Source organism: Blastococcus sp. TF02A-26 (genome assembly GCF_003319125.1).
Classification (GTDB): Bacteria; Actinomycetota; Actinomycetes; order Mycobacteriales; family Geodermatophilaceae; genus Trujillonella.
Genome location: NZ_QOHG01000005.1, coordinates 225959 through 279372 on the forward strand (window position 1 = coordinate 225959; position 53414 = coordinate 279372).

A 53414-nucleotide genomic window follows, 5' to 3' on the forward strand; every position below is an offset into this window, starting at 1 on the left:
CCGCAGCCGGCCGACGTCCCGCTGGCCGGGCCTGCGCCGCTCCCGCCGACGCCGGTCCGCACCCGCGCCCCCGAGCCCGAGGTCGTCTGGGCCACCGGACGCAGCACCGAGCAGGTGCTCGCCCTCGTCCGCGAGGCACGCGCCGCCCACCCGGACCGGCCCGCCGTCGTGGTGCGGGCGACCGCCGAGACCCTCCTGGCCCTGACCGGGGAGCACGAGCAGACCACCGTCGACGCCGCGGCCATGTCCGCCGCCGTCGGTCCGCTGCCGGAGCCGGCCGGCCGGGTCGTCGTCCTCTCCGCCGGGGGCGGGGACGCCGGGATCGCCGCCGAGGCCGCGTTCGCCGCGCGGGTGACCGGCACCGACGTCGTCCGGGTCGCCGATCTCGGCGGCAGCCGGATGCACAGCGGCCTGCCCGACCCGTCGGTGCTGGCCGACGCCGACTGCCTCGTCGTCGTCGCCGGCCTGGACGCCTCGCTGGCGGGTCTGGTCGCCGCCACCACCGACGTGCCGGTCGTGGCGGTGCCGACGTCGACGGGTCAGCCGGGGTCCTTCGGCGGGTTCGGCGCGCTGCTCACGATGCTCAACTCCTCCACGCCCGGCGTGGTGGTGAGCAACATCGACAACGGCCACGCGGCCGGGGTCTTCGCCGCACGGATCGCGCGCCGCACCGCGCGATAGCGGTGTCGTGACCGGTGGCGGGCCGGGAGGGTCCCCGCCGGGCGCGACGTCAGCGGCTCAACGCGGATCGGGGACGGCACCTGGCCGCGGTGCGGTCCGTGAGGACCGCGATGCCATCGCCACCAGGGGGACGGCGGCCAGGAACAGGACGGCCACGACCGGTGGGCCACCCACCGCCCACGCCGCGAACACCAGCAGCGACGCGAGCTCGATGCCCACCCCGGCCACCGAGGTGAGGGTCGCCCGGTACGGACCCGTGATGCGCTCCTGGAGTCGCGCCTCGGCCACCACGAGCACCGCGAGGTACAGGCCGTAGGCGACCGCGAGGACAGCCACCGCGGCGGGCCGGGCCCACCCCGCGGCGGCGGCCAGCAGCACCCCGCTCCCGGCCAGCATCCCCAGCAGCACCGACGTCGGCAGCCGGGCGGCCCGGCCACCGAGGGCCGCACCCAGCGCTCCGGCCAGCGCCACCGCCAGCACGGTCCCCGGTACCGCGGCCTGGGGCACGCCCCAGTCCCGCGCCATGACCGGCAGGTACTCCTCGATCGCGTCGAGGCCACCCAGGAGCGCCACGGCGAGCACCACCAGGCGCAGGGCCGGCCGGCGCAGCGCCACCGCCACCGCCACCGACCAGCGCAGGGGCTGCCCGTCCTCCCCGCCGTCCTCCCCGCCGGGCTCCGGCGCGGGCGGCGGGGACGGGAAGCGCAGCGCCAGCGCGGCCGTGGCGAGGCACAGCGCCACGCTGACCCAGCCGACCAGCTCGTACCCGCCGGCCACGACCAGGACGGTCGCCAGCCCGGCGGTGGGCACCTGGACCAGCAGCTCGGCCGCCGTCGTCCAGCCGTGCACGCGCGGGAAGGCATCGGCCGCGCCGTGGGACGCCAGGCCGTCGTAGAGCACCGCCTCCACCGTGCCGGAGGCCAGCGCACCGCCGACACCCCAGACGACGAAGCCGGCCGCGAACGAGGCAGCCCCCGGCGCCGACGTCCAGAGTCCGAACGCCACGGCCTCCAGCACGCCGGAGAGGACGAGGGCGCCGCGCCGGGACCACCGGTCGGCGAGCACGCCGGCAGGCACCTCGGCGAGGAACGCCGTGACCGACCAGAGCGCGAACAACCCGGAGACCTCTGCCTGCGACAGGCCGGCGTCCAGGAACAGCAGGGCGTACAGCGGGTACACCGGCGCCAGGCCGGAGAGGGCGGTCCAGCCCACGGCGAGGCGGGCCAGCGGCCGTGCGGCGGCGGGCAGCGGGTCGGGCCGGGAGCGGGACGGGCGTCAACGGAACGGCATGCAGCGACGCTAGCGCGGTCCTGTGACCCGCCGCACGCGATTTCCCGGTCCGCCGTCGGCTAGGCTGCAGGACGAGAAGGGGAGTAGCCCCCCGACCGCTGGTCGACATGCTGGCGCCGCCGCGAGGCGGTTCCCGGTCAGCGGGCCCACGTTCGCGTGGGTGGGCGAGACCTTCGACTGAGCAGTGGATGCGCGCTGCCGGTCGGAGGCTGCCCGCACCCGCCCGGCTGTGCCGAGCGGAAGAGAGAACCCGTGCTGGTGCTGTCGGTGGTGGCGACCGCGTTCGTCCTCGTCCTGCCCGTGGAACTGCCGGACAAGACGCTCTTCGCCAGCCTCGTGCTGGCCACCCGCTTCGCGCCGCTGCCCGTCTTCGTCGGGGTGGGTACCGCGTTCGGCCTGCAGGTGGCCATCGCCGTCACGGCCGGCTCCCTGCTCACTCTGCTGCCCGAGGCCCTGGTCAGCGGTGTCGTCGCCGTGTTGTTCGTCGCCGGGGCGTTCATCCTGTGGCGCAGCGCCTCGAGCGGACCGGAGGACGACGCGGACGGCGCCGACTCCCGCGAGGGCACCTCGTTCCTGCGGGCGGCGGCGATCTCCTTCGGCGTGCTGTTCGCCGCCGAGTGGGGCGACCTCTCGCAGTTGGCGACCGCCGGCCTGGCCGCTCGCTACGAGGAGCCGCTGTCGGTGTTCCTCGGCGCCTGGGCAGCGCTGCTCGTGGTCTCCGGCCTGGCGGTGTTCCTGGGCAAGAAGCTCGCGGACCGCCTCCCGGTGGCCCTCATCCGCCGGATCGCCGCCGGCCTCTTCCTCGTGTTCGCCGTCTTCGCGGTCGCCGAGACCGTCCGCACGCTGGTCGGCTGAGACCCACCCCGTCGGGGGGAGGTCCCGCCCGGGCCCTCAAGACCACCCGCCGGGCCGCCGTTGCCCCCTCTCCAGGCCGGACACGGGAGGAGAGCGGCCATGGCCACGCGAGCGCGACCGTCGACCGCCGTCCTGGACGCGGCCGGCGACTCCGACCTCGACGGCGTCGTGCGCGTCGCCGCGGCCGTGACCGGGCTGGCCTGCGCCACCGTCAACCTGTTCGACGGGGAGCTCCAGCGCCAGCTCGCCGCGCACGGGTTCACCGGGGGCGCCAGTCCCCTGGACGGCTCGCTCTGCGCGACCCTGCTCCGGGACGGTGCCGAGGTCGTCGCGGTCGACGACCTCTCCGCGCTCCCCGGGTTCGCCGGCAACCCCTGGGTCGACGGTCGGCTGGCCCGCATCCGCGCCTACGCCGGCGCCGCCCTGGTCCTGGACGGGCAACTGGTCGGCAGCCTCTGCGTGTTCGACGACCGGGCGGCCGCGTTCACCCCGGAGCAGGCGGCCCGGCTCACCGACCTGGCCGCCGTCCTGGTGGCCCTGCTGCAGCGCCGCCGGCAGACCGACGAGCTGGCCGAGCTGGCCGCCGCGAGCGAGCTGGCCAGGCACCAGGCCGAGGCGGCGAACGCCGAGCTGGCCGACTCCAACGCCTTCACCACCGCCCTGCTCGAGGCGCTGCCGCTCGGGATCGTGGCCGCGGACGCCCAGGGCCGGGTCCACCTGTTCAACCGGGTGAGCCGCGCCTGGCACGGTCTCGACGCCGATCCGGACGTCCCCATGGGCGAGGTCGCGCGGGCGTTCCAGCTGACGACCCCCTCGGGCCGACCCCTGGACGCCGCCGAGGTGCCGCTGTTCCGCGTGCTGGACCAGGGCCGCATCACCGACGTGCCCATCGCCATCGCCGACCCGACCGGCCGGCTCCGTCTGGTCGAGTGCTCCGGCGAACCGGTCCACTCCGCCGACGGCACGCTGCTCGGCGCCGTCGTCGCCATGGCCGACGTCACCGAGCGACGGGCGCTGGAGGAGGAGCTCCGGACGGCGGCCCTGCACGACCCGCTGACCGGGCTGCCCAACCGGACCCTGCTCGTCGACCGGCTGTCGGCGCTGCTCATCGGGTCCGGGCGGGGCGCCGAGCCGTTCGCCGTCCTCTACTGCGACCTGGACGGCTTCAAACCGGTGAACGACCTGGCCGGACACGCCGCCGGCGACATCTGCCTGCGCAAGGCGGCCCGACGGCTCCGCAGCGCCGTCCGCCCCGGCGACACCGTGGCGCGGATCGGCGGCGACGAGTTCGTCCTGCTGTGCCCCGGCCTGCACGACGAGGACGCCGCCCAGGTCGTCGCCGACCGGGTGACCACCTCCTTCGACGAGCCGCTCGTGCTCGTCGACGGGGCCCGCTTCCACGTCGGCATCAGCGTCGGCGTCGCGCTCGGCACCGCCTCGGACACCCCGCAGTCCGCGCTGGCCCGCGCCGACGCCGCCATGTACCGCGTCAAGACCGCCCGCCGGTCACCCTCGGGCGTCCGCTGAGCCGGTCACCCGTGTGGGTGACCGGCCGTTCCAGCTCCGCCGCCGTCCTGCCGTTGCGGGAGGGACCCCCACCGCCGCCCGAGACGAGGACGACGTGACCGCCACGGTGCCCCACCGCACGCCCCGGTCCGAGGAGCAGCGCGCCGCGCTGCGCGACCTCGGCACCGGCGCGCCACCGGAGCAGGCGGAGCTGCGTGCGGTGCTGCGACTCGCCACCGCGGTGACCGGGGCGTCCCGCGCCGGTCTGAACCTCCTCGACGAGGAACAGCAGGTCACGCTGCTCGCCCACCGGGGGGAGCCCCGCCGCGTGCCGCGGGTCGAGTCGCTGTGCGCCCGCACCTCCCTGCGGCCCGGCGTCTTCTGGAGCCGGGACCTGCGCGCGGACGCCGACTACGCCGGCAACCCGTTCGTCGACGGGCGGATCGCCCGGCTGCGCTTCTACGCCAGCGCCCCGATGCGGACCGCCGACGGCGACGTCATCGGCACGGTCTGCACCTGGGACGACGACGTCCTGGAGCTGACGCCCGAGCAGGTGGACCAGCTGGCCGACCTCGCCCAGGTGGCCCTCGCGCTGGTGGACCGCTACCGGGCCGCGGAGGCCGCCACCGCAGACCTCGCCGCGGCTCGCGCGTTCGACCGGGCCCTGTTCGACGCCCTGTCGGTGGGGGTGGTCGCCTCGGACGCGCAGGGGCAGCCCACCCGGGTCAATCGGGTGGTGGCCGACTGGGCCAGCGACCGCTGGGACGGCGATCGGCTCGTCGACGCCCCCCTGCTGGAGGAGCTCTACCTCGCCGACGGCGTCACCCCGCTGGACCCCGGCTACGCGCCGCTGGTGCGGGCCGTCCGCGGCGAGCAGGTGCGCGACGTCGAACTGGTGGCCGGGCCGCCCGGTGGCCCGCGCCGGGTCACCCTGGCCACCGCCGAGCCCATCCACGAGACCGACGGCACGGTGCTCGGCGCGGTCGTCACGATCAAGGACATCACCGAGCAGCGGGCGCTGGAGGCCCGGCTGCGCGAGGCCGCCCTGCACGACCCGCTGACCGGGCTGCCCAACCGCGCCCTGGTGCTCGACCGGCTGGGGCAGGTGCTGCGCACCCAGCGGCGCGAGCACGGCCCGGCCGCGGTCGTCTACTGCGACCTGGACGGCTTCAAGGAGATCAACGACACCGCCGGCCACGCCGCCGGGGACGCCGCCCTGTGCCGCGCCGCGGAGGCGCTGCAGTCGGCGGTCCGGCCCGGTGACACCGTCGGCCGGATGGGCGGCGACGAGTTCGTGGTCGTGTGCGCCGGGATCGGCACGGCTCAGGACGCCGCGGACCTGGTCGCCCGGATCGAGACGGCGCTCGGCGACCTGCGGGTCAGCTGCGGCACGGCGCTCTCCCGCCCCCGGGACACGCCCGACTCGCTGCTGCGCCGTGCCGACGAGGCGATGTACGCCGTCAAGCGCAGTCGTCGGGCCCACTGACCCGGCTCGGCGTCAGGCCGCCGGCCGCAGGACCGGCCGGACCTCGGCGAGGAACGCCTCCAGCGGCCGGGCCGGCCTGCCGGTCACCTGCTCGACCACGCCGGTCACCGGCGCGAAGCTGCCGGCCCGCACGCGCTCGAAGGTCAGCACGGTGAGCTCCCGCCCGAACCCCGACAGTCCGTCCACGACCTCGTCGATCGTGGACTCCCGGTGGACCACGGGCCGCCCGGCAGCGGCGGAGAGCAGCTCCGCGGTCCGCGGCAGCGTCAGGGCCTGCGGGCCGGTCAGCTCGTACACCCGGCCGGCGTGGCCCTCCTCCAGCAGCGCCCGCTCGGCCACGGCCGCGATGTCGCCCGCATCGATCCAGGCGATCCGCGCACCGCCACTGGGGAACGGGAGGTCGCCGCCGCCGGCCACCTGGTCCAGGTGGAAGCGCGGGTCGGTGAAGACCTGCATGAACCAGCTCGGCCGCAGGACCGTCCACGGCCGGCCGCTGTCGCGCACGACCCGCTCGGCGCGCGGCGCCCACCCATCGGGGCCCGTCACGTCGGCGTCCTGCTCGGACAGCAGGACGACGCGGGCGGCCGGTGGCACCTCCTGGAGGAGGGCACCGATCAGCTCCGGCGCGTCCGCACGGTCGGGGCGGACGACGTACACCGCGTCGATCCCGGCCGTGGCCGCCGCCCAGTCGCCGGGGCGGTCCCAGGAGACGCCGGTCGGCCGCACGCCGTCGAGCGTGACGGTGGCCGGATCGCTGCTCCCACCGAGGACCTCGACGCCTCCGCGGGCGACCAGCGACCGGGCCAGCGGAGCACCGGTCTTGCCGCGCACCCCCGTGATCAGCACCCGTGCCATGACTCCTCCTCGGGATACTTGAGTGACTTAAGTTCCTGGGAGGACAGCCAAGCACAGGTGCTTGAGTGCATCAAGTAGTCTTTCGTCGTGACCGAGGCAGCGGAGTCGCTGGACCAGCAGCTGTGGGACTTCGTCTACGCCTACGACGCGGCCTACGACGCGGCGGCGCGCGCGGTCGGGCTGAGCGCGGCCCAGGCCTGCCTGCTCGACGCCCTCACCGGCGGCAGTCGCGCGATGGGCGAGCTCGCCACCGAGCTCCTGTGCGACGCGTCCAACGTCACCCAGCTCGCCGCCCGACTGGAGGCGCGGGGGCTCGTGGCGCGCGACCCCGATCCGGTGGACCGGCGGGTGAAGCGGCTGTCCATCACGCCCGCGGGCCGGCAGGTGCACCAGACGGTTCGGGCGGGCTTCGACTTCCCCGCCGACCGCCTCGGACGCCTGTCCGATCCGGAGCGGCGCCAGCTCTCCCAGTTGATGTCGAAGCTGCTCGCTTGACCCTGACGCGGCGTCAGGCTGTGCACTCGTCGCCGTCAGGGAGGAGGGGCCCGTGAACGTGGGCGAGGTGGCCGCACTGGCCGGGGTCACGGTGCGCACGCTGCACCACTACGACCGCATCGGACTGCTGTCGCCGTCCGGGCGGAGCACGTCGGGCTACCGGCAGTACTCGCCGGCGGACCTGGACCGGCTGCACCAGGTGCTGGTCTACCGCGAGCTCGGGTTCCCCCTCGAGGAGGTCGCGACGCTGATCGAGGCGTCCGACCCGGCCGAGCACCTGCGCCGGCAGCACCGGCTGCTGCGGGACCGGCTGGAGCGGACGCGGGCGATGGTCGCGGCCGTCGAGAAGGAGATGGAGGCGCGAGCGATGGGGATCAGCCTGAGCCCGGAGGAGCGGTTCGAGATCTTCGGCGAGCACGACCCGGAGCGGTACGAGGCCGAGGTCGAGGAGCGCTGGGGCGACACCGAGGCCTACGCCCAGTCCCGGCGCCGGACCGCGGCCTACACCAAGGAGGACTGGGTCCGGATCACGGCCGAGGGCGAGGACCTGATGCAGCGGATGGCGACGGCGCTGCGGGCCGGTGTCGCGCCGGACACCGCTCCGGCGATGGACCTCGCGGAGGAGCACCGGCAGCAGATCGGCCGGGACTTCTACGACTGCCCGCCGGAGCTGCACGCGGCGCTGGGCCGGATGTACGTCGAGGACGAGCGGTTCACCGCGACCTACGAGGCGGTCGCGCCGGGCCTCGCGCAGTGGGTGAGCACCGCCGTCCAGGCCAACGCCGCCCGCCAGGAGGCGTAGCCCTCGACGGAGGCATGGGATCCGATCCCCCCGCAGACGGGGGTACGCACAGCGGGATCGGATCCCATGCCGCGGCCTCAGACGCGGATGAGCAGCTCGCCGTGGGTCATCGACAGCCAGCCGTCGTCGGCCGCGCCCCACCGCCGCCACGCGGCGGCGATCTGCTCGAGGTCGTCCGGCGTCGCCAGCCCGTAGGCGGTCGCCTGCTCGGCGAAGGACGACGCCGTCGCCCGCCCGGCCCACGAGGCGCCCCACCACTCCCGCTCCCCGGGCGTGGCGTAGCACCAGGACGACGTGCTGGCGACGACGTCCCGCAGCCCCGCCGCGTGCGCCCACGACAGCAGCCGGCGACCGGCGTCGGGCTCGGCGTCGTTGGCGCGGGCCACCCCGTAGTAGACCTCCAGCCAGCGGTCCAGGCCGCGGTCGCGCGGGAACCAGGTGAACGTCGCGTAGTCCACGTCGCGGACCGCGACCACCCCGCCGGGCCGGCAGACCCGTGCCATCTCGCGCAGCGCGGCGACCGGGTCGGTGAGGTGCTGCAGCACCTGGTGGGCGTGGACGACGTCGAAGGAGTCGTCGGCGGCCTCGAGCGCGTAGACGTCGCCGACCACGAACTCGACGGCGACCCCGGCACGCTCGGCCACGGCACGCGCCTCGTCCAGCGGAGCGGCGACGTCGAGACCGACCACCCGCCCCGGCGCGACCCGGCGGGCGAGGTCCGCGGTGATCGTGCCGGGACCGCACCCCACGTCGAGCAGGTCGACACCCGGGCGCAGGTGCGGGAGGAGGTAGCCGGCGGAGTTCTCCGCGGTCCGCCAGCGGTGCGACTGCAGGACCGGCTCGGCGTGTCCGTGGGTGTACGTGTCCATGCCGGGATCATGGACCCGCCGTCCCACTCAGCGAAACACCGTTCCCATATGTTGAGACAGCACCGCGCATGGGGCCTTTCGCGCGCGAAGTGCTGTCGGGGACTCTCGCGCGCGAAAGGCTGGGGGTGCGCGCTACTCGGCGAGGACGGCCTCGGCGACCGCCACCGCCCGGGCGCGGTCGGCGGGCACCAGTCCGATGCGGGTGCGCCGGTCGAGCAGGTCGGCGACCGTCCGCGCGCCCTCCGCGCGGACGGCGAAGCGCAGCTCCCCCACGGTCTCCGGCCGCCCCTCGACCACCGTCTCCGTGCCGAGCGCGGCGACGACCGGCGCCTCGGTGCCGTACCGGGCGACCAGCCGCTCCGGTGCCGCCACCCGCGCCAGCGCCGGCCGGGGTGCCGCGCCGACCAGCGGCAGCCGGGCCGTGACCGACCGCGGGGCACCCCGGCCGAGGCGGGCCACCACGGCGTCCACCGTCTCCTCGGCCATGGCCCGGTAGGTGGTCAGCTTCCCGCCGACGACGGTCAGCACGTCGCCGTCCCAGGAGAGCAGGTGCTTGCGGGAGAGGTCGGCGGTGGCGTCCCCGGGCCCGGCACCGGCGGAGGCCGGGAGCACCAGCGGCCGCAGCCCCGCGTAGGAGCCGACGACGTCCTCCCGCGTCAGCGGCCGGTCGAGCACCGCGTTCACCGTCTCCAGCAGCTGGGCCACCTCGGCGTCCGAGGGCAGCGGGTCCTCGTCGGGCACCGGCCCGGCCACCGGCTCGTCGGTCAGCCCCAGGTAGACGAGCCCGCCCGGCTGGGGCAGCGCGAACACGTAGCGCGAGCGCGAGCCGGGCAGCGGCACGGTCAGCGCCGCGGTGGGGTGCCCGAGGCGGACGGCCGGCACCACCAGGTGCGACCCGCGGGAGGGGACCAGCCGCACGTCCGGCGCCAGCCGCTGCGCCCACACCCCCGCGGCGTTGACCACCACCCCGGCGCGGACGGCGAAGGAGGCGCCGTCGTCGGGCGCGACCGTCGCGGTCCGGCCGTCCACCGAGGTCACCGTCGCGCCGGGGACGACCCGCGCTCCGCAGGCCACCGCGGTTCGCGCGAGGGAGACGACGAGCCGCGCGTCGTCGGCCAGCTGCCCGTCCCAGAAGACGACGCCACCCCGCCCCGCCCGCACGGCCGGGGTCGCCCGCGCGACCTCGGCCGCCGACACCCGCGCCGTCGAGGGCAGCGACCGCCGGCCGCCGGGCACCGAGAGGCGCACGGCGTCCCCGAGCCGGCCGCCGACCTCGGCCAGCGCCGTCACGTCCCGCCCGGCGACGTCGGGCACGAGGAAGGGCAGCGGCCGGACCAGGTGCGGCGCGGTGGAGCCCATGAGCACCGCGCGCTCGCGGGCCGACTCCCGGGCCAGGCCGATCTCGCCGTGCGCGAGGTAGCGCAGGCCGCCGTGCACCAGCTTCGACGACCAGCGGCTGGTGCCCGCGGCGAGGTCGGTCCGCTCCATCAACGCCACGGTCAGTCCGCGCGCGGCGGCGTCGAGCGCGACCCCGACCCCGGTCACGCCTCCGCCGACGACCAGCACGTCCACCGCACCGCCGTCGAGGACCTGCAGGTCAGCGGCGCGTCGGGCCGCAGTGAGCGCGCCGGGGACGGCGACGTCGTCGGGCACCGGCAGACTGTAGCCGTGCCCGAGCAGCCGGAACTGACGATCCAGGGATGGGGGCCCGGCGCCTCCCGCGTGGCGAGGGTCCGCGACGGATCCGGTGAGGGGGAGGCCGAGGGGCTCGAGCTCGACCGCGATCCCGACCTGACCAGCGCGCTGCCGCGTGCGGCGCGCAAGCACCTCTCCCGGGAGCTCGGCTGGACGCCGCGGTCGACCCCGCCGGTCCGCGTGTCGGAGATCCGGGTGGCGCCGAGCCGGCTGCCCGAGGAGGTCCTGACGGCGATGGTCGCGCTGCTCGGCGAGGACAACGTGACCACCGACCGCGAGGCGCGGCTGAAGCGCACCGGCGGCAAGAGCTACCTGGACCTGCTGCGCCGTCGGGAGGGTGACGGCTCCGACGCCCCGGACGCCGTCGTCTCCCCCGGCGACACCGGTGAGACCGCCGCCCTGCTGGCGCTGTGCGCCGAGCGCGGCGTGGTGGTCGTGCCCTTCGGCGGCGGCACCAGCGTGGTCGGCGGCCTCTCCGGCATCGACCCCGACGACCGGCCGGCGGTGGCGCTGGACCTGCGGCGGATGGCGTCGGTCCGCGAGCTGGACGTGCCGTCGTCGCTGGTCACGGTCGGCCCCGGCATGCGGGGCCCGGCGCTGGAGGAGGCGCTGGGCGCCGAGGGGCTGACGCTGGGCCACCTGCCGCAGAGCTGGGAGTTCGCCACGCTCGGCGGGTACGCGGCGACCCGGTCCGCCGGGCAGGCGTCGACCGGCGTCGGCCGGTTCGACGACCTCGTGGCGGGCCTGACGCTGGCCACGCCGACCGGTGTCCTCGACCTGGGCTCCCCGCCCGCCTCCGCCGCCGGCCCGGACCTGCTCGGGCTGGCGCTCGGCTCGGAGGGCGCGCTCGGTGTCATCACCGAGCTGCGGCTGCGGGTCCGCCCGAAGCCGCGGACCACCTCCTACGAGGGCTGGTCGTTCCGCAGCTGGGCCGCGGGTCTCGCCGGGCTGCAGCGCCTGGCCCGGCACGACCTGCTGCCCGACGTCGTCCGGCTGTCCGACCCCGACGAGACCCGCGCCAACCTGCTCATGGCCGGAGGCACCGGCGCGCGGCTGCTGCGCGGCTCGCTGCGGACCCGCGGCCACGGCGAGGGCTGCCTGCTGGTCGTCGGCTGGGAGGGGCTGCCGACCCTGGTCCGCGCCCGGCGGCGGGCCGCGGCGTCGGCGCTGCGCGAGGGCGGCGCGGTGCGGGTGGGCCGGCAGGTCGGGGAGTCCTGGCGCAGGCACCGGTTCGAGGGGCCCTACCTGCGCGACCGCCTGATGGACGCCGGCCTGCTCGTCGAGACCCTCGAGACGGCCGCGACCTGGACGGCGCTGCCGGTGGTCTACGACGCCGTCCGCCGGGCGCTGCAGCGGTCACTCGGCCGGGACGGCCGCCGGCCCCTGGTCATGAGCCACGTCTCGCACGGGTACGCGACCGGCGCCTCCCTCTACCTCACCGTGCTCGCCGACCGGGACGACGACCTGCCCATCCAGCAGTGGCTGGCCGCCAAGCGGGAGGCCACCGACGCCCTGCTGGCCGCCGGCGGGACGCTCACCCACCACCACGCCGTCGGCGCCGACCACCGGCCGTGGCTGGAGCGGGAGATCGGACCGCTGGGCGTCGAGGTGCTGCGCGCGGTCAAGGAACGACTCGACCCGACCGGCATCTGCAACCCGGGGGTGCTCCTCCCGGACTAGCGCGACCTCCTCCCGGACCAGGGCGACGCGGCGGCGCAGGGACCGGGGCAGCCGGGAGGGGACGGTCATCGGGACTCCAGGCGGCGCGCAGGGGCGGGCGGACGGCGCCGAGGGTGGCGCGGGCACCTTGATCGCCACTTGCGGCGGGCTTGGGGAAGCACGAGCGCTCTGGGAGACTCCCGCCCCGTGCTGTACCGCGTCCTCGGCCCGCTCGAGGTCACGGACGACGCCGGCCGCCCGCTGGACCTCGGCGGCGCCAAGCCCCGCACGCTGCTGACCCTGCTGCTGTCCGAGCCGGGGCGCGCCGTCGGCCTCGACCGCATCGTCACGACGCTGTGGGGGGACGAGCCGCCGCCGACCGTCACCGGGACGCTGCAGGCCTACGTCTCGCACCTGCGCCGGGTGCTCGAACCGGAGCGCGGGCCGCGGGAGGCGCCCCGGGTGCTGCTCACCCGGCCTCCCGGCTACGCGATCGCCGTCCCCGACGACGCCCTGGACAGCCTCCGCTTCGCCCGGTTCCTGGAGGACGGCGACGCCGCCGTGACCGCGGGCGACCCCGCGCGCGGTGGAGCGCTGCTGGACCAGGCCCTCGAGCTCTGGCGGGGTGAGCCGCTCCCCGAGCTCGGCGACGCTCCCGAGGCGGCCGCCGAGCGGCTGCGGCTCACCGAGCTGCACGTGCGGGCCCGGGAGCGGCGCTGCGAGGCCCTCCTGGACGCGGGACGCCCCGAGGCCGCCGTCCCCGACCTGCAGCGCCTGGTCGCGGAGCACCCGCTGCGCGAGCGGCTGTGGGCCCGGCTGGTCACCGCGCTCTACGCCGCCGACCGGCAGGCCGACGCCCTCGACGCGCTCCGCCGGTGCGCGACCCTGCTGCGCGACGAGCTCGGCATCGACCCGGGACCGGAGCTACGCGAGCTGGAACGGGCCGTGCTGCGCCAGGACCCGGCGCTGCGGAGGGAGCCCGCCGTCTCCCGGCCGCGGCCTCCGGCGCCGCCCGCACCGCCGGTCCCGGCGGCTCCGGCGGCTCCGGCGGAGACCCTCGTCGGGCGGGAGATCGAGCTCGCCCAGCTGCGGGTGTCGCTCGACCTCGCCGCGGGAGGCCGGCCCGGCGTGGTCGTCGTCGGCGGGGAGGCCGGGATCGGCAAGACCCGGCTGGCCGAGGCCGCCGCGGACGTGGCCCGGGCAGCGGGCTGGGCGGTGGCCTGGAGCCGGTGCGCCGACGACGCCGGGGCGCCGGCCCTGTGGCCGTGGACCCAGGTCCTGTCCGCGCTCGGCCAGGAGCGGCTCCCCCCGCCTCCGGCCGACGACGACGCCGACGACGCCCGGTTCCGGCTGTTCGAGGAGCTGTGCAGCCGGCTCACCGCCGCCGCGGGCCGGCAGCCGCTGCTCGTCGTCCTCGACGACCTGCAGGGCGCCGACACCGCCTCGGTGCAGCTGCTCTCGCTCCTCACCCGGCACCTGCCCCGGCTGCCGCTGCTCCTGCTGGTCACGGTCCGCGACGTCGGGGAGGAGCTGCCTCCCGCGGTGGCCGACTGCCTGGCCCGGCTCGGCCGCGAGCCGTCCGCCAGCCGGTTGCGCCTGGACGGCCTGGAAGCGGCCGAGGTCGCCGAGCTGCTCGCCGCGCGTCTCGGTCCGGATCCGGACCCGGCGCTGGCCAGCACGGTGCACGACCGCACCGCGGGCAACCCGTTCTTCGTCGTCGAGCTGACCCGCTGGATGGCCGGCGCCGCCGATCCCGCGCGGATGGCCGTGCCGCCGTCGGTGGGCGCGGTGCTGCACACCCGGCTGGACCGGCTGCCGGCCGCCACCCGGGCGGTGCTGGAGCTGGCCGCCCTCGCCGGCCGGGAGATCTCCCTCGGCCTGCTGGAGGCCGCCGGCGCCCCCGCGGAGGAGGCCCTGCCGGCGCTGGAGTCGGCCATGGCGCTCGGCCTGGTGGTGCCCGGCAGCACGCCGTGGAGCTGGCGGTTCACCCACGCGCTCGTGCAGGAGGTGCTCGCGGCCGAGCTCGGCGTGCTGGACCGGGCACGACTCCACGCCCGGCTCGGGACGGCGCTCGAGCAGGGCGGCACCGGGGACGACACCGTCCTGGAGCGGCTGGCCCACCACTTCGTCGAGGCGGTGCCGGTGACCGGGACCGGCCCGGCCCGCCGCTGGTCGGTCGCCGCCGCGGAGGCCGCCCGCGCCCGGTTGGCGCACGGCGAGGCGGCCGCGCACACCCGTCGCGCGCTGCGGCTGGTGGACCCGGCCGAGCCCGACGCCGCCCGCACCCGCCACGACCTCCTGACCGCCCTCGGCGACGACCTGCTGCGCAGCGGCCGGCGGACCGAGGCGCAGGAGGTGCTCGGCGAGGCGATCGCCGTCGCGCGCCAGCTGGGCGACCGGCGCTGCCTGCTGGAGGCCGCCTCGGTGTGGGGCTCGCCGACGCTGTGGAACTGGCGGCCGCACGGGGTGGTCGACCACGGCATGGTCGCCCTGCTCGAGGAGCTGCTCGAGCACCGGGAGGAGATCGCGCCGGACGCCTCACCCCCGGAGGCCGGCCGGCTCACCGCCCGGCTGCTCGGGACCCTCGGCGTGGAGCTGGCCTACAGCGAGGACCTCCAGCGCGGCCCCCGGTACGCCGAGCGCGCGGTGCAGGTGGCCCGGGAGGTGGGTGATCCGGAGCTGCTCGGCCGGGTGCTGGACAACTACGCGCTCGCCGTCTGGGGGCGGCCGGGCGCGGCCGAGCTCCGCCTGGCCGCCGCCGACGAGGCGCTCGCGCTGGCCGGCGCCGGGCTGCCGCGGCGCACCGAGTTCCACGCCCGCGTGCACCGGGCCGCGATCCGGCTGCACCTGACCGACCGCCGGGGCTTCGAGCAGGACCTGGACGCCGCCGCCCGGCTGGCGGCGTCGCTCTCCGGGCCGGAGATCCGGCCGCACGTGCTGTGGCAGCAGGCCGGCGCCGCCTGGCTGCGCGGCGACGCCGAGCGCGCGGAGGAGCTCACCACCGAGGCCCACGAGCTGTTCCGCGCGATCACCCCGCACGCCGGTCACGCCTACGCCGCCCACCAGTTCGTGCTGCGCCGCGCCGCAGGCCGACCGGGCGACGCGCTCGACCTGCTGGTCGCCACCGGCGACGAGGGCCACCCGCTGCTGCAGCTCATGGCCGTACTGGCCGCGGCCGAGGCCGGCGACCTCGCCGAGGCACGCCGGCTCCGCCGCCGCTGGGGCCGCACCCAGGTGCGGGACTGGGCCAGCGACGTGGCCGTGCTGCTGGAGACCGAGGTGGCGCTGCTGCTGGGCGACGAGCCGGAGCTGGAGATGGCGGTCGTGCAGGTGCTGCCCTTCCGCGGGCGGCAGGCGGTGCTGGGCACGCCCGCCTTCAGCCTGGGCTCCTACGACGAGACGCTGGGGCGTGTGGCCGAGCGGCAGGGTGACACCGTGGCCGCACGGGAGTGGTGGCAGGCCGCGCTGCGCCAGGGCCGCGCGGTCGGGTCCCCGCGCCAGGTCGCCGTCGCCGAGGCGCACCTGGCGCGGGTGCCGGAGTCCGCCGCCCGCCGCCCGTCCCGCCGGCGCTAGAGGGTGGTCGCCCGGCCGCCGTCGACCGGGATGACGGCGCCGGTCACGTAGGCACCGGCCCGGCTGGAGAGGTAGACGACGACGCCGGCCATGTCGTCGGGCCGGCCGATCCGCTTGAGCGGCGCCGAGGCGGCGATCTCGTCGCCGTGCGCGGCCAGGGTCGCGGCCATCATCTTCGACTCGAACGGCCCCGGGGCCACCGCGTTCACGGTGATCCCGCGCGGCCCGAGCTCCTTGGCGAGCACCCGGGTGAGGTGGTGCACCCCGGCCTTGCTCGCCGAGTAGGAGTACGTCGGCAGCGCGGGGGCGTGCAGGCCGTCGATGCTGCCGACGTTCACCACCCGGGCGGGGTCGTCGGGGGTGGCCGCCGCCTCGAGCAGCGGCGTGAACGCGCGGGTCAGGAAGAACGGCGCCTTGAGGTTCAGGTCGAGCACCTTGTCCCAGGCCGAGGCGGGGAACTCCTCGAACGGCGCGCCCCACGTGGCGCCGGCGTTGTTGACCAGCACGTGCAGCCGGTCGGTGCGCCGGCCGACCTCCTCGGCCAGCCGCACGCACTCGGCCTCGGTGGAGACGTCGGCCGGGATGGACTCCACCTGCCCGAACGCCGAGAGCTCCGCGACCGCGGCCTCGCCGGCCTCGGCCTTGCGGGAGCTGATGTAGACCGACGCCCCGGCCTGCAGCAGCCCGCGGGCCATCATCAGGCCGATGCCGCGGGTGCCGCCGGTGACGACGGCGACCTTCCCGGTCAGGTCGAACAGGTCCACGACGTACCTCCGGTCCGTGCGGGGGGCAGCGGTGCCCCCCGGCCGGACGACGCTACCGAGCGGTCCCGCCGGCGGTTGTGCCAGCCTCGGCCGGTGAACGCTCCCCTCGGGGTGACCAGCGAGGTCGGCCCGCTGCGCACCGTCCTGCTGCACCGCCCCGGCGCCGAGCTGCGCCGCCTCACCCCGCGCAACAACGACGAGCTGCTGTTCGACGGCCTGCCGTGGGTGGCGCGGGCGCAGGAGGAGCACGACGCCTTCGCCGCCGAGCTGACCGCCCGCGGGGTGGAGGTGCTGTACGTCGACCGGCTGCTGGCCGAGGTGCTCGACGTCCCCGCCGCCCGCGCCGAGCTGGTCGAGGCCGCGGTCGACGACCCCCGGCTGGGCGCCACCCTCCGCCGGACCGCCGCCGAGCACCTGGCCGACCTCCCCCCGGCCGAGCTCGCCTCGACGCTGATCGCCGGCCTCGCCCACGACGAGCTGCCCGGCGCCCGCGGGCTGGGCTGGGAGCTGATGACGCGAGGGGACTTCGTCGTCCCGCCGCTGCCGAACCTGCTGTTCAGCCGCGACTCCTCGGTGTGGGTGGGCGGCCAGGTCGCCGTCACGTCACTGGCGATGCCGGCTCGCCGGCGGGAGACGACGATCACCGGCGCCATCTACGCCCACCACCCGCGGTTCACCGGCGTGCAGCGGCTCTACGACCCCTCGCTGGAGCACCTGGAAGGCGGCGACGTCCTGCTGCTCGCTCCCGGCGTGGTGGCCGTGGGCGTCGGCGAGCGGACGACGGCCGGCGGGGCGGAGCGGCTGGCGCGGCGGGTCTTCGCCCGCGGGCTGGCGCACACCGTGCTCGTCGTCCCGATCGCGCAGCAGCGGGCCACGATGCACCTGGACACCGTCGCCACGATGGTCGACGTCGACGCGATGGTCGTCTACCCGGCGGTGGCCGATTCGCTGGTCGCCTGGACGGTGACGGCGGACGAGGTACCGGACGACGCCGACACCACCGACCTCGTCGTCCGCGGCCCCGAGCCCTTCCTGACCGCCGCCGCCCGGGCGATGGGCATCGACCGGCTGCGGGTGATCGACACCGGCCTCGATCCGGTGACCGCCGAGCGCGAGCAGTGGGACGACGGCAACAACACCCTCGCCCTGGCCCCCCGGCTCGCCGTCGCCTACGAGCGCAACACGGTCACCAACGCGGCGCTGGAGGCCGCGGGAATCGAGGTGGTGCGCATCGCCGGCGCGGAGCTGGGCAGCGGCCGGGGTGGTCCGCGGTGCATGTCCTGCCCGGTGGCACGCGACGCGCTGACCTGAGCGGGACCGATCCGTCACCGTCCGTGGTGGCGCGCTCGGGAGGGGATGCGCATCACATCGTGATCTCGGACCCTGTGACGGACTCGCCGCGCGCTGACCAGCGCCGACACCCTCGGGGGACCCGTGTTCCGTAGATCTCGCCTGCTCGTCGCACTCGTCACCGCGTCGGGCGCACTTCTCCTCGCGCCCACCGCCGCGTCAGCCGACGAGCCCGACGTGCCCTCCGGTCCGCTCACCGAGTGCCTGACCGGGCTGACCGAGGGCGACCCCACCCAGTGCCTGCCCCCGGCGCCGCAGCAGCTGCCCACGCCGCCCGCACCGACGGCCGAGACCCCGGCCGCGGAGCAGCAGCAGCAGCAGACCGTCCCCGAGGAGGACGGGCCGACGGCCGACGCCGCGGACGTGGTCCCCACCGACGAGCAGGGGCAGGAGACCCCCGATCCGGTCGCCGAGCTGTGCGCCGCGCTCGAGGACGGGATGGGCGAGCTGCCTGTCGAGCTGGCCCCGCTGACCGGCCCGCTCGCTGGTGTGGTCGCGACGCTCTGCGCCAACGCGGAAGAGGTCACGGAGGAGCTCGAGGCGCTGCTCGGGGAGCTGGAGACCCTCGTCACGGATCTCCTCGCCGTGCTGACCGACCCCAAGGCGGGCTGCGAGACGCTGGTCGGCCTGATCGAGAAGGGCGGCGCCGCGCTCGGGCTGCCCGCCGAGGTGCTGACCGGCCTGATCGAGCAGTTCTGCTCCTTCATCCCGGGTGAGGAGCCGGCCCCGCAGCCCCAACCGCAGCCCCAGCCCCAGCCGGCCCAGCCGGTCGTGCACCCGCAGCCCCAGCAGCAGCACCAGCCGGCCGTCGTCCCGGTGGCGCACACCGGCGGGACCGGCGGTGGCCAGCTGGCCTACACCGGCACCGAGCCGGCGCCCTACCTCGCCGGTGGGCTCATCGCGCTCGGCCTGGGCACCGGCCTGACCCTCCTGGGTCGTCGCCGGGCGTCGTCCGACGCCTGATCCCTCGCCCAGCACGACTCGGGCCCTGCATCCATCGGATGCAGGGCCCGAGTCGTGTCCGGGGGACTACCGCAGGGTGATCTGCCGCGAGATCAGGCCGGCCCGGGCGCGACGTTCGTCGGCGGTCAGCGGGTCGGTCACCTGCAGCGCCTGCTCCAGCCGGGTCTGGAAGTCGGTCGCCGCGTCGGTCCAGTCGTCGGCCAGCGCGTCGGCCGGGAGGTCCCAGACGGGGACGACGAGGCCGTGCGCGCGGAAGGCGCCGGCGTAGCGGGTGCCCTCGCAGAGCAGGATCTCCTCGGACGCCGAGAGCCGGGCCAGCGCGTCGAGCAGCGGCTCCTCCGCCTCCGGCCGCACCCAGCGCAGGTGGGCCCGCTCACCGCTGGGCCGCACCCAGTAGGCCGCACCGAGGCCCGGCAGCATCACGGTGGGCAGCACGGCCTGGTTCGCCTGCTCCAGCCCGGCCTGCGCGGCCGGCGAGGGGTCGGCCCCCTCGAGCCAGAAGGCGAAGTCCTCGTGCACCGTCACGTCGAACGGCGCGTCGAGGTCGAGCAGCTCCTGGAGTCGCGGCCCGGACGAGCCCGCGGCACCGATCGGGCCCGGGTCCACCGGCGCGCCCTTGGGGGCCTCGAGCGCGGCGGCCAGGGCGGTCCCGAGGTCACGGCTGATGTCGTCGGAGGAGGTCGGCAGCTGGACGCCGAGCAGGATCTCGCCGTTGGCCCGCACCAGCGCCGGCGCACCGCCGGGCAGCACGCTGGCCAGCGTGACGTCGCGGCCGTCCGTCGTCCTCAGCGGCGCGGTCGCGGCCGGCACCAGCTCCCGCAGGGCCACCCAGTGCGGCTCGCCGGGGAGCCCCTCGAAGGGCCGGGTCACCGGCGGGGCGTAGCCGGAGCCGTGGCAGTGCTTGTAGCGGCGGCCGGAGCCGCACGGGCACGGCGCCTTGGGGTTGACCTCTCCCCCGGCGGCGGGGGCGGAGCTGGGCTTGCGGCGGGTCGCTGAGCGGGCCATGGCTCCAGAGTAGGGACCCCCGATCCGTAGGCTCCGACGGTGACCGGCACGCCCCCGCCCCTGGACCTGGCCGACCCCGCGGTGGTCGCCGACCCCTACCCCGCGTTCGCCGCCGCCCGGGCGCAGGCGCCGGTCCAGTGGCACGAGGGCCTGGGCCTGTGGCTGGCGTTCACCCACGCCGAGGCCGGCGCCGTCCTGCGCGACCGCCGGCTGGGCCGGATCTGGCGCGACCGGGAACCGGCCGAGCGGTTCGGGTCGTTCAACCTCATCCACCGCAACGCCATCCTGGAGATGGAGCCGCCGGACCACACCCGGCTGCGCCGGCTGATCAGCACCGCCTTCGCCCGCGGGCACGTCGAGCGGCTGCGACCCTGGGTGCAGGAGCTGGCCGGTCAGCTGGTCGACGGCCTGGTGGAGCGCTCCGCCGGCAGCCAGCCGGTCGACGTCCTCTCCGGCATGGCCGAGGAGCTGCCGGTCGCCGTCATCGCCGAGCTGCTCGGCGTCCCCGGCGCCGACCGGCCGCTGCTGCGGCCGTGGTCCAACGCGATCGTGAAGATGTACGAGTACGGCCGGACGACGGCGGTGGAGGACGCCGCCGAGCGGGCCGCCGCCGAGTTCGTCGCCTACCTGCGGGACCTCGCCGCCGAGCGCCGGCGGGCACCCGGCGAGGACCTGCTCTCGCACCTGGTGTCGGTGCGCGACTCCCACGGCGACCGGCTCACCGAGGACGAGCTGGTCACCACCTGCATCCTGCTGCTCAACGCCGGGCACGAGGCCACCGTCAACGTCTCCGGCAACGGCCTGCTGGCCCTGCTCCGGCACCCCGACGAGCTGGCCCGCCTGCGCGCGGACCCCGACCTGCTGCCGACGGCGGTCGAGGAGCTCATGCGCTACGACTCGCCGCTCCAGCTGTTCGAGCGCACCGCGACCGAGGACGTCGAGATCGGCGGGGTGACCGTCGCCCGCGGGCAGAAGATCGCCGCGCTGCTGGGCAGCGCCAACCGCGACCCCGCCGTCTTCTCCGCGCCGGACACCCTCGACGTCGGCCGCACGCCCAACCCGCAGATCTCCTTCGGCGCCGGCGTCCACTTCTGCATCGGGGCGCCGCTGGCCCGCGTCGAGCTCCAGGCCACCTTCGGCGCGCTCCTGGCCCGGACCTCCCGGCTGGACCTCGGCGCGACGCCCCACCGCCGGCCGGAGTTCGTGATCCGCGGGCTGGCCGAGCTGCCCGTCGTCCTCACCCGGTGAGCCGGCCGGGTCACTAGGGTCGCCCGGGTGGACGAGGGGCCCCGGCCGACCGTGCTCGGCATGACCCGCGAGGACAGGGCGTGGCTGTACGCCCTCTTCGGCGGCGGCGGGCTGGCGCTGCTCCTCGCCGCTCCCTGGCTGGCCGGGTGGCTGGACGCCGTGCCCTTCATCCCGTTCTCCGGCGTCCTGGACTGGCTCGCCTCGCTCGACTCCGCCGCGTGGTGGGTGCTGCGCCCCGCGATCGGCCTCGTCGCCGGCGTGGGCCTGGCCGCCTTCGTGATCGCGGACGAGTACCAGCTCGAGGTCGGGGACGACGCCGTCGTCGTGGTGCGCGGCCGGGACCGCCGACGGGTGTCCCGGGAGCAGGTGGTCGGCGTCTACCGGGAGCGCAAGAAGGTGGTCATCCACGGCACCGGCGGCCGCGTGCTGTTCGACCAGCAGGTCGAGGCGCCGAAGGACGCCGTCCGTGCGGCCTTCGCCGACCGCGGGTATCCCTGGGAGTCGGAGTAGGCGACCGTCGGCGGGTCCGGATCCGAACGTCGGGGGACGGGGAGCCCGTGCCGGTGCGCCTCCCCACGAGCAGCACCAGAGACGGAGGGCGCGTGGAGCGGGAGCGGCGTCGGGACGCGGCCGACCTCGTGCGCGACCACGGGCCCGGGCTGCTGCGCACCACCGTGCTGCTCACCGGCGACCGCGCGTCGGCGGAGGACCTGGTGCTCACCGCGGCCACCGGCGTCCGGCGGTCGACGGACGACCCCGCTGCGGCTCTCCGGGCGCTGGTGATCCGGACCTTCCTCAGCCGGCGGCGGCTCCTCGACGGCGAGCAGGTGGTCGAGGGTGTCCGCCCCGACGCCGACCGCGACCCGGCGTACGCGCGAGCGGCCGAGCTGCGCGCAGCCCTGCTCCAGCTGGCGCCCCGCACACGCGCCGCCCTCGTGCTGCGCGTCGCGGAGGGCCTGGACGCCGAGCAGACCGCACGGCTGGTCCGGTCGGAGCCGGGCAGCATCGAGGCCGACGTCCACGACGCCGTGACCGCGCTGCGGCCCCTGCTGAGCCCCCGGGCCTCCCACCCGTCCGGTGCCGACGACACCGAGGAGCTGCGCGCCCGCCTGCACGCCCTCGCCGACGAGCTGACCTGGCTCGACCCGGCGGTGCCGGTCGAGGGCGTCGCCGCCCGGATCCGGCGCCGGCGGCGGACCCGCGTGGCGTCCGCGGGGGCCGTCGCAGCGGCCGCGGCGCTGCTGATCGGCGTCCCCGCGGTCCTCGGGCCGGCGCCCGCCCGGGAGGGGACCGGCACGGAGCCGGCCACGGAGGCGCGGACCCCGGAGCAGGCCGCCGCGGCGGCCGCGGCGGTGCAGGCCCAGCTCGAGGACGCCGTCGCCAGGATCGGTGCGGCGCCGGTCCTGACCTCCCCGGCGGAGTGGGACCAGTGGCTGCCCCGCGGACGGCCGCCCGAGGGGACGACGGGCCAGGAGGACGAGGGGACCTGTCCCCCGCTGTCCGACCGGCTGACCGCGGCCCTCGACGCACCGATGGGCTACTGGACCGGCGCACTGCCGCGCGGGCCGGTCGGCTGCACCTGGGTGCCGTCCCCGGGGCCACTGTCGGCCGGCGGGCCCTACGACTACCCCTACGTGCTCAGCGTCGGCTTCGTGCACGACCGGGACGGGACGTCGGTCGAGACGCTCCGGAGCACCTTCGCTCCCGGGGGCCCCGGCTCCCGCACCCTGTGCCCGTCGGCGGACCTGCCCGGCGAGAGCGCGCTCATCGGCTGCCCCGACGAGGAGGGACGCACCGACGTCCGCCTCCTGCTGGCCGTCCGCGACGCGCGCGACGCCGGCGTCTGGGTGCTGTCGGCGAGGGTCCAGCCGCAGACCGGGCGGTCGCCGGCCGACGCCTTGGCCGTGCTGACCGAGGCGGTGTCCACGGTCTACGGCTGAGCGGCTCACGATCGTCACCACCCCGGACCGGCCCGTTGCCGAACCGAGACCGAGCCGTGCTGGGGTGGATCACCCCTGCCGATGCGTCATCCCAGTGAGAGCACGGGAGACGGAGGGCGCGTGGCACGGGATCGGGACGACGGGTTCACCGACTTCGTCGTCGACTGCGGCCCCCGACTGCTGCGCACCGCCGTGCTGCTGACCGGCGACCGGCACTCCGGCGAGGACCTGGTGCAGACCGCGCTCGCGCGGGCCTACGGGAAGTGGTCGACCGTCCGCGCCGCGGACGAGCCGATCGCCTACGTGCGACGCGTCATGGTCAACGCCCACCTGAGCCGGCTGCGCCGGCTGACCAGCACCGAGCAGGTCGTCGAGGCGGTGCCCGACCGTGGCGACGGCGCCGATCTCCAGGCCGCGCACGCCCAGGCCGACGAGCTCCGGACGGCGCTGCTGCGGCTCTCGCCGCGGATGCGGACCGCCGTGGTGCTCCGGTACTTCGACGACCTGAGCGAGGAGGAGACCGCACGGCTCATGAACTGCTCCCGCAGCACCGTGAACAACCACGTCACCCGGGGGCTGGCCGCGCTGCGCGGTCTGCTCGCCCCGGTGCCCGAGCCCACGTCGAGGAGGTCCTCGTGACCGTGGAGCACGACCTCTCCGCCCGCCTGTCCGCCCTCGCCGACGACCTGACGTGGGCCGACCCCACGGTCTCCCCCGAGGCCGTGATCACCCGGCACCGCCGGCAGCGCCGCGCCCGCGCGGGGCTGGTCGCCGCCGCGGCCGCCGTGGTGGCCGTCGTCGTCGCCGTGCCGACGGCGATCGGCTCGCTCTCCGCCGAGCCCGGCGAGGCCGCGGGTCCAGGCGGGACGACGGCGCCGGCCACCACGGACGCCGAGGCAGTCGCCACGGAGGAGGCACGGGCGGCCGCCGCCGAGGCGTCCGCAGCGGCCGATGCGCGAGCCGAGGCCGAGGCCGCCGAGTTCGCAGCCTTCGGGGCCCAGGTCGGCGGGCCGCTCGTCCTGAGCGCCCCCGCGGCATGGGACTCGTGGGTACCGGGGGCCACTCCGGCTCCGGCCGTCCCCAGCGAGGAGGACGCGGCGACCTGCCCACTGCTGTCCCCGCGGTTCGGGGCGGCCCTCGGCGGGGAGTTCGTCCACGCGGCGGACGAGCAGCCCAGGGGGCCGGTCGGGTGCACGTGGTTCCCGGTCCCCCGGCCCGGCGAGGGCATGGACGACTACGTGTTCAGCGTGGTGCTCCTCCGCGACGGGACCACGGTCGACGGGCTGCAGGCCGACTACGCCATGACGGCGTCGGGCCCCGCCCCGTGCTGGACGTCCACCGGGGACGACGGGACGTTGCTCGTCCGTTGCCCGGGCATGGACGAGCGCTTCGGCCCCCAGTTGACCGTCGCCGTCCCGGACACCCGAGGCGCGGGCCTGTGGGTGCTCTCCGCGACCGCACAGCTCGACACCGGACGCCCCTCGGTCGAGGCGATGGCCGTGCTGGTCGAGGGGCTCCGGGCCACCTTCGGCTGACCGGCTACCCACGGGTAGAAGGTGGCGGCCGTCACTGGCACGATCCAGGCCATGCGCGGCCTGATGCAGGACTACCCCCTCACGATCGACGCGATCTTCCGGCACGTCGAGCAGCACTACGGCGACGGCACGATCGCCACGGCCGGACCCGACGGGGTCCACCGGGTCACCTACGCCGAGTGGGCCGACCGGACCCGGCGGCTGGGCGGGGTGCTCGACACCCTCGGCATCAGCGCCGACGGCCGGGTCGGCACCTTCGGCTGGAACAGCCAGCGGCACCTGGAGCTCTACTTCGCCGCGCCGTCCACCGGCCGTGTGCTGCACACGCTCAACATCCGGCTGTTCCCCGAGCAGCTCACCTACATCGCCAACCACGCCGAGGACGAGGTCGTCTTCGTCGACCGCTCGGTGCTCCCGCTGTTCTGGAAGCTCGTCGACACCATGACGACGGTGAAGCACGTCGTCGTCATGGACGACGGCGGCGACAACGAGATCCCCGACGACCCGCGGGTGCTCGACTACGAGACCCTGCTGGCCGAGGCGCAGCCCGTCGACTTCTCCGTCACGGACGAGAACTCGGCCGCCTCGATGTGCTACACGAGTGGCACCACGGGGAACCCCAAGGGCGTCGTCTACTCCCACCGCTCGACGTTCCTGCACACGATGGGCGTGATGGCGCCCAACGCCTTCGGCCTCGGCATCCAGGACGTCGCGATGCCGGTCGTGCCGATGTTCCACGCCAACGCCTGGGGCATCGCGCAGGCCGCTCCCGCCGCCGGCGCCTCGCTGGTCATGCCCGGCCCGATGATGCAGCCCGAGGCCCTGGCGAACCTGATCGTGGAGGAGGGCGTCACGTTCACCGCCGGCGTCCCGACGATCTGGCAGGGCGTGCTCCCGCACCTGGCCGGCCGCGAGCACAAGCTCCGCGAGATCGGCTGCGGCGGGTCCGCGGTGCCCAAGGCGCTGAGCGAGGCCTACCGCGAGCAGGTGGGGCTGTCGATCCTGCAGGCGTGGGGCATGACCGAGACCCACCCGGTCGCCTCCTCCGGCGTCCTGCCGCTGCGCTACGCCGGCGCCGACGACGCGACGAAGGCCGACCAGCGCGCCCGGGCCGGCATCCCCCTGCTGGGCGTGGAGGCCCGCATCGTCGACGCCGACACCCTCGAGGCGCAGCCCTGGGACGACAAGGCCACCGGCGAGCTGCAGGTCCGCGGCCCGTGGTGCGCGCAGGACTACTACAACCCCGACGCGGGCGTGGAGCTCACCACGGCCGACGGCTGGATGAAGACCGGCGACGTCGCGGCGCTGGACGCGTTCGGCTCCATCCGGATCGCCGACCGCACCAAGGACCTGATCAAGTCCGGTGGCGAGTGGATCAGCTCGGTGGACCTCGAGAACGCGATCATGAGCCACCCGAAGGTGAAGGAGGCCGCCGTCGTCGGCATCCCGCACCCGAAGTGGGACGAGCGGCCGCTGGCCTGCGTCGTGCTCAAGGACGGCGAGGACGCCACCGAGGCCGAGATCCTCGACCACATCCGCCCGCTGGTCGCGAAGTGGTGGATGCCCGACGCGGTGGAGTTCATCGACGAGGTGCCCAAGACCAGCGTCGGGAAGTTCTCCAAGAAGGACCTGCGCTCGAAGTTCGCCGAGTACGAGCTCGAGAGCTGACGGGCGATTGCGCACTTCTGCACCGTGCAGAAGTGCGCACTTGCCCGGAGGTCAGCGAGTGAAGGGGGGCTGGCCGGTCTCGCTCACCATGGGCCGGCCGATCGCCTCCCAGTCGCCCATCCCGCCGGCGACGTTCACCGCGTCGAAGCCGTTCTGGTTGAGCCAGCCGACGACCCGCGCGGAGCGGCCACCGCCCCGGCAGACCACGTAGAGCAGGTCGGCCTCGGGGACCTCGTCCAGCCGCGCGGGCACCTGCCCCATCGGGATGTGCGTCGCGCCCTCGACGTGCCCGTGCACCCACTCGTCGTCCTCGCGGACGTCGAGGACGACCGCGTCCTCGGGGACCTCGGCGGCGGACACGGTCGGGACCTGCTGCGGCATCACGACGTCCATCGTCCCACGCGGGCGGGGTCGCCTCCGGCTGGCAGCATGGGCGCCGATGACCGCCACCGGCAGCGCCCCCGTCCGCGAGCCGGCCTGGCCCCTGCCGCGGGCGGCGATCCGGCTGTGGGTCACCCAGGGCGTGATCGGCACGGTGTTCTGGGCCGTCGTGCTCGTCCTCGCCCTGGCCCTCCTCCCCACCGACGACGCTCCGCTCTCGGCGCTGCCGTGGGCAGGTCCCGCGCTGCTGGCGCTGTACGCCGTCGTGGCGATCGGTCTCCAGCCGTGGATCCGCTTCCGGGTGCACCGCTGGGAGGTCACCCCCGAGGCGGTCTATGCGCTCACCGGCTGGCTGACCCGCACCTGGACGCTGGTGCCGATCGCCCGCATCCAGACCGTCGACGTCACCCGCGGGGTGCTGCAGCAGGCGTACGGCCTGGCCACCGTCGCCGTCCTCACCGCGTCGTCGCAGGGCACCGTCCGGGTGCCGCACCTGCCGGCCGGCGTGGCCGAGCAGGTCGCGACCGACCTCGCCCGCCGGGCCGAGCAGGTCCGCGACGAGGCCACGTGAGCGGACAGGGGCGTGAGCATCGCAGCCAGGAACGAGCGAGGAGCGGAGCGTCCCGCGGGAGCGAACCGGACAGCACCGTGACCCTGCCACCCGGGGCCGGGCCGCGACGCACGTCCCCCCGGGTCGTGCTCGTGCACACCGTCACCTTCAAGCAGGCCCGCCAGCTGGTGCCGGTCGTGCTGCCGCTGGGTGCGGTGATCGGGTTCGACGGCGGGACGACGACCGTGGTCCTCCTGGCCGTCGGCGTCACCCTCGCCTCGCTGGGCTTCGCCGCGCTGAACTGGTCCCGCTTCGGCTACACCGACGGGCCGACGGCGGTGGTGGTCACCCGCGGCCTGCTCGCCCGCTCGGCGCGCACCGTCCCCCGCGACCGGATCCGCGGCGTGGAGGTGGAGGGGCCGCTGCTGCACCGGCTGCTCGGGCTGGTGCGGGTGCGCATCGACGCCGCCGCCGGCGCGACGACCGCCGAGGGCGAGGAGGTCGTCGTCGACGGGGTGACCCGCGCCGAGGGCGAGCGGCTGCGCGCCGGGCTGCTGCAACGGCGCCCGGCCCCCGACGGCGCCGTCGACCCCGCGGCTCCGGAGGCGGCGCCTGCCACGGAGGAGCTCGCGCGCTTCGACCCCCGCTGGCTGCTCTACGCACCGCTGGCGGGCAGCTACCTCGCCGTCCCGGTCGCGGCGGTGGGCGCCCTCTTCCGGCTGCTCGACGAGCTGCCGCGCCAGCTGCGGCCCGACGTCGACGGCGTGCACCTGACCGGCTGGCTCGCCGTCGTGCTCGCGGTCGGCACCGCGCTCGTCCTCCTGGCCCTCGGCGCCGTGATCGGCGCGGCCGTCGTGAACTGGGGCTTCCGGCTGGTCCGCCGCGACGGCGCCCTCGTCGCCGACCGCGGCCTGGTCACCCGCCGGCACACCGAGCTGGAGGTCGACCGGATCCGCGGCGTCAGCGTCTCGGCCGGGCTCGGGCTGCGCTGGGCCGGTGCCGCCCGGGTCAGCGCGCTGGTCACCGGACTCGGGGCCGCGCAGCGCCGCGGGCAGCTGCTCCCGCTCGGTCCCCGGGCCGAGGCGGACCGCCTGGCCGGGCTCCTGGTCGAGGACCCCGGCGAGCTGCGCCGGCACCCGGCCGCCGCGCGCCGGCGACAGGTCGTCCGTTCCGTCGCACCGGGGTTGGTCGTCACGGTCGTCGGCGGCGCGCTGGCCGCCCTGCTCGGGTGGTGGCCGGCGCTCGCGGCCGGGCTGGGGCTCGCGCTCCTGGGTGTCCCGGTCGGGCTCGCCCGCTACGCCGCGCTCGGGCACCGGGCCGGTGCGCGGTCGTTCGCCGTCCGCAGCGGCTGGCTGGTGCAGGAGCAGGTCGTGCTGCAGCGGCGGGCGGTGGTCGGCTGGCAGGTGCGGCAGTCGCCGTTTCAGCGCCGCGCCGGGGTGGCCACCGTCGTCGCCTGCGTCGGGGCCGGCAGCGGCGGTTACGCGGCGGTCGACCTGGCGGCCGGCGACGTCGTCCCCTTCACGCGGGCGGCCTCCGAGGAGTGGGCCGGCACGCTCGCCCCGTAGGTCACGCGACGTTCACCGCCCGGCCCGGCTTGTCGATCACCGGACCGGGTAGGTCGACCGCGATGCGCTCCGATACGGACCGGTCCGGGCCACTAGGACGGACCTCCCTTGCCCAGGCCGACCCGGCCGGCGAGCGCGGCGGCCTCCACCCGGGTGGAGACCCCCAGCGAGCGCAGCAGGGAGGCGACCAGCCGCTTGGCGGTGCGCTCGGAGACGTGCAGCGTGGTGGCGATGTCGACCGACGGCGTGCCGTCGGCGACCAGGCGCCACAGCCGCCGCTCGTCGGCGCTGAGCCGCTCGGCCACGCCCTGCTCGCCGGTCGGCGCGGAGGAGTCCAGCAGCTGACGCAGCAGGTCCTCGGGCAGCACCGACCAGCCGTCCAGCACCGCCATCAGCGGCCTGACCAGCGACTCCGGGTCGGCGGTCTTCGGCAGGAAACCCACCGCGCCGGCCCGCAGCGCCTCGAGCGCGGCGTCGGCCTCGGCCAGCCCGGACAGCGCCACGACCCGGACCATCGGGTCGGCCCGGCGGATGGCGGCGATCGCCCGCGTCCCGCCCGGCGGCGGCATGTGCAGGTCCACCACGGCGACGTCGGCGTGGTGGCGGCGCACCAGGGCCGCGGCCGCCGACGCGTCCTCCGTCGTCCCCACCACCCTGACCCGTCCCTCGCTCAGCCCCGGCAGCAGCAGTGCGAGGCCGCGGCTGAACAGGGGGTGGTCGTCCACCAGGACGACGTCCAGCTCGGCCCGACGTCCAGCAACGGCGTCATCCACCCGGTTCCTCCGCGGTCGTCAGCGGCCGGCGGGTCTGACCGGGCCGCAACACCGGAGGTGCCCATGACCGTTCTCGCCAACCCCCCAGCACCCATCCCGCCCGTGCGCCTCGTGGCCGACCTCACCCGGGTCGTGCGCGCCCACCTGACCCGGCGGCGGCGCCCCGCCCCCGAGGAGGTCCCCGATCCGCGCGAGGCGCTGCTGCGCGCGATGTGCCACGACATGAAGAGCCCGCTGGCCTCGCTGGAGGCCGCGCTGAGGTCCCTCGACGGGACCGCCCCCGAACGGGCGGAGGTGCTGGAGCTGGCCCGGGCGCAGACCGCGCACCTGTCCTCCATGCTGCGCACCGCCGACGCCACCGGGGGCGCGCAGCGGCGGGGACCCGCCCGCCGGCGGCTGGTGGACGTCGTCCGTGCCGCGATCGCCGCCTCGGGTCTGCCCGACGCGCAGCTGACCACGCGGATGACGGGCTGCGCGGCCGACGTCAGCGTGGCCGACGCCCGCGTGCAGCGGATCCTCACCAACCTGCTGGAGAACGCCCACCGTCACGATGAGGGGCGGCCGGTGCTGCTGTCGGTGACCTGCCGGCCCGGGTGGGTGGACCTGGCGCTGACCCAGGCCGGGGTGCCGACCGACCGGGTGGTGGGGCACCTGCGGACGGCGACCCCGCCGCTGGACCTGACCGGGCTGGGCCTGTGGTCGGTGCAGCGGCTGACCAAGGAGCTCGGCGGCCGGGTCGTGGCCGAGGACGCCGCGGGCGCTCTGACCCTGACCATCGAGCTCCCCGACCGCTGATGCGGAGTCGCTCGAGTGCGGGAACCGCCCTCGAGCGACTCCGTCGGAGGTTGGCACCCGGGGGCCAGCGGACGGCACGGGCGGGCCACCCGGGGTGGGCAGATCACTGTCGTCACCGCAACGGCGGCGGCGCGACGACGACAGGGAGAGCCCGATGTTCACGCACACCCACGCCCTGCAGTACGAGGCCAAGCCCGACGGCCCCGACCCGGACTTCGCCCGCAAGATGCAGGAGGTCCTGGGCGGCCAGTGGGGCGAGATGACGGTCGCCACCCAGTACCTGCTGCAGGGCTGGAACTGCCGGCTCCCCGGCAAGTACAAGGACCTCCTCCTCGCCGTCGGCACCGAGGAGCTGGCCCACGTCGAGATGATCGTGACGATGATCGACCGGCTGCTGGACCACATCCCGCTCAAGCCCGACGCCGCGGACCGCACCAAGGAGGCCGCCGCCGGCTACGGGCAGCACAACCCGCAGCACCCGATCGTCAACGGCGCGGGCGCCAGCTACATGGACAGCATGGGCAACCCCTGGACCGGCGCGTACGTCACCGCCAGCGGCAACCTGATGGCCGACTTCCAGTACAACGTCACGGCGGAGATGCAGGGCCGGCTGCAGGTCGCCCGGCTCTACAACATGACCGACGACCCGGGCGTCAAGGACATGCTCCGCTTCCTCATCACCCGCGACCACTACCACCAGCAGATGTGGCTGGCCGCGATCGAGCAGCTCAAGGAGGACGGGCTCGAGGGCATCCCGGTGCCGGAGGCCTTCCCGATCGAGGAGGAGGTCGGCGACCTCGGCTACACGTTCATCGACGCCTCCGACGGCCCCGAGGCAGCCAACGGCCCCTGGGCGTCCGGCCCCTCGGTCGACGGCCGCGCCGACTTCGCCGCCCGCCCGATCGAAGCGACCGCCGACGCCCCGATCCTGCCCCCGGGCGACCCGCGGCTGTTCCCGACGCCGCAGCAGCCCGGCCAGTCCACGCTGCAGAAGATGAAGGACATGCTCAAGTGAGCTGACCTCTCAGCACACCCGCGCCGTCGCCACGCCGGTGGCCGGTTCCTCGGAACCGGCCGCCGGCGGGGCGGGGCGCCGACCCCGGAGGTCCCGCACGTGTCCCGAACCGTCCCCGCCCTGCTCCTCTCGGTCGTCTACGCCGCCGCCCTGGCGGTCGCCCTGACCGACCTGGGCCAGCACGCCGCCGCCGGCCTGCTCGTCCTCGGCGGCCTCACCGCGCGGTGGTTCCTGCGCCATCGCCGCGCCGCCGCCCTCACCGCAGCCGTCCCCGCCGCGTCCGCCCCCGTCGCGGTCCTCACCGCCGTCCCGGATCCGCTCCCCGGCCGGGTCGACGTCCTCCCCGCCCGAGCCGCCTAGCCCAGCCGCGCCCACCCACCTCCCGCCCGCCCGGAGCGGCCCCCGTGCAGGGGCCCGCCGCGAGCGGAGCGAGTGGTGGGGGGCACGGGGGTCCTCAGTGCTCGACGGCCTTCTCCGCCCCGATGCCGGTGAGCGCCCGGACCTCGAGCTCGGCGTACTTGTCGACGTCGGGCCGCTCCTTGGACAGCACCGTCCCCAGCCAGCCGAGGAAGAACGACAGCGGGATGGAGACGATCCCCGGGTTCTTGAGCGGGAACCAGGCGAAGTCGACGTCGGGGAAGAGCGCGGCCGGGTCCCCCGACACCACCGGGGAGAACACGATCAGCCCGACGCAGGTGATCAGCCCGCCGTAGATCGACCACAGCGCGCCCTGGGTGGTGAACCGCTTCCAGAACAGCGTGTAGAGGATCGTCGGCAGGTTCGCCGAGGCGGCGACGGCGAAGGCCAGCGCCACCAGGAAGGCGATGTTCAGCCCGGCCTGGAGGGCCAGGATGCCGAGCCCGATGGAGATCGCCCCGATCACCACGGCGGTGACGCGGGCGACCCGCACCTCGCCGTTGGGCGAGACCGCGCCCTTCTTGATCACCGACGCGTAGACGTCGTGCGCGAACGACGCCGACGCGGTGATCGTCAGGCCGGCGACGACGGCGAGGATCGTGGCGAAGGCGACGCCGGCGATGATGCCGAGCAGCACGGTGCCGCCGAGCTCGAAGGCCAGCAGCGGCGCGGCGGAGTTCACCGCACCCGGCGCGTTGGCGATCTCGTTCGGTCCGACCAGCGCGCCGGCGCCGTAGCCGATCACGAGGCTGAACAGGTAGAAGATGCCGATCAGCCAGATGGCCCACTGCACCGAGCGACGGGCGTCCTTCGCCGTCGGCACGGTGTAGAAGCGCATCAGCACGTGCGGCAGGCCCGCCGTCCCGAGGACGAGCGCCAGCCCCAGCGAGACGAAGTCCAGCTGCGAGGTCGCCGTCGCGCCGTACTGGGCGCCCGGCGCCAGCACGTTGATCCCGGTGCCCGCCGTGTCCGAGGTCTGCTGCGCGTCGCCGAGGAGGGTCGACAGGTTGAAGCCGACCTCGGTCAGCACCCACAGGGTCATGACCAGCGCACCGGCGATGAGCAGCGAGGCCTTGATGATCTGCACGTAGGTGGTCCCGCGCATGCCACCCACGAGGACGTAGATGATCATCAGCGCGCCGACCAGGATGACGACGAGCGCCTGCGCGGCGTCGCCCTCGACGCCCAGCAGCAGGGTGACCAGACCGCCGGCGCCGCTCATCTGCGCCACCAGGTAGAAGAGGCAGACGGCCAGCGTGGAGATGGCCGCGGCCATCCGGACCGGTCGCTGCCGCATCCGGAACGCGAGGACGTCGGCCATGGTGAACCGGGCGGTGTTGCGCAGCAGCTCGGCGACGAGCAGGAGCGCGACCAGCCAGGCGACGAGGAAGCCGATCGAGTAGAGGAAGCCGTCGTAGCCGTACAGCGCGATGGCGCCGGCGATGCCGAGGAACGACGCGGCCGACAGGTAGTCGCCGGCGATCGCCAGGCCGTTCTGCTGGCCGCTGATGTTGCGGCCCGCGGCGTAGTAGTCGGCCGCGGTCTTGTTGTTGCGGCTGGCCCGGAACGTGATCACCAGGGTGACGAGCACGAACGCGCCGAAGATGGCGATGTTGATCGCGGGCTCGCCGATGGTCGAGTCGGCGGCCAGGACGACGGTGTCAGCCACGGGGAGCTCCCTCGGCGCCGGTCCCGCGCGCGTACTCGTGGTGCTCGAGCCGGTCGCGCATCTCGTCGGCGATCGGGTCGGTGTTGCGCCCGGCGTGCCGCACGTAGAGCTGGGTGATGAGGAACGTCGTCACGAACTGCGCCAGGCCGAGCAGGATCCCGACGTTGACGTCGCCGAAGACCTTCTCCGCCATGAAGTCGTCGGCGTAGGTGGAGAGGAGCACGTAGAGCAGGTACCAGGCGAAGAACGCCACCGTCATGGGGAAGGCGAAGCGGCGGAAGCGGCGCCGTAGTTCGGTGAACTCCGGGGAGTCCTGCGCCTGCCGGTACTCCTCGGGGGTGAGCATCCGGCGTTCCGTGGGTGGTGTCACCGTGGCCTCCTGGACGTCGTCGTGTGAGCGGCATCACTCTAGGTAGTGCCGCCGCGACCGGCACCAGTTGAGACCGATCTGACGCCGAGCGCCCTCACCCCTCCGGCAGCGGCTCCCCGCACTCGGGGCAGCGGTCCGGGCGGGGTTCGCCCTCGACCAGCCGACCGCACGCCGGGCACACCCGGTCCAGCCAGCAGACGGGGTCGCCGCCGGTCCCATCCGTGGGGGGCCGCTCGGTCACCGGAGCTCCTCGGTCAGGACTCCGGCGGCGCCACCGGCCACGGCGGCCAGGTCGGCGAGCGCCGCCCCCACCGCCGCCCGGCCTCCACGCGGCACGCGGTCCAGCCATGCCCGCAGCTCGGCCAGCCGCGACTGGTCGTAGCGCGTCAGCAGGTCCTCGCCCACGGGGGTGAGGTGCAGCTCGACGGCCCGCCGGTTGGTCGGGACGACGCGCCGGTCGACCAGCCCTGCACCGACGAGCCGCTCGACCGACCGGCTCGCCGTCGACACGGTGACGCCGAGCTCTGCCGCGAGACGGGCGAGCGGCGCCCCGGGCAGATCCCGCAGCAGCGTGAGGGCGCGCAACTGGGCCACCGACACGGCGCCGAGCCGGCCGGCGGCTCGAGCGGAGATGCCCACGACCGCCCGCGCCACGGTCAGCAGGGCGACGTCGTCCTCGGTCACTGTTGCAGTATGGCAACAGTTGGCTTCGACTGACAATCGCCGGGTATCCGGCCGGGCACAGCATCCGGAGGGAGCGAGATCCATGCCCACGAAACTCACCGGCCGGGCGGCCGTCCTGGCGGTGGCCGCCGGCCTGACCGCCGCGTGCGGCGGCGACGAACTGCCGGACGTCGACACGAGCGGTGCGATCGGACCCGACGCCGAGGTGACCGACGAGCTGGAGGTGCTGCAGGTGCAGCTGGCCTTCCCGCTCGACGGTGTCTACGAGGTGGGGGACGACGCCCCGCTCTACCTCGGCATCGCCAACACCGGACCACAGGCGGACGAGCTGGTCGACGTCCGCGGCCCCGACTTCGCCGACGCCCGGATCACCGTGGACGGCGCACCGGCCCCGATCCGCGTTCCGCCGGAGGACAACGTCCCCGTGGGCGCCGAGGGAGCCCCGTCGATCGTCCTCGAGGACCTCGGCACCGAGCTGCGGTCCTCGCAGTCCATCCCGGTGACGTTCGTGTTCGAGGACGCCGGCACGGTCACGGTCGAGGCGATGGTGTCCGCCGAGCGCACCGATGCGGAGGCGCCGTACGACTTCCCCGACCCGGCCGAGGACCCGAGCACCTGACCGCGGCGGCTGGGATGCTCGAGGGGTGCCCTCGCCTCGCGGACTGCTCGCCGCCGCACTCCTCGCCGCCCCGGTCGCCTGGCTGACCCGCGCCGCCTGGGGCCTCCCGGTCGCCCTCGGCGCGAGCCGCCGGGCGCTGCGTCCGCACGTCGCCGGGTCGCCGCACTTCTCCGAAGGGCGGTTCCGCAACACGCTCGCCACGCCGTCGCTGCCCGGCAGCGAGGACCGCCGCACCCTGCTGCGCCAGATGCGCGAGGAGCGCCACCGGGGCGTCCCGGCCCGACCCGTGCCGCTGGCCCCCACACCGCTCCCGGCCGAGGCCGCCGAGCTCGCCGTCACCTGGTTCGGGCACTCCAGCGCGCTGCTCGAGGTCGACGGGCGTCGCGTGCTGGTGGACCCGGTGTGGGGCCGGCGCGTGTCGCCGTCGCCGCTGGTCGGTCCGGTGCGGCTGCACCCGGTGCCGTCGCCGCTGGCGGACCTGCCCCAGGTCGACGCCGTCCTGATCAGCCACGACCACTACGACCACCTCGACCTGCCCACCGTCCGCGAGCTGGTCCAGCGGCAGCGGGCCCCGTTCGTCGTCCCCCTGGGCATCGGGGCGCACCTGCGCCGCTGGGGCGTGCCCGAGGACCGGGTCGTCGAGCTCGACTGGGACGGCGAGGTCCAGATCGCCGGGCTGACCCTGACCTGCACGGAGGCGCGGCACTTCTCGGGACGCTTCCTCACCCGGGACACCACGCTGTGGTCCTCCTGGGTGGTCGCCGGCCCGCGGCACCGGGTGTTCTTCGGCGGCGACACCGGCTACACGCCGGCGTTCGCCGCGATCGGCGCCCGGCTCGGGCCGTTCGACCTCACGCTGCTGCCCGTCGGCGCCTACAACGACGCGTGGAAGTACATCCACATGACGCCCGAGGAGGCGGTCCGGGCGCACGGCGACCTGGGCGGCGGCCTGCTCGTCCCGGTGCACTGGGCGACGTTCAACCTGGGCTTCCACGGCTGGGCCGAGCCGATCCAGCGGCTGTGCGCGGCGGCGGAGCGGTCCGACGTCCGGGTCGCTGTCCCGCGGCCGGGTGAGCGCATCGACGTCCTCGCCGCGCCGTCGACCCGCGACTGGTGGACCGCGGTCGGCTCCCCGGTGGACGACGGCGGCGACGACGCGGGGGCCGTCTCCAGCGTCGTCGCCCGGGCCGGCGCCTGGCTGGCCGAGCGGCGAGCATCGCGCTGACCAGGCGAAACGAGACCGATCCCGTTTCGTTGCGCTCGACTTTATTGTCTTAACGGAGTCGATTCGGACTCAACTCCGCTGCAGCCGGGGCCGAAGGTCCTGGAGTCGGGTCAACAGCGATCCCGGCACTTCGGCAGCTCACAGGAGAGTCCCGTCATGCCGTTCGCCCGTCGACCCGCTGCAGCCGAGACCCCGTCCGTCGTCGAGGCGCGGGCCAACGTGGAGGCCGTGACGGAGGTCGTCGCCGCCCTGCGGGACAGCACCACCCTCGAGGCCACCGTCTCCGCCACGCTGGACCTCGTCCGCCAGCGCTTCGGCTGGACGTACGGCTCCTACTGGCGGGTGGACCCCGCCGCGCGGGTCCTGCGCTTCGTGCAGGAGTCCGGCGACGCGGGCCCGGAGTTCCGGGAGGTCACCCGCACCGCCACCTTCGCCGAGGGCGTGGGCCTGGCCGGGCGGGCCTGGCGGCAGCGCGACCTCGTCGCCGTCGCCGACCTCGGCGAGCTGCGCGACTGCGTCCGGGCGCCCGTCGCCCAGCGGCTCGGGATCCGCAGCGGCGTCTGCATCCCGCTGACCGAGGACGGCGTCGTCACCGGCACGATGGACTTCTTCACGACCGAGACGCTGGAGCTCTCGCCGGCCCGCCTCGGGACGCTGCGCGCCATCGGCGTGCTGGTGTCCCAGGCGCTCGAGCGGATGGGCGCCGCCGTCCGCCACGCCAAGGCGGCCGAGGACACCCAGGCGGTCACCGACCTGCTGCGCGAGGTCACCTCGGCGACCACCCGGGAACAGGCGATGCAGCGCGCCCTCGCCACCATCCGGGACGGCTTCCACTGGGACTACGGCTCCTACTGGGCGGTGGACCACCGCGACCGGGCCCTGCACTTCGTGCTCGAGTCGGGCAGCGCCGGCCAGGAGTTCCGCGAGGTCACCCTGAAGGCGTCCTTCCGCGAGGGCGTGGGCCTCTCCGGCCGGGCCTGGAAGACCCGCGACCTGTTCTTCGTCGAGGACCTCGCGGAGATGACCGACTGCGTGCGCGCCCCGGCGGCCCGCCGCGCGGGCGTCAAGAGCGGTGTCTGCCTGCCGATCATGGTCGGCGGCGAGGTCGTGGGGACCATGGACTTCTTCGCCACCCGCACCCTCGTCCTGGCCCCCGGCCGCGCCGCGGCGCTGCGCAGCGCCGCCTTCCTCCTCGGCCAGGCGCTGGAGCGGTTCGCGGCCACCGAGCGCCTCGCCGAGGCGGGCCGGCAGCTGCTGGAGTCCATCTCCGAGGTCGAGCGCAACGTGCTGTCGGCGACGGCGGTCGCCGCCGACGGTCAGCGGCTGGCCACCCAGGCCAACGAGGAGGTCTCCGGGCTGGGGGAGTCCAGCCGCGGGATCGGCGAGGTGGTCAAGGTGATCCGCGGGATCGCCGACCAGACCAACCTCCTGGCGCTGAACGCCACCATCGAGGCCGCCCGTGCCGGCGAGGCCGGCCGCGGCTTCGCCGTCGTCGCCAACGAGGTCAAGGAGCTGGCGACGGAGACCGCGAAGGCCACCACGGACGTCGACGCCAAGGTGACGGCGATCCAGCAGCAGGTCGAGCGGGTCGTCAGCGCCCTGGCCGCGATCAGCACGCTCGTCGAGAGCATCAACGAGACCCAGCAGCTCATCGGCGGCGTGCTGACCGAGCAGTCCGCCGTCACCAAGGAGCTGCTCGCCTGAGCGTGGAGGGGATCCGCGGGCGGAACGCCCACGAATCCCCTCCACGCTCAGCGCAGCAGCTTGGACATCCGGCGGTCGGCCAGCGGCTTGCCGCCGGTCTGGCAGGTCGGGCAGTACTGCAGCGAGGTGTCGGCGAAGCTCACCTCGCGCACGGTGTCCCCGCACACCGGGCAGGGCAGGCCGGTGCGGGCGTGCACCTGCAGGCCCGACCGCTTCTCGCCCTTCATCGTCGCCGCCCGCTGCCCGAGCTGGCGGTCGAGGGCGTCGGTGAGCTCGGCGCGCATCGCCTCGTAGAGCCGGATGACCTCGTCGTCGGTGAGCTTGTCGGCCATCTTGAACGGCGAGAGCCGTGCGGCGTGCAGGATCTCGTCGGAGTAGGCGTTGCCGATCCCCGAGATCAGCGTCTGGTCGGTGAGCGCGCCCTTCAGCTGTCCGCTGCGGCCGGCCAGCAGCGCGGCGAACTGCTCGCGGTCGACCGCCATCGCGTCGGGGCCGAGCCGGTCGATGCCCGGCACTTCGGCCGGCGAGCGGACGACGTACACCGCCAGGCCCTTGCGGGTGCCCTGCTCGGTGAGGTCGAAGCCGGGGGCGGGCGGGTCGGCGTCGAGCGGGTCGAGGTGGACGCGCAGCGCCAGCGGCCCCTTCCCCGGCTTGGGCGGCGCCGCGGGCAGGTTCTCGCGCCAGTGCAGCCAGCCGGCCCGGGCCAGGTGGACGACGAGGTGCAGCCCGGAGACGTCGAGGTCCAGGAACTTGCCGTGCCGGGAGGCACCGGTGACCTCCAGCCCGCCCAGCGCCGACAGCGGCGGGTCGAACGTCTTGATCGCCTGGACGGCGGCCAGGTCCGCGCGCGTCAGGATCCTGCCGACGGCGTTCTCCCGCAGGAACGCGGCCAGCGCCTCCACCTCGGGCAACTCGGGCACCCGGCCATGATCCACGCCGCGGGCCGCTGGTGACCCCTCCCGGGGACTTTCGCGCGCGAAAGGCTGAACGTCAGGGCGGGCCGGGGCTCCCGGTACGCAAGGACGGCGGGGCGAGGGGGCCGGAGGGGTCGGCGGCCCGCGCCCAGGCGAGCAGCCCCACCACGTCGACGTCGTGCGGCGGGTCGCCGACGAAGGGCTCGAGGTTCCGCGCGGCCCGGTCCAGGAGCGTCGCGGCGCCGCGCGGGTTGCCCCGGGCCGCGTGGGTGACGCAGACGGCGAGCTGGGCCAGTCCGCGCCACAGCTCCCGCTCGGGCCCCGTCGTGGCCTTCCACGCGTCCTCGAGCACCTCGTGGGCGTGGAAGGGCAGGCCGTCGTCCAGCAGCCGCTGCGCCTCGGTCAGGGCCTCGTCCGGAGTGCGCTCGACGCCCTCCGGCATCCGCTCCACGCCCTCGGCGCCGAAGGGCAGCGGACGGCCGAGCGCGTCCCGGGGCCGCAGGCCGCTGCTGCGTGCCGGGGAGGCATCCACCTGGCCATCGTCTCGCGAATACCTCTCGCGCGTGCGCCGGGAGGGGTTGTCCTGTCGGTACCGGCGTGCACGATGGAGTCGAGGACGGCCGGTTCGACGGGCCGCCCCCGCACCGACCCGCGGTCGCCCCGGCGACCGGTCCGGACCTGGAGGGGGTGGGCCCCGGTGGCCCCTGGCACGGATCAACGCAGCACGGATCTGCGCAGCACGGATCTGCGCAGCAGCGCGCTGGACCTCGACACCGCCTTCGCCGCCGTCGCGGCGGGGGCGCTGCGCGACGGGCCGGTGGGCACCGTCGGGCTGGAGCTGGAGCACCACCTCGTCGACCTGGACCGGCCCGCCGCCCGGGTGCCCTGGGGCCGGGTCTGCGGCGCGCTGGCCGCGGTGCCCCCGCTGCCCGGCGGCAGCCGGGTGACCTGCGAGCCGGGCGGTCAGGTGGAGCTCTCCGGCCCGCCGCTGCCCGACGTCGTCGCCGCGGTGGCCGCCCTGCGGGCCGACCGGGCGGTGGTGGCCGCCGTCCTCGCCGCCGACCGGCTCGGCTTGGCGGCCGCGGGCACAGATCCGCTCCGGCCGCCGCAGCGGGTGAACCCCGCCGCGCGGTACGCCGCGATGGAGCAGCACTTCACGGCGGTCGGGTGCGCCGGCGCCGGGACGGCGATGATGACCTCCACCGCGTCGCTGCAGGTGAACCTGGACGCCGGCCCGGCTGCCGGCTGGGGCGACCGGGTGGCCCTGGCCCACCAGCTCGGACCGGTGCTGGTGGCCGTCTCGGCCTGCTCGCCGCTCGCCGGCGGCCGGCCCACCGGCTGGCGGTCGACCCGTCAGCAGGTCTGGGGAGAGATCGACCAGGCCCGCTGCGGTCCGGTCCTGCGCGGCGACGACCCGGCCGGCGAGTGGGCCGCCTACGCACTGGCCGCGCCGGTGATGCTGGTCCGCACGGACGACGGCGCCGAGCCCGTGCGCGCACGGGTGGCGTTCTCCGACTGGGTGAGCGGCGAGGCCGTCCTGGGCGGCCGCCGGCCCACGCCGGAGGACCTGGACTACCACCTGACCACGCTCTTCCCGCCGGTGCGGCCGCGCGGCTGGCTGGAGATCCGCTACCTCGACGCCGCGCCCGAACCGTGGTGGCCGGCGCTGGCCGCGGTGACCACCGCACTCCTCGACGACCCCGTCGCCGCGGACCGGGCGGCCGCCGCCAGCGCGCCGACCGCCGGCGCCTGGGACCGCGCCGCCCGCGCCGGGCTGACCGACCCGGCCCTGCGCGCCGCCGCCCGCGGGTGCCTGGCCGCCGCGGTCGACGCCGTCCCCGCAGCCCTGCGCCCCGAGGTCGAGGCGCTCGCCGAGCTCGTCGAGCGGGGCGAGGACCCCGGCACCGCCCAGCTCGACGCCCTGCGGGCCGGCGGGCCAGCCGCCGCCCTGCTCGCCACCACCGGAGGGTTCCCGTGACCGACGTCCGCGAGCTGCTGGGCCGCGACCTGACCGCCGCCCGCGAGCGCACCCTGCTGCTCACCGACCACGACGAGCCGGAGCTGCTGCGGCAGCACACGCCGCTGCTGTCCCCGCTGGTCTGGGACCTCGCGCACATCGGCCAGCAGGAGGACCTCTGGCTGCTGCGCCGCGGCGATGCCACCCGCACCGGGTTGCTACCGGCCGACGTCGAGCGTCTCTACGACGCCTTCGCCCAGCCGCGCGCCGTCCGCGCCCGGCTGCCGCTGCTGCCGCCGGTCGAGGCCCGGCGCTTCTGCGGCGAGGTGCGCGGCCGGGTGCTCGACCGGCTGGACCGCCTGGGCGGGGACGACGACCCCTTCGACTTCGCGATGGTGGTCAGCCACGAGCAGCAGCACGACGAGACGATGCTGCAGGCCCTCGCGCTGCGGACCGGCCCGCCGCTGCTGGGCGCCGGCGCACCGCTGCCCCCGGGGCGGTCCGGCGTGGCGGGGACGTCGGTGCTGGTGCCCGGCGGGCCGTTCGTCCTCGGCGTCGACGCCGCCGACGAGCCGTTCTCGCTGGACAACGAGCGGCCGGCGCACGTCGTCGACGTGCCGGCGTTCCGCATCGGCCGGGTGCCGGTGACCAACGCCGAGTACGCCGCCTTCGTCACCGACGGCGGGTACCGCGACGACCGCTGGTGGTCCGCCCGCGGCCGGGCGCACCGCGACGAGGCCGGGCTGACCGCGCCGATGTACTGGGGCCCCGACGGGACGCGCACCCGGTTCGGCCTCGTCGAGGCACTCCCGCCGGACGAACCGGTCCAGCACGTCACGTTCTTCGAGGCCGAGGCGTACGCCGCCTGGCTGTCGGCCGGCTCCGCCGGGGCGGCCGGTGCCCGGCTGCCCACCGAGGTGGAGTGGGAGAAGGCGGCCGTGTGGGACCCGGCCCTCGGCCGCCGGCGGCGCTTCCCCTGGGGGGACGTCGAGCCCACCGCGGCACTGGCGAACCTGGACGGGGCCGCCCTGCGCCCGGCCCCCGTCGGCGCGTACCCGGCCGGGGCGTCGGCGTACGGCGTCGAGCAGCTCATGGGCGACGTCTGGGAGTGGACGTCGTCGGGGTTCACGCCCTGGCCGGGATTCCGGCCGATGCTCTACGCCGACTACTCCGCGCCCTTCTTCGGCGGCGACTACCGCGTGCTGCGCGGCGGGTCGTGGGCGGTGGGCGCGTCGATCCTGCGGCCGAGCTTCCGCAACTGGGACCACCCGATCCGCCGCCAGGTCTTCAGCGGCCTCCGGCTGGCCTGGGACGTCTGACCGTGTGCCGTCACCTCGCCTGGCTGGGCCGGCCGCGCACGCTCGCCTCGCTGGTCCTCGAACCGCCGTCGTCCCTGCTGGTGCAGTCCTACGCCCCGCGCCGGCAGCGGTACGGCACCGTCAACGCCGACGGCTGGGGGATCGGTTTCTACGTGCCGGACCGGCCGGGACCGGCCCGCTGGCGCTCGGCGCGCCCGCTGTGGGGCGACCCCTCGTTCGCCTCGGTGGCCCCGGTGCTGCGGTCGGGCTGCGTGGTCGCCGCCGTCCGCTCGGCGACGGTCGGCATGCCGCTGGAGGAGAGCGCCGCGGCCCCGTTCACCGACGGTCGCCGGCTGCTCTCGCACAACGGCCGGGTCGACCGGGCGGTGCTGCCGCCGGTGCGCGACGCCGAGTCCACCGTCGACAGCGCGCTGCTCGCGGCGCTGGTGTTCGACCGCGGCCTCGACGCCCTGGCCGCCACGGTGGCCGAGGTGGGGGCCGCAGACCCCGCCGCGCGGCTGAACCTGCTCGCCGCCGACGGCGGGCGGCTCCTCGCCACCACCTGGGGCGACACCCTGTCCGTGCTGGTCACCGACGAGGGCACCGCCCTGGCCAGCGAGCCGTGGGACGACGACCCCGCCTGGCGCGACCTCCCCGACCGGCACCTCGTCGAGGTCACCCCCGACGGCCTCACCCTCACCCCGATCGGAGCTCCATGACCGTCTCGCTGACCAGCCACCTCGCCCCCGGCGCCGCGCGCGACGCCCTGCGCGCCGACGCGCTGGCCGGGCTGACGGCGACGCCGAAGTCGCTGCCGCCGCGGTGGTTCTACGACGAGCGCGGCAGCGAGCTGTTCGACGAGATCACCCGGCTGCCCGAGTACTACCCCACCCGGGCCGAGCGGGCGGTGCTCGCCGCCCGGGCCGGGGAGATCGCCGCGGCGTCCGGCGCCGACGTGCTGGTCGAGCTGGGCAGCGGGACGTCGGAGAAGACCCGGCTGCTGCTGTCGGCGCTGCGCGACGCCGGCACGCTGCGCCGCTTCGTCCCCTTCGACGTCGACCCGTCGGTGCTCGAGGCCGCCGGGGCGGCCATCACCGCCGAGTACCCCGGCGTGGCCGTCGACGCGGTGGTCGGCGACTTCACCGAGCACCTCGACCGGCTGCCCACCGACGGCCGGCGGCTGGTCGCCTTCCTCGGGTCCACCATCGGCAACCTGGAGCCCGGGCCGCGCGCGGCGTTCCTGGCCGAGCTGGCCGCCACCCTCTCCCCCGGCGACTCGTTCCTGCTCGGCACCGACCTGGTCAAGGACCCGGCGCGGCTGGTACCCGCCTACGACGACGCCGCGGGCGTGACGGCGGAGTTCAACCGCAACGTCCTGGCCGTGCTCAACCGCGAACTCGGCGCGGGCTTCGACCCGGCCACCTTCGAGCACGTCGCGCTGTGGGACGCCGAGGCGGAGTGGATCGAGATGCGGCTGCGCTCGACCGTCGACCAGCGGGTCGCCGTGCCGGCCCTGGACCTGGAGGTGGCGTTCGCCGCCGGCGAGGAGATGCGCACCGAGGTCTCGGCGAAGTTCCGGCCCGAGCGGGTCGAGGCGGAGCTGGCCGCGGCGGGGCTGCGGCTGACGCACTGGTGGACCGACCCGGACGGCGACTTCGGGGTCTCCCTCTCCCAGCCGGCCTGAGGTCGCCCCCCGGACGGGTGAACCGGCTGCATCCGCCGCCGCGAACGCCGCGGAAGGGGTGGTGTCAACGCACTCACCCCCTCCCCGGAAGGACCCGTCCCATGACCCGGACCCGCACCTTCGGTGTCGCCGGCGCAGCCGTCTCCGCCGGTGCCCTCGTCCTGCTCGGCGCCTCCCCCGCCGCCGCGGCGGACACCGCGACCGTCTCCGTCCTGCACGCCGTCCCGAACACGCCGGTCGACGTGTACGCCAACGGCGAGCGGCTGATCGACGACTTCCAGCCGGGGACCCTGACCGACCCGCTGCAGCTGCCCGCCGGGAACTACGACCTCGCCCTCTTCCCGGCCGACGCCCCCGACGGCTCCGGTGCCCCGCTGCTCTCGGCGAACGGCGTGGCCGTCCCCGCGGGCGCGAACGCCACGGTCGTCGCACACCTCGACGAGGGCGGCGCCCCGAAGCTCACGCCCTTCGTCAACGACACCTCCGCCGTCCCGGCCGGCCAGGCCCGGGTGACGGTCCGGCACACCGCCGCCGCGCCCGCGGTCGACGTGCGGGCCGGCGGCCAGGTCGTCGTCCCCGGGCTGACCAACCCGGACGAGGCCAGCCTCGAGGTCCCGGCCGGCACCATCACCGCCGACGTCGCAGTGGCCGGCACCGACACCGTGGCCATCGGCCCGGCCGACCTCACCCTGACCGAGGGCGCCACCACGATCGTCTACGCGTGGGGCTCGGAGGAGGCCGGCTACGAGCTCGCCGTCCAGACCGTCTCCGCGGCGCACTCCGCCCCGTCCGGCGTGCCGGGCGGCACCGGTGGCCTGGTCGACGACGGCGGCTTCCCGCTGCCGCTGGCGGCCGCCTCCCTCGCCGGGCTCGCCCTCGCCGGCGTCTCCGCCCGCCGGCTCGTCGCCGGTCGCCGCTGACGGTCGGGCACCCGAGGGACACGGACCGGAGGAGATCCCGATGCGACGCGCAGCCGTCGGCGCCGCGCTGGGCCTGACCCTGGCGATCGGTGCGCCGGTCACCTGGCAGCTGGCCCGGACGCCGGCCGAGGCGGGCACGCCCGTCGAGCAGGTCCTCTCCGCGTCCACCCCGTCGGCGCCGGCGGAACCCCCGCCGTCGGCGCCGGCGGTCCCCGAGGGGCTGCCCCCGGTGGTGACCCGGGACGCCGCTCCCGCCCCGCCGGCGGCGGCTCCCGTACCCGTCCGGCTCTCCCTGCCCTCGCTGGGCGTCGACGCACCGGTCGACGCCGTGGGGGTCGCCGAGGACGGCCAGATGGCGCTCCCCGAGGACGTGTCCCGCGTCGGCTGGTACCGCTTCGGCCCGCCGCCCGGCGAGGTCGGGTCGGCGGTCGTGGCCGGGCACGTGGACGACGCCGAGCAGGGCCTGGGCGCCCTGGCCGCGCTGCGCGAGGCCGAGCCGGGGGACGAGGTGCTGGTCACCGACTCCGCCGGCGCCGTCACCCGCTGGCGGGTCGTCGGCCGGGAGCTGATCACCAAGCAGGAACTCCCGCTGGCCGAGCTGTTCGCCCGCGACGGAGCCCCGCGGCTGGTGCTGGTCACCTGCGGCGGGCCGTTCCTGCCGGAGTACCGCAGCTACCGGGACAACGTGGTCGTCGTCGCGGAGCCGGTCCCGTGACCGGCGTCCTGGAGCGCCCCGCGGTGACGCGTGGATCTTCACCGCCGGCCCGTCGCACTACTGTCTCGGTCGTGGCCGACGACGTCCTCCCGCTCCCGGGGGCCTCCCTCGAGCCGGACGACGCCGAGGTCGGCCGGCGGTTCGCCGCCGGCGACGAGCAGGCACTGGTGCTGGCGTACCAGCGCTGGTCCGGGCAGGTGCACGGCATGGCGGTGCGGGCGTTCGGCCCGGGCCCCGACGCCGAGGACGTCACCCAGCAGGTGTTCGTCTCGGCCTGGACCGGCCGCACCGGCTACCGCCCGGAGTCCGGCCCGCTCCCGGCGTGGCTGGTCGGCGTCTGCCGGCACAAGATCGCCGACACCTGGGCCAAGCGGGACCGCCAGCGCCGGCTCGCCGAGGCCGCGGCCGCCGATGCGGAGACCCGCCCGGCCCCGGCGGCCCGGCCGCTGGACGCCGCGGTCGCCGACCGGGTGCTGCTGCTCGACGAGCTGGAGCGCATCGACCAGCCGCAGCGCGGCATCATCGAGCTCGCCTTCTTCGAGGACCTGACCCACGCCCAGATCGCGACCCGCACGGGTCTGCCGCTGGGCACCGTGAAGAGCCACATCAGGCGCACACTGGAGCGCCTGCGCAGTCGCTTGGAGGTGGACGGTGCCGCAGCACTGCACGCCTGAGGACCTCGCGCTGGCCGCGCTCGGTGAACCGCTGACCGGAGCGGACGCCGCCCACCTGGACGGGTGCGCCGCCTGCACCGCCGAGGTCGCGAGCCTGCGCCGCAGCGTCGAGGCGCTCGCCGTCCCCGAGTTCTCCGCGCACGGCCCCGCCGTGGCCCCGCCGGCGCACGTCTGGACGGCGATCGCGGCCGCCACCGGCGTGACCGCCACGCCGGAGGGCAGCGCCCGCGTGGTCCCCGAGGAGCCCGCCCGCACCGTCGAGGTCGTCCCGCTGCGGCCGCGCCGCTCGCGGCTGCTGCTGGCCGCGGCGGCCGCCGGCGTCGTCGGCGTCGGGATCGGTGCGGGCGCGGTCGTCCTCGGTGACCGGGACGACGAGGAGACCACCGTGGCCGTGGCCGCCGCCCAGCTCGACCCGCTGGGCGAGAACCGCGCCTCGGGGGAGGCGGAGGTGGTGGAGCGCCCCGACGGCAGCCGCGTGCTGCGGCTGGACCTCGACGCCGACGCCCCGGAGGAGGGCTATCTCGAGGTGTGGCTGATCGATCCCGACGTGGTGGGCATGGTCTCGGTCGGCGTCGTCAGCGCCGGCACCGAGGAGCTCGAGCTGCCGGCCGACCTCGACGTCGACGCCTTCCCGATCGTCGACGTCTCGGTCGAACCGCTGGACGGCGACCCGAGCCACTCCGGCGTCTCCGTCGCCCGCGGCCAGCTGGCGTGACCGTTCTCCCCCACGAGGACCTCGGCTCCGCCTGGCGCGCCGCCCGCCCCCGGGCGGCCGGGCGCCACCTCGACACCGCGGCCTGCAGCCGGCAGAGCACCCGGGTGCTCGACGCCGCCGCGCACCACGCCCGGCACGAGGCCGAGCTCGGCGGCTACGTCGCCGAGGCGGCCGCCGAGCACCTGCTCCAGCAGGGCCGCTCGGTGCTCGCCGGACTGGTGGGGATGGCCGCGGCCGACCTGGCGTTCGTCGAGTCGGCGCAGTCCGCCCTGGCCACGCTGCTCGCCGGCTGGCGGCTGCCCGCCGGCGGCCGGGTCGCGATCCTGCCGGGCGAGTACTCCCCGAACTCCGCGATGCTGCGTGCGGCCGGGCTGACGCCGGTGCCGCTGGCCGTGGACGGCGTCGGGCGGGCCGTCCCCGAGGAGGTGGAGCGGCTGCTGGCGGCCGATCCGCCGGTCGCGGTCCACCTCACCCACGTGCCCAGCCACCGCGGGGTCGTGCAGCCGGCGCGGGAGATCGCGGCGCTGTGCCGGGCCGCCGGGGTGCCGCTGGTCCTCGACGCGGCGCAGTCCCTGGGGCAGGTCGACGTGGACCTCGGCGCCGACGTCGTCTACGGCACCTCGCGCAAGTGGCTGGCCGGTCCGCGGGGCGTCGGGTTCCTCTGCGTCCGTCCGGCCGTGGCGGCGCAGCTGACCCCCGTGCTCGCGCCCGCCGCGGACCTGCCGCCGATGCGCGCGTTCGAGTCCGGCGAGGCGCACGTCGCCGGGCGGGTGGGGCTGGTCCTGGCCGTCGGCGAGCACCTCGCTGCCGGACCGGACCGGGTGCGGCAGCGGCTCTCGGCGCTCGGCCGCGCCGGCCGTGAGGTGCTCGACGGCGCGGCGGGCTGGCGGGTGGTCGAGCCGGTCGACGAGCCGACGGCGGCCACCACGCTCGTGCCCCCGGACGGCGCGGACGTCGTCGCCACCCGGGCGCGGCTGCTGACCGAGCACGGGATCGTCACCACCGCGATCGGGGTCGAGCGGGCGCCCGGGGAGATGACCGGCCCGGTGCTGCGGGTCTCCCCGCACGTCGACGGCACCCTCGACGACCTCGAGGCGCTCGCCGCCGCCCTCTGACGCTCAGAGGCATGGGAAGCGATACCCACGTCCTCGTGCCGAGAACGAGGGGTTCGCTTCCCATGCCTCGTCAGGCGGGCGCCTGCATCCGCTCGGACACCCGGCGGTGGACGGCGAGCTGCTCCGCCAGGCCGGGGTGCACCGGGACGCCGTCCTCCACGACGAACCGCCCGCCGACGACGGTGTGCCGCGCCGCCACCGGCCCGCAGCGCAGCCACGCCTCGACCGGGTCCGACAGCGCGCCGGCGAACGCGACCCCGGTCAGCGGCCACACCGCGAGGTCACCGCACGCGCCGACCGACAGCTCGCCGATCTCCCCGGTCCGGCCCAGGCAGGCCGCGCCGCCGCGGGTGGCGACCTCGAGGGCGTCCCGGGCGGAGAACGAGCCCGCGCCGTGCCGGAGCTTGCCCTGGAGCATCGCCGTCCGGGCCTCCAACCACAGCGACGCCGCGTCCGCCGACGACGACCCGTCCACCCCGAGCCCCACCGGCGCCCCGGCCGCCCGCAGCTCGCTCACCGGCGCCAGCCCGGAGCCCAGGATCATGTTCGACGACGGGCAGTGCGCCGCCCCCACCCGCGCCGAGCCGAGCCGGCCCACCTCGTCGGGTGAGGGCCAGACGACGTGTGCCAGCCAGGTCCGGTCCGACAGCCAGCCGACGTCGGTGAGGTAGTCGACCGGGCGCCGGCCGAAGGTCTCCAGGCAGAACGCGTCCTCGTCCTGGGTCTCGCACAGGTGCGTGTGCAGCCGGACGTCGAGGCGCTCGGCCAGCTCCGCGGTCCGGGTCATCAGCGAGGTCGAGACGCTGAACGGCGAGCACGGGGCCAGCGCGATGCGGGTCAGCGCGGTCGGCGACGGGTCGTGGTGCAGCGCCACCAGTCGCTCGGAGTCGGCCAGGATCTCGTCGTCGTCCTGCACGACCGAGTCCGGGGGCAGGCCGCCGTCCTTGACCGACAGGGACATCGACCCGCGGGTGAAGTGCGAGCGCATGCCGAGGTCCCGGGCGGCCGCGACCTCGGCCGTGATCAGGTCGCCGCCGCCGCGCGGGTGCACGTAGAGGTGGTCGGTGGAGGTGGTGCAGCCGGCCAGCGCCAGCTCGGTGAGCCCGACGTAGGCCGAGACGTACGCGGCCTCCTCGTCCAGCCGGGCCCACAGCGGGTAGAGCGTGACCAGCCAGTCGAACAGCCCGCCGGTCAGCGCGGGGGCGTAGGCGCGGGTGAGGTTCTGGTACAGGTGGTGGTGGGTGTTGACCAGCCCCGGCGTCACCAGGCAGCCCCGCGCGTCGACGGTGCGGACGGCGGCCGGCGGCGGGTCCCCCGGGCCGCCCAGGGCGCTGACCACCCCGCCGGTGACCGCCACCCAGCCGCCGGCGATCTCGCGACGGGCGTCGTCGACGGTGGCCACCAGCTCGGCGTCCCGGACGAGCAGATCGACAGGGTTGTCCACGCGCCGCATCCTGCCCAGGCTGTGTGACGGCGGCGAGTCACCGCGCGCCGGAACGACATCTGAACGGAACACCTCGGAGCTACCGTGGCCGCCCCCGGGCCCGCTGCGGCGCCCGGCGCCAGCCACGAGAGGGGACGCATGCGGTTCCTGCAGCCCACCACCTGGGCCGAGGCCCTGGAGGCGAGAGCCGCCCATCCCGAGGCCGTCGCGATCGCCGGCGGCACCGACGTCATGGTCGCGGTGAACTTCGGCCGGCTGCGCCCACCGGTCCTCCTCGACCTCACCCGGGTCGCCGAGCTGCAGGAGTGGGCGCCCGACGACGGCGCCGTCCGGCTCGGGGCGGGCGTGCCCTACGCGCGGGTCATCACCGAGCTGGGCGACCGGCTGCCCGGGCTGGCGATGGCCGCCCGCACGATCGGCTCGCCGCAGATCCGCAACCGCGGCACGGTCGGCGGCAACCTGGCCACCGCCTCCCCCGCCGGCGACGCGCACCCCGCCCTGCTGGCCGCCGACGCCGAGGTCGAGGTCGCCTCCGTCCGGGGCACCCGCCGGATCCCGGTGACCGACTTCTACACCGGGGTGAAGCGGAGCGCGCTGGCCCCGGACGAGCTCATCGCCGCCGTCCGGATCACCCCGCCGAGCGGGCCGCAGCAGTACAGCAAGATCGGCACCCGCAACGCGATGGTCATCGCGGTCGCCGCCTTCGGCCTGGCGCTGCACCCCGACCGCGGCGCCGTCGGCACCGGCATCGGCTCGGCCGCGCCCACCCCGCGCCGCGCGACCGCCGCCGAGGAGTTCCTGGCCGGGGAGCTGGCCGGCCTCTGGGAGTCCCGCGGCGAGCTGCCGGCCGCCACTGCCACCCGCTTCGGCGAGCTGGTCGCCGAGGCGTCCGCCCCGATCGACGACGTCCGCGGCACCGCCGCCTACCGCGTCCACGCGCTCTCGGTCATGGCCCGCCGGGCCCTGACCTGGGCGTGGGCCGAGTACCGCACCGCGAAGGAGTCCCGACCATGCGACTGACCTGCACCGTCAACGGCTCGCCCCAGCAGGTGGACGACGTCTGGGAGGGCGAGAGCCTGCTGTACGTCCTGCGCGAGCGGATGGGCCTGCCCGGCTCGAAGAACGCCTGCGAGCAGGGCGAGTGCGGCTCCTGCACCGTCTACCTCGACGGCACGCCGGTCTGCTCCTGCCTCGTGGCCGCCGGACAGGCCGAGGGCCGGGAGATCGGCACGGTCGAGGGGATGGCCACCGAGGAGTCCCTGCACCCGGTCCAGCAGGCGTTCCTGGACGCCGGCGCCGTCCAGTGCGGGTTCTGCACGCCGGGCCTGCTGGTCGCGACCGACGACCTGGTCACCCGCTCGCTGGCCGCCGGCGCGCCCCCCGAGGACGCCGAGATCCGCGAGGCGCTGGCCGGCAACCTCTGCCGCTGCACGGGCTACGAGAAGATCCTCGACGCCGTGAAGCTCGCCGCGCAGCGGATGGCCGCCCGATGAGCGCCCCGGCCCGCACCCCCGCCGGCGCCCCCGGGCACCTCACCGGCCCGGCCGGCGGCGGGATCGGGACCGACGCGCAGCGCCCCGACGGCACGCTCAAGGTGCGCGGCGAGTTCGCCTACGGCAGCGACCTCTGGATGGAGGACATGCTCTGGGGCGTCACCTTGCGCAGCCCGCACCCCTACGCCCGCATCCGCTCGATCGACGTCGGCCCGGCGCTGGCGGTGCCCGGCGTGCACGCCGTCCTCACCTCCGACGACGTCCCCGGCGCCAAGGCCTACGGCCTGGAGCTGGCCGACCAGCCGGTGCTCGCCGTCGACGTGGTCCGCTACCAGGGCGAGCCCGTGGCCCTGGTCGCCGCCGACCACCCCGAGACCGCGCGGGCGGCCGCCGCCCGGATCGTCGTCGACTACGAGGTCTGGGAGCCGGTCACCGACGCGATCGCCGCCCTGGGGCATCCCCGCTGGAACGCGGTGCACGAGGACGACGCCGAGGTCACCGAGCTCAGCCGGGAGTCCGCGCACCTGCACCCGGAGGGCAACCTCGTGCGGCACCTCAAGGTGCGCACCGGGGACCCCTCGCCCACCGCCGACGTCGTCGTGGTGAACACCTACGAGGTCGGCATGCAGGACCAGGCATTCCTCGGCCCCGAGTCGGGTCTCGCCGTGCCGGCCGAGGACGGCGGCGTGGAGCTGTACGTCGCGACGCAGTGGCTGCACGTCGACCAGCGACAGATCTGCTCGGCCCTCGGCCTCCCGCCGGAGCAGGTGCGGCTCACCCTCGCCGGCGTCGGCGGCGCGTTCGGCGGCCGCGAGGACCTGTCGATGCACGTGCACGCCTGCCTCCTGGCGCTGCGCACCGGGCGGCCGGTGAAGATGTCCTACAACCGCGAGGAGTCGTTCTTCGGGCACGTGCACCGCCACCCGGCGACGATGCGCTACGAGCACGGCGCCACCCGCGACGGCGACCTGGTCTACGTGAAGGCCGAGATCTACTTCGACGGCGGCGCCTACGCCTCGTCCACCCCGGCGGTCGTCGGCAACGGCGGCACGATGGGCATCGGCCCGTACGTCGTCCCCAACGTGCACGTCGACTGCTACGGCGCGTACACGAACAACCCGCCGTGCGGCGCCATGCGCGGCTTCGGCTCGGTGCAGACGGCGTTCGCCTACGAGTCGCAGATGGACGCGCTGGCCGCGGCGCTCGGGATGGACCCGGTCGAGCTGCGCTGCCGCAACGCGATGGAGCAGGGTTCGACGGCGATCACCGGGCAGGTGATCGACAGCCCGGCGCCGGTGGTGGAGCTGCTGCGCCGGCTGGAGGCCATGCCGATGCCGGACGCCGCCCCGGACGATCTGCGGCACATGCCCGGCGGCGTCTCCAACACCACGCACGGCGAGGGTGTCCGGCGCGGCGTCGGCTACGCGGTCTCGTACAAGAACGTCGCCTTCTCCGAGGGCTTCGACGACTACTCCACCGCGCGGGTACGGCTCGAGGTGGTCGGCGGCGAGCCGGTCGCCACCGTGCACACCGCCGCGGCCGAGGTCGGCCAGGGGCTGGTCACCGTCGAGCAGCAGATCGCGCGCACCGAGCTCGGCGTCGACCGGGTCGTCGTCCACCCCAAGGACACCCAGGTCGGCTCGGCGGGGTCCACCTCGGCGTCCCGGCAGACCTACGTCACCGGGGGCGCGGTCAAGGCCGCGTGCGAGGCGGTGCGCGGGCAGGTGCTGGCGCGCGCGGCGGAGCTGACCGGGCGACCGGTCGGGGAGCTGCGGCTGTTCGACGGCGCGGTGGTCGGCGAGGGACTGGAGCTGCCGCTGGCCGAGGTGCTCGGCGACGACGCGGTCGAGGAGACGCTGGAGTGGCGGCACCGCCCCACCGAGGCGATCGACCCCGAGACCGGCCAGGGGTTCGCGCACGTGCAGTACGCGTTCTCCGCGCACCGGGCCGTGGTCGACGTCGACACCGAGCTGGGCCTGGTCAAGGTGGTCGAGATGGCCTGCACCCAGGACGTCGGCAAGGCCATCAACCCGCAGGCCGTGATCGGCCAGATCCAGGGTGGGACGGCGCAGGGGCTGGGGCTGGCCGTGATGGAGGAGATCCTCATCCGGGACGGCAAGGTGCAGAACCCGTCGTTCACCGACTACCTGATCCCGACCATCCTCGACATGCCGCCGATGCGGATCGAGGTCCTCGAGTACGCCGACCCGCACGCGCCGTACGGGCTCCGCGGGGTGGGCGAGGCGCCGAACATCTCCTCCGGCCCCGCCGTGCTCGCCGCGATCCGCCAGGCGACCGGTCTGCCGCTCACGCGGGTCCCCGTCCGCCCGGAGCACCTCACCGGCACCTAGTTGTACTGATCGGACAGGTTGGTGCACGGCCTCTGGCCGAGGGTGATCTTGAAGTGAGGAGGGACCTCCGGGTTGGCTGTGGGAGCCGCCAAGCACCCACTCCGACCACAGGAGGTCCCTCGTGGTTC

50 protein-coding genes (1 of these 50 cut by a window edge) are annotated in these 53414 nt (G+C 75.8%); 36 read left to right on the top strand and 14 right to left on the bottom strand.

Annotation, left to right across the window (positions count from 1 at the left end):
• Positions 1 to 681 carry the final stretch of a diguanylate cyclase domain-containing protein gene (locus DQ240_RS07880; RefSeq protein WP_233498578.1) on the top strand. 1917 nt of this gene lie to the left of the window's left edge, so 681 of the gene's 2598 nt are visible here — the last part of the coding sequence; its start codon lies off the left edge, out of view; its stop codon occupies positions 679 to 681.
• A 57-nt stretch (positions 682 to 738) separates the two neighbouring features.
• Here DQ240_RS07880 and DQ240_RS07885 read toward each other — a convergent pair whose 3' ends face one another.
• Positions 739 to 1893 (bottom strand): MFS transporter, encoded by a 1155-nt coding sequence (locus DQ240_RS07885; protein WP_113839071.1) that lies wholly within the window; start codon positions 1891 to 1893, stop codon positions 739 to 741.
• 330 nt (positions 1894 to 2223) lie between these two features.
• Here DQ240_RS07885 and DQ240_RS07890 point away from each other — a divergent pair, with 330 nt between their 5' ends.
• The 3 genes from DQ240_RS07890 (at position 2224) to DQ240_RS07900 (ending at position 5818) form a co-directional block, all read left to right on the top strand.
• Positions 2224 to 2826, top strand: coding sequence for a TMEM165/GDT1 family protein (locus DQ240_RS07890; RefSeq protein WP_233498579.1), 603 nt, complete (start codon positions 2224 to 2226; stop codon positions 2824 to 2826).
• 99 nt (positions 2827 to 2925) lie between these two features.
• A complete protein-coding gene (locus DQ240_RS07895; protein WP_113839072.1) occupies positions 2926 to 4353 on the top strand; it encodes a sensor domain-containing diguanylate cyclase in 1428 nt (475 codons plus the stop codon).
• 94 nt (positions 4354 to 4447) lie between these two features.
• Entirely contained in the window at positions 4448 to 5818 is a 1371-nt protein-coding gene (locus DQ240_RS07900; protein ID WP_113839073.1) for a sensor domain-containing diguanylate cyclase, read from the top strand.
• 12 nt (positions 5819 to 5830) lie between these two features.
• Here DQ240_RS07900 and DQ240_RS07905 read toward each other — a convergent pair whose 3' ends face one another.
• Positions 5831 to 6673 (bottom strand): NAD(P)H-binding protein, encoded by an 843-nt coding sequence (locus DQ240_RS07905; RefSeq protein WP_113839074.1) that lies wholly within the window; start codon positions 6671 to 6673, stop codon positions 5831 to 5833.
• A gap of 87 nt (positions 6674 to 6760) precedes the next feature.
• On the opposite strand from DQ240_RS07905, the gene DQ240_RS07910 reads away from it, so the two are divergent.
• Both DQ240_RS07910 and DQ240_RS07915 read left to right on the top strand, forming a co-directional pair.
• The gene (locus tag DQ240_RS07910) at positions 6761 to 7168 is read left to right on the top strand and encodes a MarR family winged helix-turn-helix transcriptional regulator (RefSeq protein ID WP_113839075.1); all 408 of its coding nucleotides are present in this window, start codon (positions 6761 to 6763) and stop codon (positions 7166 to 7168) included.
• Between the two features lie 52 nt (positions 7169 to 7220).
• The gene (locus DQ240_RS07915) at positions 7221 to 7970 is read left to right on the top strand and encodes a MerR family transcriptional regulator (RefSeq protein ID WP_113839076.1); all 750 of its coding nucleotides are present in this window, start codon (positions 7221 to 7223) and stop codon (positions 7968 to 7970) included.
• A 77-nt stretch (positions 7971 to 8047) separates the two neighbouring features.
• Here the strand turns inward: DQ240_RS07915 and DQ240_RS07920 are convergent, their stop codons facing one another.
• Together DQ240_RS07920 and DQ240_RS07925 are read right to left on the bottom strand one after the other, a co-directional pair.
• Positions 8048 to 8839 carry a methyltransferase domain-containing protein gene (locus DQ240_RS07920; RefSeq protein WP_113839077.1) on the bottom strand — a complete coding sequence of 264 codons (792 nt, stop codon included), beginning with the start codon at positions 8837 to 8839 and terminating at the stop codon, positions 8048 to 8050.
• A 132-nt stretch (positions 8840 to 8971) separates the two neighbouring features.
• The gene (locus DQ240_RS07925; RefSeq protein ID WP_199589153.1) at positions 8972 to 10492 is read right to left on the bottom strand and encodes a glycerol-3-phosphate dehydrogenase/oxidase; all 1521 of its coding nucleotides are present in this window, start codon (positions 10490 to 10492) and stop codon (positions 8972 to 8974) included.
• 15 nt (positions 10493 to 10507) lie between these two features.
• Between DQ240_RS07925 and DQ240_RS07930 the strand changes: the two genes are divergently transcribed.
• Together DQ240_RS07930 and DQ240_RS07935 are read left to right on the top strand one after the other, a co-directional pair.
• A complete protein-coding gene (locus DQ240_RS07930) occupies positions 10508 to 12214 on the top strand; it encodes an FAD-binding oxidoreductase (RefSeq protein WP_113839133.1) in 1707 nt (568 codons plus the stop codon).
• Between the two features lie 186 nt (positions 12215 to 12400).
• The gene (locus DQ240_RS07935; protein ID WP_158548591.1) at positions 12401 to 15766 is read left to right on the top strand and encodes an AfsR/SARP family transcriptional regulator; all 3366 of its coding nucleotides are present in this window, start codon (positions 12401 to 12403) and stop codon (positions 15764 to 15766) included.
• Here DQ240_RS07935 and DQ240_RS07940 read toward each other — a convergent pair.
• Complete coding sequence (locus DQ240_RS07940) at positions 15763 to 16530, bottom strand: SDR family oxidoreductase (protein WP_113839079.1); 768 nt, start codon at positions 16528 to 16530, stop codon at positions 15763 to 15765. The two genes, DQ240_RS07935 and DQ240_RS07940, sit on opposite strands and share 4 nt — an antisense overlap.
• A 93-nt stretch (positions 16531 to 16623) precedes the next feature.
• Between DQ240_RS07940 and DQ240_RS07945 the strand changes: the two genes are divergently transcribed.
• Together DQ240_RS07945 and DQ240_RS07950 are read left to right on the top strand one after the other, a co-directional pair.
• Complete coding sequence (locus DQ240_RS07945; protein ID WP_233498580.1) at positions 16624 to 17841, top strand: arginine deiminase; 1218 nt, start codon at positions 16624 to 16626, stop codon at positions 17839 to 17841.
• Between the two features lie 216 nt (positions 17842 to 18057).
• On the top strand, positions 18058 to 18843 hold the full coding sequence (locus DQ240_RS07950) for a hypothetical protein (protein WP_113839080.1): 786 nt from the start codon (positions 18058 to 18060) through the stop codon (positions 18841 to 18843).
• A 66-nt stretch (positions 18844 to 18909) separates the two neighbouring features.
• On the opposite strand, the gene DQ240_RS07955 is transcribed toward DQ240_RS07950, so the two are convergent.
• Positions 18910 to 19848, bottom strand: coding sequence for a DUF5926 family protein (locus DQ240_RS07955; RefSeq protein ID WP_113839081.1), 939 nt, complete (start codon positions 19846 to 19848; stop codon positions 18910 to 18912).
• Between the two features lie 39 nt (positions 19849 to 19887).
• Here DQ240_RS07955 and DQ240_RS07960 point away from each other — a divergent pair, with 39 nt between their 5' ends.
• From DQ240_RS07960 to DQ240_RS07980, 6 genes are all read left to right on the top strand, one after another.
• Positions 19888 to 21096 (top strand): cytochrome P450, encoded by a 1209-nt coding sequence (locus DQ240_RS07960; protein ID WP_113839082.1) that lies wholly within the window; start codon positions 19888 to 19890, stop codon positions 21094 to 21096.
• A gap of 27 nt (positions 21097 to 21123) precedes the next feature.
• Positions 21124 to 21606, top strand: coding sequence for a hypothetical protein (locus DQ240_RS23235; RefSeq protein WP_158548593.1), 483 nt, complete (start codon positions 21124 to 21126; stop codon positions 21604 to 21606).
• 92 nt (positions 21607 to 21698) lie between these two features.
• Entirely contained in the window at positions 21699 to 23036 is a 1338-nt protein-coding gene (locus tag DQ240_RS07965) for a sigma factor-like helix-turn-helix DNA-binding protein (protein WP_158548595.1), read from the top strand.
• Positions 23037 to 23156: 120 nt separating this feature from the next.
• Positions 23157 to 23675, top strand: a complete 519-nt coding sequence (locus DQ240_RS07970; protein ID WP_233498581.1) for a SigE family RNA polymerase sigma factor — start codon at positions 23157 to 23159, stop codon at positions 23673 to 23675.
• Positions 23672 to 24571 carry a hypothetical protein gene (locus DQ240_RS07975; RefSeq protein ID WP_113839085.1) on the top strand — a complete coding sequence of 300 codons (900 nt, stop codon included), beginning with the start codon at positions 23672 to 23674 and terminating at the stop codon, positions 24569 to 24571. The genes DQ240_RS07970 and DQ240_RS07975 overlap by 4 nt, the downstream gene beginning before the upstream one ends.
• 51 nt (positions 24572 to 24622) lie before the next feature.
• On the top strand, positions 24623 to 26239 hold the full coding sequence (locus DQ240_RS07980) for a long-chain fatty acid--CoA ligase (protein WP_113839086.1): 1617 nt from the start codon (positions 24623 to 24625) through the stop codon (positions 26237 to 26239).
• 51 nt (positions 26240 to 26290) lie between these two features.
• Here the strand turns inward: DQ240_RS07980 and DQ240_RS07985 are convergent, their stop codons facing one another.
• A complete protein-coding gene (locus DQ240_RS07985) occupies positions 26291 to 26620 on the bottom strand; it encodes a rhodanese-like domain-containing protein (protein ID WP_233498589.1) in 330 nt (109 codons plus the stop codon).
• Positions 26621 to 26678: 58 nt separating this feature from the next.
• Here DQ240_RS07985 and DQ240_RS07990 point away from each other — a divergent pair, with 58 nt between their 5' ends.
• Complete coding sequence (locus DQ240_RS07990; protein WP_113839088.1) at positions 26679 to 27191, top strand: PH domain-containing protein; 513 nt, start codon at positions 26679 to 26681, stop codon at positions 27189 to 27191.
• A 77-nt stretch (positions 27192 to 27268) separates the two neighbouring features.
• Positions 27269 to 28735, top strand: a complete 1467-nt coding sequence (locus DQ240_RS07995) for a PH domain-containing protein (protein ID WP_233498582.1) — start codon at positions 27269 to 27271, stop codon at positions 28733 to 28735.
• A gap of 92 nt (positions 28736 to 28827) precedes the next feature.
• On the opposite strand, the gene DQ240_RS08000 is transcribed toward DQ240_RS07995, so the two are convergent.
• On the bottom strand, positions 28828 to 29508 hold the full coding sequence (locus tag DQ240_RS08000) for a response regulator transcription factor (protein WP_233498583.1): 681 nt from the start codon (positions 29506 to 29508) through the stop codon (positions 28828 to 28830).
• Positions 29509 to 29571: 63 nt separating this feature from the next.
• Here DQ240_RS08000 and DQ240_RS08005 point away from each other — a divergent pair, with 63 nt between their 5' ends.
• From DQ240_RS08005 to DQ240_RS08015, 3 genes are all read left to right on the top strand, one after another.
• The gene (locus DQ240_RS08005; RefSeq protein WP_113839089.1) at positions 29572 to 30303 is read left to right on the top strand and encodes a sensor histidine kinase KdpD; all 732 of its coding nucleotides are present in this window, start codon (positions 29572 to 29574) and stop codon (positions 30301 to 30303) included.
• Between the two features lie 154 nt (positions 30304 to 30457).
• Positions 30458 to 31318, top strand: coding sequence for a manganese catalase family protein (locus DQ240_RS08010; RefSeq protein WP_113839090.1), 861 nt, complete (start codon positions 30458 to 30460; stop codon positions 31316 to 31318).
• Positions 31319 to 31417: 99 nt separating this feature from the next.
• A complete protein-coding gene (locus tag DQ240_RS08015) occupies positions 31418 to 31678 on the top strand; it encodes a hypothetical protein (RefSeq protein ID WP_199589155.1) in 261 nt (86 codons plus the stop codon).
• A 94-nt stretch (positions 31679 to 31772) separates the two neighbouring features.
• Here the strand turns inward: DQ240_RS08015 and DQ240_RS08020 are convergent, their stop codons facing one another.
• The 3 genes from DQ240_RS08020 to DQ240_RS08030 form a co-directional block, all read right to left on the bottom strand.
• Positions 31773 to 33404 (bottom strand): cation acetate symporter, encoded by a 1632-nt coding sequence (locus DQ240_RS08020; RefSeq protein WP_199589157.1) that lies wholly within the window; start codon positions 33402 to 33404, stop codon positions 31773 to 31775.
• The gene (locus DQ240_RS08025) at positions 33397 to 33774 is read right to left on the bottom strand and encodes a DUF485 domain-containing protein (protein WP_199589158.1); all 378 of its coding nucleotides are present in this window, start codon (positions 33772 to 33774) and stop codon (positions 33397 to 33399) included. Before DQ240_RS08025 ends, DQ240_RS08020 begins: the two co-directional genes overlap by 8 nt.
• 237 nt (positions 33775 to 34011) lie before the next feature.
• Positions 34012 to 34458: a MarR family winged helix-turn-helix transcriptional regulator gene (locus tag DQ240_RS08030; protein ID WP_158548597.1), complete on the bottom strand. Its 447-nt coding sequence runs from the start codon at positions 34456 to 34458 to the stop codon at positions 34012 to 34014.
• Positions 34459 to 34540: 82 nt separating this feature from the next.
• Between DQ240_RS08030 and DQ240_RS08035 the strand changes: the two genes are divergently transcribed.
• The 3 genes from DQ240_RS08035 (at position 34541) to DQ240_RS08045 (ending at position 38006) form a co-directional block, all read left to right on the top strand.
• The gene (locus DQ240_RS08035; RefSeq protein WP_113839093.1) at positions 34541 to 35077 is read left to right on the top strand and encodes a copper chaperone PCu(A)C; all 537 of its coding nucleotides are present in this window, start codon (positions 34541 to 34543) and stop codon (positions 35075 to 35077) included.
• A gap of 25 nt (positions 35078 to 35102) precedes the next feature.
• On the top strand, positions 35103 to 36302 hold the full coding sequence (locus tag DQ240_RS08040) for an MBL fold metallo-hydrolase (protein ID WP_233498584.1): 1200 nt from the start codon (positions 35103 to 35105) through the stop codon (positions 36300 to 36302).
• A gap of 156 nt (positions 36303 to 36458) precedes the next feature.
• Positions 36459 to 38006, top strand: a complete 1548-nt coding sequence (locus DQ240_RS08045) for a GAF domain-containing protein (protein ID WP_113839095.1) — start codon at positions 36459 to 36461, stop codon at positions 38004 to 38006.
• 47 nt (positions 38007 to 38053) lie between these two features.
• Here DQ240_RS08045 and DQ240_RS08050 read toward each other — a convergent pair whose 3' ends face one another.
• Together DQ240_RS08050 and DQ240_RS08055 are read right to left on the bottom strand one after the other, a co-directional pair.
• Positions 38054 to 38926 (bottom strand): Fpg/Nei family DNA glycosylase, encoded by an 873-nt coding sequence (locus DQ240_RS08050; protein WP_113839096.1) that lies wholly within the window; start codon positions 38924 to 38926, stop codon positions 38054 to 38056.
• 70 nt (positions 38927 to 38996) lie between these two features.
• Entirely contained in the window at positions 38997 to 39452 is a 456-nt protein-coding gene (locus DQ240_RS08055) for a DUF309 domain-containing protein (RefSeq protein WP_233498585.1), read from the bottom strand.
• A 165-nt stretch (positions 39453 to 39617) separates the two neighbouring features.
• Here DQ240_RS08055 and egtA point away from each other — a divergent pair, with 165 nt between their 5' ends.
• The 9 genes from egtA (at position 39618) to egtE (ending at position 47998) form a co-directional block, all read left to right on the top strand.
• Positions 39618 to 40898, top strand: coding sequence for an ergothioneine biosynthesis glutamate--cysteine ligase EgtA (gene egtA / locus DQ240_RS08060; protein WP_233498586.1), 1281 nt, complete (start codon positions 39618 to 39620; stop codon positions 40896 to 40898).
• Positions 40895 to 42196 (top strand): ergothioneine biosynthesis protein EgtB, encoded by a 1302-nt coding sequence (gene egtB / locus DQ240_RS08065; RefSeq protein ID WP_113839098.1) that lies wholly within the window; start codon positions 40895 to 40897, stop codon positions 42194 to 42196. The genes egtA and egtB overlap by 4 nt, the downstream gene beginning before the upstream one ends.
• Before the next feature lie 2 nt (positions 42197 to 42198).
• Positions 42199 to 42894, top strand: coding sequence for an ergothioneine biosynthesis protein EgtC (egtC, locus tag DQ240_RS08070; RefSeq protein WP_113839099.1), 696 nt, complete (start codon positions 42199 to 42201; stop codon positions 42892 to 42894).
• A complete protein-coding gene (egtD, locus tag DQ240_RS08075) occupies positions 42891 to 43859 on the top strand; it encodes an L-histidine N(alpha)-methyltransferase (protein WP_113839100.1) in 969 nt (322 codons plus the stop codon). The genes egtC and egtD overlap by 4 nt, the downstream gene beginning before the upstream one ends.
• Positions 43860 to 43960: 101 nt before the next feature.
• A complete protein-coding gene (locus tag DQ240_RS08080; protein ID WP_113839101.1) occupies positions 43961 to 44779 on the top strand; it encodes a DUF4397 domain-containing protein in 819 nt (272 codons plus the stop codon).
• A 40-nt stretch (positions 44780 to 44819) separates the two neighbouring features.
• A complete protein-coding gene (locus DQ240_RS08085) occupies positions 44820 to 45494 on the top strand; it encodes a class F sortase (RefSeq protein ID WP_113839102.1) in 675 nt (224 codons plus the stop codon).
• Positions 45495 to 45565: 71 nt separating this feature from the next.
• Positions 45566 to 46168 carry an RNA polymerase sigma factor gene (locus DQ240_RS08090; protein WP_233498587.1) on the top strand — a complete coding sequence of 201 codons (603 nt, stop codon included), beginning with the start codon at positions 45566 to 45568 and terminating at the stop codon, positions 46166 to 46168.
• Positions 46146 to 46883, top strand: coding sequence for an anti-sigma factor (locus DQ240_RS08095; protein ID WP_113839103.1), 738 nt, complete (start codon positions 46146 to 46148; stop codon positions 46881 to 46883). Before DQ240_RS08090 ends, DQ240_RS08095 begins: the two co-directional genes overlap by 23 nt.
• Entirely contained in the window at positions 46880 to 47998 is a 1119-nt protein-coding gene (gene egtE / locus DQ240_RS08100) for an ergothioneine biosynthesis PLP-dependent enzyme EgtE (RefSeq protein ID WP_113839104.1), read from the top strand. The genes DQ240_RS08095 and egtE overlap by 4 nt, the downstream gene beginning before the upstream one ends.
• 70 nt (positions 47999 to 48068) lie before the next feature.
• On the opposite strand, the gene DQ240_RS08105 is transcribed toward egtE, so the two are convergent.
• Positions 48069 to 49442 (bottom strand): 8-oxoguanine deaminase, encoded by a 1374-nt coding sequence (locus DQ240_RS08105; protein WP_199589160.1) that lies wholly within the window; start codon positions 49440 to 49442, stop codon positions 48069 to 48071.
• A gap of 138 nt (positions 49443 to 49580) precedes the next feature.
• Here DQ240_RS08105 and DQ240_RS08110 point away from each other — a divergent pair, with 138 nt between their 5' ends.
• Genes DQ240_RS08110 through pucD form a run of 3 tightly spaced genes read left to right on the top strand, consistent with a single transcriptional unit; the run spans position 49581 to position 53286 of the window.
• The gene (locus tag DQ240_RS08110; RefSeq protein WP_113839106.1) at positions 49581 to 50462 is read left to right on the top strand and encodes a xanthine dehydrogenase family protein subunit M; all 882 of its coding nucleotides are present in this window, start codon (positions 49581 to 49583) and stop codon (positions 50460 to 50462) included.
• The gene (locus DQ240_RS08115) at positions 50453 to 50935 is read left to right on the top strand and encodes a (2Fe-2S)-binding protein (RefSeq protein WP_113839107.1); all 483 of its coding nucleotides are present in this window, start codon (positions 50453 to 50455) and stop codon (positions 50933 to 50935) included. Before DQ240_RS08110 ends, DQ240_RS08115 begins: the two co-directional genes overlap by 10 nt.
• Positions 50932 to 53286 carry a xanthine dehydrogenase subunit D gene (pucD, locus tag DQ240_RS08120; protein ID WP_113839108.1) on the top strand — a complete coding sequence of 785 codons (2355 nt, stop codon included), beginning with the start codon at positions 50932 to 50934 and terminating at the stop codon, positions 53284 to 53286. The genes DQ240_RS08115 and pucD overlap by 4 nt, the downstream gene beginning before the upstream one ends.
• The last annotated feature ends 128 nt before the right edge of the window (positions 53287 to 53414 follow it).

Bases quoted from the DNA above. Each gene is read 5' to 3' on its own strand.
- DQ240_RS08005 (WP_113839089.1), top strand. From the start codon at position 29,572: ATGACCGTTCTCGCCAACCCCCCAGCACCCATCCCGCCCGTGCGCCTC.
- DQ240_RS07985 (WP_233498589.1), bottom strand. From the start codon at position 26,620: ATGCCGCAGCAGGTCCCGACCGTGTCCGCCGCCGAGGTCCCCGAGGAC.
- DQ240_RS08035 (WP_113839093.1), top strand. From the start codon at position 34,541: ATGCCCACGAAACTCACCGGCCGGGCGGCCGTCCTGGCGGTGGCCGCC.
- DQ240_RS08010 (WP_113839090.1), top strand. From the start codon at position 30,458: ATGTTCACGCACACCCACGCCCTGCAGTACGAGGCCAAGCCCGACGGC.
- DQ240_RS07895 (WP_113839072.1), top strand. From the start codon at position 2,926: ATGGCCACGCGAGCGCGACCGTCGACCGCCGTCCTGGACGCGGCCGGC.
- DQ240_RS08085 (WP_113839102.1), top strand. From the start codon at position 44,820: ATGCGACGCGCAGCCGTCGGCGCCGCGCTGGGCCTGACCCTGGCGATC.
- DQ240_RS07905 (WP_113839074.1), bottom strand. From the start codon at position 6,673: ATGGCACGGGTGCTGATCACGGGGGTGCGCGGCAAGACCGGTGCTCCG.
- DQ240_RS08045 (WP_113839095.1), top strand. From the start codon at position 36,459: ATGCCGTTCGCCCGTCGACCCGCTGCAGCCGAGACCCCGTCCGTCGTC.
- DQ240_RS08110 (WP_113839106.1), top strand. From the start codon at position 49,581: ATGCGGTTCCTGCAGCCCACCACCTGGGCCGAGGCCCTGGAGGCGAGA.
- egtD (WP_113839100.1), top strand. From the start codon at position 42,891: ATGACCGTCTCGCTGACCAGCCACCTCGCCCCCGGCGCCGCGCGCGAC.
- DQ240_RS08115 (WP_113839107.1), top strand. From the start codon at position 50,453: ATGCGACTGACCTGCACCGTCAACGGCTCGCCCCAGCAGGTGGACGAC.
- DQ240_RS07980 (WP_113839086.1), top strand. From the start codon at position 24,623: ATGCGCGGCCTGATGCAGGACTACCCCCTCACGATCGACGCGATCTTC.
- DQ240_RS07955 (WP_113839081.1), bottom strand. From the start codon at position 19,848: ATGGCCCGCTCAGCGACCCGCCGCAAGCCCAGCTCCGCCCCCGCCGCC.
- pucD (WP_113839108.1), top strand. From the start codon at position 50,932: ATGAGCGCCCCGGCCCGCACCCCCGCCGGCGCCCCCGGGCACCTCACC.
- DQ240_RS07990 (WP_113839088.1), top strand. From the start codon at position 26,679: ATGACCGCCACCGGCAGCGCCCCCGTCCGCGAGCCGGCCTGGCCCCTG.
- DQ240_RS07920 (WP_113839077.1), bottom strand. From the start codon at position 8,839: ATGGACACGTACACCCACGGACACGCCGAGCCGGTCCTGCAGTCGCAC.
- DQ240_RS08080 (WP_113839101.1), top strand. From the start codon at position 43,961: ATGACCCGGACCCGCACCTTCGGTGTCGCCGGCGCAGCCGTCTCCGCC.